A 57,398-nucleotide genomic window follows, 5' to 3' on the forward strand; every position below is an offset into this window, starting at 1 on the left:
TGGAATCATTTTCCCTTTAAGCATTTTTGTCCAAATATGTCGATTTTTTAAATGACAAGAAGTACCAAAACACGTATAATAGTTCTATTCTGTCTTTACTCCAACCTAACAAAATGGGTATTTTGTTCAACTGCATTTCCTTCAGCAACCTTTCCCGCCAAACATAGGAAAAAGCAGCGGCCCACAGCCTCGTTTGTCCCCCTTAGTCACCTGGCATGGCCGCTCCGTTATTCCAGCTAATATTCGTTTTGCGGCTGTTTGATTTTGTACATCCCGGTATGGATCAGTTTCAATTTCACCTCAGGCAGTCTCATCTGAAGATCGGAAAGCGGGGTTTTGCCGCTATCCGTCAGCTTGCTCCAGCTCTGGAATCGTTTACGATACAGACTATGATTGAACATATACAGATCGATGCCCCGCTCGAGCCCGCGAGCAAATGTATGCTCTATTTCGGAAGCGATTGTTTCGTTCGCCGTTCTCACGATTTCAGGCTCGTCCATCTGCTGAATCATTTCAGAGACGTAGATTTTACCTCGAACCCGTACTGAGAAGTTCGGCTTCCCGTTATTGCCTATATCCACCTTAATCTTCGACTTCGGCTTGTCGACCGATATGGAAACGGCCGGTTTTCCACTGCTGCGGAGCATGACGTCGCTTCGCTTTGTACCTGGGTCCATCCAACGCAGCCCGATCAAGTCTTCGTCCGGAAACCAAACCGCCTGCTGATCCTTGGAGACGGCAAACATCCCGTCAACCATCAGCTTCGGGTCATTTCTTCCTTTTATTTTCCAAGTGTTATCCGCAATGCCGAGCGACGGGAGCAGCAGGCTGGCTCCCGGCTCGCGGAAGATCGATACCGCTTTTTGCAGCCGAAGCGGGCGGATGTACGATCTTTGCCGGTACGTGTCCTCGGGCTGATGCAGAATCGAGCCGATCGGCGACTGATTGAAGAACGGCAGCATCATAAATACGCGATCGATCGGTTCTTTCGTCCCGTATATCCACTGGGTATAGCGCATTTCCCGGAACCGGATCAGGCCGTCCAAAAACTCGCTCATTCCTTTTTTGAGCGCTTCTTCCGTAAAAACGATGGACGACACCTGCCCCCAAAACACCCGCTGCTGCGAAGTTTTGTACAGCCGGTTCATCGCCTCGATCACCGTGCCGCCGCTTTCGTGTCCGGACCAGACGGAGGCAGGCTCGCCCGCCTTCCCTCCCTCGCGTTTGGACACGTTCGCAAAGTCGATCATTTGGGCATAAACAACATATTGCCCGTCCTTGTAATCGTAGCCGATGGCGGTAATATAGTTCGTATCCTGGATCGCTTTAATATCCCAGCAGCCGGCGAGCAGAATCGATAATCCGAGTCCAACCAGAAGCGCATACACAACTCTTCTCAAGAAGGTCCTCCCTTCCGTCTCGTATCATCGGTCGGCTCGAGAAACGCCGGTCGATGCTTCGCCACTTTCGAGACTTTGTATTTCACTGCAGTATAAATGTCTCGCAGCGATGGCGGAGAGATGGGGGCCATATACGGAACGCCGAACGACTCCAGCGTGGACAAATACAGTGCCAGGGCCATCAAGGAGACGATAAAGCCGAATATGCCGAACGCTGCCGATACGATCAGGATCATAATGCGAAGCAGCGTGACGGTGCCGGCGAGCGACTGATTGACAAGCGTATACATCGCCATCGTCGAGATCGCCACTGCAACCAAGGTGGCCGGACTGGTAATGCCCGCCCGGATCGCCGCATCTCCAACGATCAGGCCGCCGACGACGGCTACGGTTTGCCCGACCGGCTTGGGCAGCCGGACGCCCGCCTCCCGGAGCAGCTCGAACAAGCCGAGCATCAGGAAAAAGTCCATCGGTCCCGATAACGGAAGTCCGATGCGGACCGAGGCGATCGTCGCCAGCAGCGGAAATGGAATCTGATCGAAGTTGTAGGACGTAATCGCGATATAAAAGCCGGGAAAGCAGATGGCGAGCGTAAGCCCGATAAGCCGCAGCACACGTTCGATAGCGACGTAATAGGACGGAAAATGGACGTCTTCCGGCGATTTCAGAATAAGCGTCAGATTCGCCGGGGCCACGAGCGCCATCGGCGACCCGTCCACGATCAAGCTGATGCGACCCCGGAGCAAGCTGTCGACAATAAAATCGGGCCGGCCGATATATTCGAGCAGCGGGAACAAGGAGAAGCCTTTGTCGGTAAGGCCTTCCTCGAGCTGCCCGCTGCTGATCAACCCGTCGATATCGACCCGGTCCAGCTTCGAACGGGCGTTCTGCACAAGATCGGGGTTTGCGATATCGTCGATATACAAGAGCGCTACAGACGTGTGGCTTCGCTTTCCCACCGTTACGATTTCGCAGCATAGCGAATGCGTGAGCAGCCGTTTGCGCACGAGCGCCACATTCGTCTTCAAATCCTCCGTAAAGGCGTCCCTCGGGCCCTTGACCGAAACCTCCGTGCTCGATTCCTCCGGCTGCCGGTTCGGCGGCATTGAAGTATTCGCCGTGTACAGCAAACCGGCCGACTCGATAAACAGCACAAGATCTCCTGTATACAGGCGAAGCAAAAACGGCTCGTACCAATCCGTTTCGTCCACACGCCGAAGCAGCAGCGAGTTATTCGTGCCGAGAATCTCCGGCGTAACGGTCTCGGCCTGTTCCATAACCGCGAGCAAGCCAGGCAAAACGACTTTCGATATATGCGACGATTCCGCCATGCCTGTGCAGTACATAAGCACGATCGTATGCGCCCTTTCCCGCGGCCCGAAGCGGACGGATTCGATGACGATGTCATGCGACCGCGCGAACAGTTCCTTGAACTTGTGTTCGTTCATGTCCTCCAGAGCAATGTTCATCCTGGCTCCCCTCCTTTTCGTCTTGCGGCAGGCAGCAGAGACAATATGAGCAGCACGATGCCGAGTATCGTGTTCAGACCGGAAATGCCCGGGAAGTACCACTTCGTGAGTGCATACAGAAGCGTAACGTCGCTGAAAGGGAGCGAGGCTGCCACCAGCATCAGCACCGCTATCCCGACGAGCACATAACCCCGTTTGTTTGGATTATGAATCCCGAGCATATCGACAGCAAGAAACAGCATGAGCGATACGCGAATGAACGAACCGGCTATCCATTGATAAATCGAAAAAAAATCGAGGTGGGAAATAAACTTCCCCATCGTTAGCATCCGCCATTGCTCGAAGGCGGGATAACGCTGCTCCGCCGCCTCGAACGGGCCAAACAGGGCGATCGAGCCCGTTAACGGACCAAGCGTCAGTCCGATTGCGACAAATCCCATAATAAGCAGCCCCCGCAGCCGAATCTTCGACTTCACGTGATGCTTGAGGAGCACGATGAGGATCAGCTCGAATATGCCGCCTGACGTATAGGCGAGCGCCCGAAGCGCCGGCATATAACCCTGCGTAAAAAGCGGGGTGAGCAGCGAATAGTCCTTGTACTGCAAATTGCCGATAGCGACTATATAGCCGAGCACGACGACGCCGGGAAGAAGCAGACCGGATACGATGGCGATCGCCCGGATTCCCGCCCTGGCGGCGAAATAGCATAAAAGCACCAGAACCAGCGCGATGGCTGGCTTAGGTGTCCGCGGCAAATACGTAATTTTCGTCCACATCACCGTATCGGCAAACGAAACGAAACCCGCGCAAAGCAAATAAACGAGTACGATCGCGAGCAGAATGTAGCGGACCGTTATTCCATATTTGCTGGAAAGCCAGTCGAAAATGAATGGATTGCCGGTTCTGGACACGATGACGCGGATTAGCAACATCCATATAACGACAGGGATGCAGGAGGCCGTGGCTCCAATCCACGCATCGCGTTTCGCCGTCTCAAGCAGCACGGGGATAAGCAGCACATGGTTGGAAATGCCTACGGACAGCATCAGGATCATATACATCGTGAGTACGGAAATTTTGGCGTTCGACTGCAAACGGTCCAGCTCCAAACATCGTCATATGGCTAAAAAAACAAAAATTTTCCCGATTATGGTTTGTAAACGGCTCGTTTTTTATCCGTTCTGCATGGATGCGCCCGTATGGTCAAACGCCAAAAACGCAAAGCGACAAAAGGTTCTGCGCCTTTGTCCGTCTTTGCGTTACTGGTTCGTTAACCCGGCCAAAGCCGGTTTATTTAGGGTATAGCCGGGAACTTTACGAAAAATACTGTCCCCTCACCGGTTCGGCTTTCTACGCGAATCGTACCGTTCATCGCCTCTACGATCAGCTTTGTAATCGACAAGCCGAGCCCGGCTCCGCCGGATTTGCGGGTACGGGACGACTCACTTCGGTAAAACCGGTCGAAAATATGCGGTACATGTTCGGCGGGTATGCCCGTTCCGTTGTCGGCAACAGCAAGCTCGACATGCTGCCGGTCCGCAGTCAGCGTAATGGCAATGCGTCCGTGCTCAGGGTCGGTATGCTGGACGGCGTTGTGGAACAAGTTCAGCACGACCTGCTTCATTTTGTCGGAATTGAATTTGCATCTGGCAGCGTCTAGCCGCAGCGTAACTTCCCGGTTTCCGGCGAGCAGCCGCAGTTGGGGCTCCATCTCGATCACCACCGCATCCAGCTCGCCCTCGTGCAGCTCCATATTCGGCGCACGGTCCATCTTCGCAAGCAGCAGCAGATCGTTTACGAGCTTGTTGATTCGCTCCGACTCGCCATACATGCTTGTCAGCGCCTTCTGAAGCTGATTCGGCTGATGCATCGCTCCGCGCAGCAGCACCTCAAGAAAGCCATGAATCGACGTAAGCGGCGTTCGCAGCTCGTGTGATGCATCGGCAATAAACCGCCGCATCTGCTCCTTCGCTTCTTTTTCCGCCGCGAATGACGCGTCGAGCCGCTCCAGCATCCCTTCGAGCGAGTGGGCCAGACGATCGATCTCGAGCTGGCCTTGCGGGACCGGCAGCTTCTCGTCCAGACTTCCCGCATCGATTCGGCCGACCGTCTCGACGATGGTCGACAGCGGCACGAGCGTCCGGCGAATCACAGGGATGAAAGCCAGCAGGCCAAGCAGAAGCGCGAGCAGCGCAAGCGCCAGAAAGGTCAGCAACTGGCGCAGCGCCACCTCTTGCAGCGGAGCCGTGCTCGTGCTGAGCTGGGCCACGCCGAGCATTCGCCCCCGGATGTCGATCGGCTGCAGTACGACAAGCTGTTCGGTTCCCAGCTCGTCACGGGCGATCGTATAGTTCAGACGTTTCTTTTTCTTCATCACCTCGTCGTACTGGTCCCGCGGCAGCGTTGGCGGTGTCCGCGCTTCCGGCCAAGTCGTCAAATTGCTCACATTGCCCGATGGATCGGCGAACGCCAGCGTCATATCCGGCAAAAAAAACAGCGGGCCGCGCAGTCGCGAGTTGCCGCCCTCGGAATCGACGTTGACGAAAATATCCCTCGGCATGGTTACCAACTGGTTCTGCATCGTTTCCGCTTTGTTCGTAAACAAAAACTCGCGCATGACCACATATTGCAAAATGCCGATGAACAGCAGGATGACAGCAATGACGAGCAGAGAACGGGACAGCAGTTGAAACCCGAGCGAACGCGGCGTCAGGACGGCAGGCAAGCGGAACCGCCATTTCATGTCGCATCAACCCGGTAGCCCGCCCCGCGCAGCGTGCGGATAATGCGGTGCTCCTTGTCGCGCAGCTTGTCTCTAAGCGAACGGATGTATACTTCCACGATATTCTCTTCCCCGCCGAAGTCGTAGCCCCATACCTTATCCAGAATGACGCTTTTGCTCAGCACGAGCCCGTGATTGATGACCATAAATTTGAGCAATTCGTACTCGGTCGGCGACAGCTCCAGCACCCGGTCGCCGTAGCCGATCTCTTTACGCCTGTCGTCGATGCGGAACGGTCCGATCGCCACTTCCCCCAGCAGGTTCGGAAACTGATTGCGAATGCGGGCATGAATCCGCGCGAGCAGCTCCTCGAAGCTGAACGGCTTGACGACGTAGTCGTCCGCCCCGAGCGTCAGCCCTTTGACCCGATCGTCGATCTCATCCTTGGCCGTCAGCATAATGATCGCGACATTCTCCGTCTTCTTCAGCAGCCGGCACACCTCGAAACCGTCCATGCCGGGCATCATGACATCCAGAATGACGATATGCGGCTGGAATTGCTTCGCCAGTGTAATCGCCGTCATCCCGTCCGGAGCGGTCTGTACCTCGAAGCCTTCGTTAAGCAGCCCGAGCTCCAAAAATTGCAATATATTCGGTTCGTCGTCGACGAGCAAAATTTTGATTCCTTTTAACTGATTCATGCGCACCCCTCCGAACGGATCTGTCTTATCCTTATTATCCTTATTATCGTGTGCGTTGCTTAAACCATTCTGAATGCTCGCTGAACGACCGCTGAACGTTTTAGATCCAGCATACAAGGATTGGCTCGGGCGGACAAGTAGCGACGCAGGCAAACAGACCGTGTGAGCGAAGCTGGTTCACGGTACGGCAACTTCGAAGAGAAAACTTTTTACAGGAAACGCAGGCTGTGGTACAAAGAAAGGAAACGTACTAACCAGGGAGGAATACCTATGGATATTCGCTACGAATACGATGCGCCGCTGCGCGCGGAGGAACTATCGGCCGTATTCCGCAAATCGGGCATCAAGCGGCCGTATGACGATCTGGACCGGCTTTCGCGCATGATCGATTGTGCCGACTTGACGATTACGGCATGGGACGGGGAGAAGCTCGTCGGCCTGGCTCGGGCGATTACGGATTTTGCCTACTGCTGTTATTTATCCGATCTGGCTGTAGATGCGGATTATCAGCGACAAGGCATCGGAGCCGAGCTCGTACGGCTGCTGCGCGACCGGCTGGGCGATCAAGTGTCGCTCGTGCTGTTGTCCGCGCCCGGCGCAATCGACTATTATCCGCGTATCGGCTTCGAGAAGTCGGACAAAGCCTTCATCATTCCCAGAGCGAGATGACAAAAAGCAGTGTTCGCGGCATCCGCAACAAACAGGCCGGGCCGCATAAAAGCGGACCCAGCCTGGGGTGCTGCAAAGACGCAATCGCCCTGTTCAATCGGTGCTGAGCGAGCGGTTGTTTACTAAGCTTGCACAGCTTTGTCGCCGCTGCCGAGCGATTCGATATACGCCGGCAGTTCCTTGTCCAGCACCTCGCGCACCTGGGCTATTTTCCAGCGCAAATGCTCGGGGTCGGTCATATATTCCATCGAAGGCTCCCAGCCGAGACGGGAATCCGCTTCCGTAAGAGGAATCGTCGCTGCCGCGTTGGCGATCTCCAGCTCGGCTACCTCCGCCATCCGGCTTGCAAGCTCGGCCGCCGCTTCCGCATTCGCTTCGGCCAGTAGACGATGCTTCAGCTTCCACCACAGCTTCGTATGAATGACCGTATGCACCGTCCGCTCGATAAACCGGTTCAAGCCAAGCAGCCTGTTCGCATCCTCATGCTTGCGCGCAGGCGTCAGCGCGATTGCCCGCTCGAGCGCCTCGTTGCCTTGCTTCCACAGCTCGGCCATCTGCCGCAGATTGGCGATCTCCACGTCCAGGCGCAAATAGTCCGGATGATCGTTGATCGGATTGTAAACCGGGTTAATGATGCGTAACTTGCTGCCGAAATGGGCGTACCATGCCTGCGGAACATGAGAAACTTCGCGAAACAGCAGCGGGTACGACGGGCCGATCCGGAACGGGCCGTACTGATCGTAATTGGTCGGGATATAGTAGCGAATGCCCTCGCTCCAGAGCCGCCACGCTTCCAGCGCGTGCTCGGCGGCGTCCGCGCTGAAGTCGCGCCTCGCCACAGCCACGAACGTTTCCTCGGACGGAGGAGTCGGCGTCCAGTACGCCCATTTGGCCAGATCGCTGACGAATGACGGCCACCAGCCGAAGTGATGCGACTCCATCAGTCCGTTCAAGCCCCAATCGCGGTGACCTTGCAGCAGCCCCGCGTGCCGTCTCGCCCACTGGTACGGAATCGGCTCGTAGGGGATAACGCCGATGTCCCACGTCGTTCCGCCCGTGTTCGCCATCGTGTACAGCGTTATGCCCCTCTCATGGGCGGCTTTCGCCTCGCTGGCGAAGTAGCGCCCGGGGCCTTCGAACGATGCCGTATAATCGACGCACGTATGGACGACGCCGTCCCGTTCGAATTTCTCGAACATCTCAAACGTAGCCATCAGCGAAATATCGGTCGGGAGCGAACGAATGAGGCGCAGCCTCTCTTCCTCGCGGACATAACCCCAATTGTACGTCCAGAATACAATATCGAGCTCGGGATTATGCTTTCGCGTCACCTTCTTGATCATGTCCAGCCACTGCGGATAGTCGGTGCACGGCCACCAGCCCGGAGACGGCTTCGTTCGCTTCTTGTCCGCCGGCCATTCCAGCCGCAGCATGCCCGTCGTGTTCGGGTCCTTGCTAGGAAATTCGCAAGATTCGCCGACGAACACAATGCCCTTGAACCGCGAATATTTCTCCATAATATGACCGTACGTGCTCTCATAATAGGCTTCCGCATCCGGATCCTCCGGGTGTTTTTTGCTCTGCAAATAGCTGTACATATACACGTCGAGTCCGTGCAGCGCAGCACGGTCGATCACATGATTGAAATCGAGGTAGCCGAACGGCGTTTCGTCGATGCCTTTGACGAATACGAGGATGGCGTCGATGCCGGCGTGCGCCATCGCATTCAGGTGCGCGTCGGGATAAACGTCGAGCCCCCAGCCGGAATGGATCATGCGCGGCGAGAAGACCGGCTCCCGTACCGTATTTTGACGCGTTACGAACGGAGCCTCGCGCAAATTCATCAGGTCCTCGAGGAAAAAGCTGCCTTGCCCGGCGCCTCTTTCGTCGAACCCGCATACGACGATCGCGTCCTCGCCTGCGGCGATCCGGTAGCTGCGCGGCTTGCTCAGGGAGTCAGCGTATTCGGGCAGCTCTTCCTTGACGCCCAGCACGATGACCTGCTTTCCGCTTCGCGCCAGCTCCCCGATGTCCGCCGTCCGGCGCAGCAGCACCGAACAGTTCATGCTCTCGAGCAAATAATCCTGCAGATCTTTGGCGACATGAACCAGATGGGGACCGGCGCTCTCGCTGATCGCGATAAACCAGTCTTCGCCTATCACGCAATCGTCCGGCTCGGGCCGAAGCGCCGGATCGCGCCGGTTCGGCTTATGTACAACGTCCAGCCGGTTTCGGAATTCGTAGTTACGCTCTCCCATACAAACCTCCCGCTTTCGCTTCACGGTTTCAACATCATATTTACTATATCATATATAATAAATAGGAGGAACAACGAAAATAACCCGGCAAACGGGATTTTCCGCCGCCGGGCTTTTCGAAGAACTCGTTTACGAGCCGAATCTTCCGTCCTCTTCTCTTTAGGCTGACACTGTCGTCATTACTTGCCGGGCAGCTTCTGCGGCTTGCTGCCGAACCATTTGATGTACAAGCTGTCGTAAGTGCCGTTTCCGGCTACCTGCTCGATGGCGCTGTTCACTTTGCCGATATGCACATTTCGCTTCTTGGCGGCGATCGCATAAGTTTCCTTGTTCAGCACGTCTCCGACGATTTTCACCTTGTCCTTGCCTTCATTCTGCACGTAGTTGTGAGCTCCGCGCTCGTCGAAAATGATGCAGTCCACTTCCCCAGCGTTCAAAGCGGCGAACGCCCCGTTAATCGTCGGGTAGCCGCGAAGCTCCTTCAGCTTCGGCAGCTTGCCGGCATACGTGTATCCGGTCGTGTCCAGCTCCGTTCCTACAGTCTTGCCGGACAAATCTTCCTTACTCTTGATGTCGGTATTATGGACGGCGGTCGCCATAACGAGTCCGGTTTGAAAATAAGGGTCCGAAAACGCCAACTCGTCCTTCCGCGCCTTGTTCACTGTCATCCCGGCGATGACCAGATCAACCTTATCCGCCTTCAAAGCTGAAACAAGCTCTTTGGATTCCATCGGCACGAGTTCGTAGCGGATTCCGCCTTTCTGGGCGATCGCATCCCACAGCTCCACTTCAAACCCTTTATTCGTTCCGTTCTCCGTATACGTAAACGGGCGAAAATCGCTCGCCATGCCAACCTTCAGTGTCTTGCCCTGGCCGCAGCCGACTATAGTCGCGAGCACCGTCAGCGTAAGCAGCAGCGCTGGCAGCCGCAGCCTCCGCCCTCCTCCGTCGTTCATCCCATCCGCCTCCTTCGTTAGCAGCACATTCGAGGTAGAGGTAGCTTTTGTAGGTTGCCGGGTTCTTATGCAAAAACAAACAGCCGGCCAATGCTCCTGATCGAACAGGAACTCTGGCCGGCTGCGCCGGACTTACGCCGCCGTCACCGGGTTCGGTTGATCGGCCAGCTTCAGTTTCCGATGGCTTGCGGTGAAGAACACATAGGTCAGTGCTGCGAACAGGACGGCGATAACCGCCAGCACCCCGGCGCTGGTCCACATGGCGCCGAAATCTCCGCTCGAGATGACGTCCTTGAAGCCCGATACCGAGTATGTCATCGGCATCCATGGCGTTACCTTTTGCAGCCACGACGGAATCAGTTCCAGCGGGAACGTTCCGGCCGAGCTCGTCAATTGGAAAATGAGCACGACGATCGCAATGAAGCGGCCCGGGTTTTGCAGCACCGTGACAAGAAATTGAATCAGCATCATGAACGTAACGCTGGTCAGCACCGAGAACAGCACGAACAGCGGAACACTCTTCACTTCGAGGTCAAGCCCGTACAGCAGCACCGCATCGGCGACGAGCGCCTGAACGACCCCGACCAGCGATAGCGTCAGCGCCTTGCTCCAGAACCAGCTCCATCCGCTGGTCGGACGCTCTGCGGGCTCCCGTACCGAATAAACGATCGTCAGCAGCAAAGCGCCGACATAAAGGCCAAGCGACAAGAAATAAGGAGCAAAGCCCGTGCCGTAATTCGGCACTTCATTGACCCGCTGCACGTCAAGCTCGATCGGTCCGGTAAACATATCGTACGTTGAATCCGACGCTTTCAGCCCCGATGTTTTCGTCGATGCGTCGCTCAGCTTGCCCGACAGCTCGTGCGAGCCGTCATCCAGCTGCAGCAGTCCTGCGGCAACCTGCTTCGCTCCGTCTTCGAGCTGCGCCGTTCCGTCGACGAAAGGTGCCACGCTTCCTTTCAGCTTGCCGAGTCCCTGATTCAGATCGGCGGCTCCGCTGCTAAGCTGCTTCGCTCCGGCCGCCAGCTCCGCTCCGCCTGCCTTTGCTTCGGCCAGCTTGCCGCCGAACTGGGTCATGCCGGCGTTGAATTGCTCCGCTCCTGCGGTAAGCTTCTGGCCCCCGGCCGCCACTTGCTGCGCTCCGGCCTCGGCTTCCTTCACTTTGCCGCCGAACGTGCTCAAGCCGTCTTTCAGCTGCGCCGTGCCGCCGTGCAGCTGCTTTGCGCCTTCGCTAAGCTGCTGCTGCGCCTTGTTCGCCTCGGCCGCGCCCGCTGCCAGCTGCTTGCTCGAAGCGAGCAGCTTCTGGAAGCTCGCATCCTGCGCCAGCTGCGCATTCGCTGCGGCGAGCTGCTCCAGCCCTTGCGACAGCTGCGCCGCGCCTTGCTCCAGCTTGGCTGCGCCGGCGGCCGACTGGCCGAGCCCGTCCGCGATCCGGCCCGCCGCTTGCTCCGCTTGCCCGGAGCTGACCGCGAGCTTGTCGCTGCCGTCCGCGAGCTGCGCGAGCCCGCCGCCCAGGCTGCTTGCGCCCGCTCCCAGCGAAGCGGCTCCGCTGCCGAGCTCGGACGCTCCGGCGCCAAGCTCCTGCTGCGCCGCGCTCAGCTTCGCCAAGCCGTCGGCCAGATTGGCTGCACCGGCGTTCAGACCGGCTGCGCCTTGATTCAGCTGACCGCCGCCGGCAGCCAGCTGGCTAACGCCTTCCTGCAGCGAGAGCGAGCCGCTCGCCAGCTTTTGCAGGTTCTGCTCGATCTGCTGCGCTCCGTCCTTCGCTTTGGACGTGCCGTCCGCAAGCTGGCCCGCTCCGTCGCTCGCCTTGCCGAGTCCGTCCGCAAGCTGCTCCATTTGCCCGAATACCGTTCTCGCATAAGCTTCCGTTACTTCCTTGTTCAACATCGCCTTCATTTTCTCTACGGCTGTATTGCCGATTTGCGAAGCCAGAAAGTTATAGCTTTCGTTCGGAAGGAACGTCAGCTTCGCCGGCGCCGGATGATCGGTCGTCAGCGTCGTCGTTTTCTCCGAGAAGTCTTCCGGAATCTCGATCGCCATGTAATACGTATTGTTTTTGAGGCCTTCGGTAGCCTCCTCCTGACTGACGAAGCGCCAATCGAACTGCTTGTTCTCTTTAAGCTGCTGCTCGAAGTCGCTGCCGATCTTAAGCGTCTTGCCGCTAAACTCGGCGCCTTTGTCCCGATTCACGATCGCTACCGGCAGATCGTCCAGACGGCCGTACGGGTCCCAGAACGCGCCGAGAAACATCGCCGCATACAGCACCGGCACCATAATGACCGCGATGACCGGGATCAGCACCTTATGATTGCGGCCGATGGCGGCCAGCTCTTTGCCAAACTGCCTGATTCCTTTAAACATACATGTTTCACTCCTCTAAACTTAATGACCACTATGGTCATTTGGTCAATTTTCGGAGAAAAAAACGGCTTCCGGTCAAACCGGAGCCAACCCTCCCTGCAAATAAAAGCGCAGCAGCTCGGCGACTTGCCCTTTCTCCAGCGGCTCGTGCGTCTTCTTCCAATCGGCGGCCAGCGCCATATACAGCTTGAGCATGACGAACGCCGTCATTTCCGGATCGCAGCGCTTGATCTCGCCTTTATCCATCGCCCGCTGCACTTGCTGCTGAATATAACCGACAACCGCCTTCTCGATCTGCTGAATGCCTTCCTGCGCCATCTGCGTGCCGATCTCTTTCACTTCCTGAGCCAGCTTGATGGCGAGCTCGTGCTCCTCGCGGAAATCGAGCAGCCGGTCGAGCGCTTGATGCAGATTATCGAAAAAGTTGCGACTCGGGTCAACGACCTCTTCGGCAACGAGCTTCATCTCGTGGATGAGCTTTGCCATAATGTCCTGGAACAGCTCTTCCTTATTGGCAAAAAACGTATAGATCGTTCCTTTGCCCACTCCCGCGATTTTGGCCACCTGATCCATCGTGGTCGCTTTGTAGCCGAACAAGGCGAACGACTTCGCTGCTGCCTCCACGATCATCTTGCGCCGATCAACCGTCATTCCATCACCTCCGACGGACTGACCAAAATTCATTTTCGGTCATTTAGTCGAAATTTATTGTACCACCGTCTTTTTCATTTTGCAATAGCGATTTGCACCAGAAGAATCGATGCCTAGGGGCGGCTCCAGCGTCGCTGCGCTGTCGTCCAACCCGTTTCTCGTATCGAGCCTGCTGGATCTCCCCGGCGAATGAAAGCTCACCTCCCGGCTCTGCCTTTTCTTCCATAGTAGAAGAAAGCGCTTCAAAAAACAGTGCAAAATAGTGCGCAAAATTTGTACTGGAAGCACGCAAAAGGACCGTCACTTGACGGTCCTTCTGTTAGCGCATTCCTCTTATTCTTTAACCTCGTTACCCTTTCGCTGCGAACTGCCGTCCGAACCAGTCTGCCGCCGCCTGAACCTCCGAGCCTGTCAACTGATGGCCGCGGTGCTCCCAATGAACATCCACTTTCGCTCCCGCCCCTTGCAGCAGACCGGACAGTTCTTCCGTTTCCTGCGGTGAACAGATCGGATCGTTCGTTCCCGCGCCGATAAATACGGGCGTTCCCGTCAGCTCCGGCAGCGGGATGCCACGAAGGGGCACCATCGGATGATGCAGGATCGCTCCTTTCAGCGCACCTTTATAATGGAAAAGCAGGCTGCCCGCGATGTTCGCACCGTTCGAATAACCGATAGCCACTACATGATTGCGATCGAACCCATACCTCGCCGCAGCTTCGGCTATAAAGTCGTACAGCTCCTTCGTCCGGAAGACGAGATCCGCTTCATCGAAAACCCCTTCAGCAAGTCTGCGGAAAAAACGCGGCATACCGCGCTCCAGCACGTTTCCGCGAACGCTGAGTACAGATGAGCCCGGCGATACGGCCTGGGCAAGCGGCAGCAGATCGCGCTCCGTTCCTCCCGTCCCATGCAGCAGCAGCAAAGTCGGCGCGCCCCGGTCGGCTCCTTGCTCGAACAGGTGAATCATGGCGTATCTCCCTCCAATACTCTTACTTCGATCGGCGGTAAGCCCCGTACCACTTCGGCACGGCGTTCCTCCAGCCAGCTCGGCAGCATCAGCTTCTGTCCGAGCGCCTCGAACGGCTCGTCGTTATCGAAGCCCGGCGTATCCGAAGCGATCTCGAACAGGATGCCGCCTTCCTCGCGAAAATAAACGGCGTTGAAGTATTGCCGATCGATAACCGGAGTCACGCGGTAGCCGCTGCCCAGCACATGTTCCCGCCAAGCCCGGTGATCCGCCTCGTCCTTAGCCCGCCAGGCAATGTGATGAACTGTGCCGGCTCCGCCGATCCCCCAGCCCATCGCGGTCCGATTCAGATCGATCACGTTGCCGATATCGCCCGTCGACCGGAAGCGCACGAGCTCGCCTTCCTCGGCTACCCGCTCAAGTCCCATGACATGCTCCAGCAAATGTCCCGTTTTGTCGGGGGCTATGCTGTTCAGCACCGCACCGCCAAACCCTTTGATCGCTTTGTCAACGGGCACGCCGCCGAAGGACCATTTGCTCATCGCCCCCGGCTCCCGTTCGACCAGCTCGATACCGAGACCGTCCCAATCGGCGAACCGGATGTACGTCTCGCCGAACCGCTCAACTAACGCAAACGAAATGTTCAGCTTGTGCAGCCGCTCTTGCCAAAAGTCGAACGAGCCTGTCGGCACGGCATATACCGTATAACCGACCTGCCCTCCGCCGATCCGGCCGCGGCGCGAGCCGGCCCACGGGAAAAACGTGATGGCCGTGCCCGGACTGCCCATCTCGTTGCCGAAGTACAAATGATACACTTCCGGGGCATCGAAATTAATCGTCTTCTTCACCAGCCTCAGGCCAAGAACCCCCGCGTAAAAATCGACGTTCCTCTGGGCGTCCGATACAAACGCCGTAATATGATGAATGCCCGCTGTTCTCATGGTAATTGTCATTATAATCATCCTCCTATTTGCAATTGCGAAATCTTAATTTTGTTTATCTTTAATTTAAGATAAATATACACCATTCTCTCCATCATTGCAAGACCCAAAAAAGGCGATTGCTTTGCACGCCCAAATTTGTTGTAACTTAATTGCGCCTATTTCGTCTATATAGAAGAGAACGATTTTTCCGAGAAGAGGATGATTCCATGAACCCGAAGCAACTCATCCTGATCAGCACGATGGCGCTAGTCATTTCGCTCGGCTCCATGATGCAAGACGACAAAACATACGCCGCCCATTCGAATCCATGCCCGCTTGGCAAGACGTCCAATATGACCGCACAGGACGAATTCCATATGATGCTCGGCGTTACCTCTGACGAAGAAGTGCATGATGCGCTATATAACGGACAAAGTCTGGCCGATATCGCCGCCTCGAATCATAAAGAGGTACAACCCGTCATCGAGCTGCAGATCGCTCAGCTAACGGAGCAGCTTGAAATGCGCTACAAGAGCGGCAGCCTCACGCAGCGGCAGTACGAGGCGCTTCAATCGGAACTGCGCGAGTTGGTTACGAATAGTGTGCACGGGAACCCGAGCTGACATTCCGGAAGCTGGTTGAAAAACAAAAGGCCGATCCTTGATAAACAGGGATCGGCTTTTTTGCGCCCGCCAGGCCTTATTTTACTGATTTGGCTTAAACGTTCCGGTGAGCAGGGGGAGCATTCTCGTATTTCGCTCCATCGGCGACGTGCATTGCCGGCAAGTAGGTTCAGACTCCAGCGTGAAGTCCTCCCTCATCCAGCCGTTACAATCGTCTTTCGTACATTGCCATATGGCGGTCAACTGCTCGGGAATTTCCTCAATCGGCCGTTTCCTCGAAAACATAATAAGCCCCTCCTCTGTGCCCACAGTTTGCCCCAAAACGTCAAAAATTAGTTCGGCTTCCGATTTTCTCTTCCATAACCCGAAATCGTTAATGCTGCGAAATTTTCATGTCATTCATCTTCAGCAGCTTAAAAAAACGCACATATTGGAAGAGGCTTGCGAGTAACTTAGTAGCAGTTCCACCCCACGGGTGAATACAATACGGCAGAGCGTCTGAAAGCGGACTTATCCAGCCAGGAGGAGGTGCGATTTTGGCCAAATACTTGATCGTAAACGCCGACGATTTCGGTTTTTCCAGACGCGTCAACGATGGCATCTGGCATGCCCATACGGCCGGCGCCATTACAAGCGCAACGCTTATGGCGAATATGCCCGGCTTCGATCACGCCGTCTGGCTCGCTCAGCGCACGCCGTCTCTTGGAGTCGGCTTGCACATCAATCTAACCTACGGCAAGCCGCTTTCGCCAAAAGAAGATATCCCATCCCTTGTCGGCCTCGAAGGCTATTTCTCGGATAGACGAGTCGGCTGGAACCCCGAGGAGGCCGAGCTGGAGATAGAGCGGCAGCTTGACAAGCTTCTTGCCGCCAGAATGACTCCCACTCATCTGGACACCCATCATCATATTCATATTGAAGTTCCATCCATTTATGCCATCCTAAAAAAAATTGCGCTCCGTCGCCGTATTCCGATGCGCCGTCATCCTTGGGCGGAAACCGGCGGCGATGCTCCGCTCCAAACGGAACGGCTCATCATGGACACTTTCGACGACGGGAACGGAACGGCTCGATTGCTTCGATATTTGGAAGATTTGCCGGAAGGCACGACCGAGATCATGTGCCATCCGGGCTATGGCGAAGACAAAGGAACCGCTGCCTCACAAGGATCGGCTGCCCGCGCCGCCGAATTGCAGACTTTTACCGACCCGGCCGTTCGCGAAGCGATTCGTCAACTCGATATACGTCTGATCCATTACGGGCAGCTTGCGGACGTACCTGCTTCGCCAGTACCCGACGTGCCTGCAATTGCCGAGACTGCTCCCGAACAAGTCGAGATTTTCCTGCCGCAGTCCGGCACGACCGCCGTACCTCTCTCCGTCCCGGCAGCTGGCAGGCGAAGACGTAAAAGCTCGTACAGCCGCGGCCGCGGCAAACGACGCATGCGGATCAAACGACGAAAACGAAAGCCGGCCCGCGTTCACCGGGGGAACCGTCGAAAGAGATAGTAGGCTGCTGGCGCGCCCTCTTTCTTCCCCCGGCACCGGCCGGTTTTCCGCGATAGGCACCTGCTGGAATGCATGTTGAGCCCATATTTGTATACGATTACATAATACGAATTCAAACTCAGGGGGAGCGACCATGAACAAAACGGGGTATGTTTCATTACTGCTGTTGCTGCTCGCCGCCGCATGCGGCAAAAGCGCCGGGCAGCCGCAGTCCGCGGACGTTGCGGGCACAGAAACAGACAAACCTTCGACACCGAAAGCAGTCTCCGAGCAGCCGGTCACCTTGACCGTTGCCATTCCCGCGGCCAATTTTTCCGAAGAGGAGTTCAACAAACTGCTGGCCGAGCCGGTCCGCAAAAAGTATCCGTACATCACGCTCAAATTCGTCGATACGTCGGCCAAAGGGCAAACCATCCAGGAACTCGTCGCCAGCAAACAAATTCCCGATTTTTACGGAGGCCAGCAGGCGAACTTCGCCCCTCTTGTCGACCTCGATATTAAAAACGATATAAACGGCCTGATTAAGAGCAACGGCTTCGATCTTAGCGTCATCCAGCCCGAGCTGCTGGACGGGATCAAGGAGCAGATCGGCCTCGCTTATTTGCCCGGTCTTCCGATCTTCCAGTCGACATGGGCGCTTGCCTACAACAAATCGCTGTTCGACCGTTTCGGGGTACCTTACCCGAAGGACGGCATGACGTGGGATCAGATTGCGGATATCGCGCAGATCATGAGCCGCACCGAGCAGGGCGTCTCCTACTGGGGAATCAGTATGGACCGGACGTATTCGGATACGTATAAGCAGATCAGTTTGCCCTTTGCCGATTTCACAAAAAATGTGTCCACGTTCCAAGCTCCGGGCTGGAAGCAGCAGTTCGAATTCGCACTCAACCTGTTCCGCAAAAACGGCTCTCCGCCGTTACTGTCCGGCACCGATTGGGATAAGGCGTGGAACGAAGGCCGGGTCGCCATGCGAACCGCTTCCACCAGCACGTTCCAGCGGCTGCTTGGCAGCAAGGACATGGTGTGGGACGTCGTGTCGTACCCGCAATCGCCGCTTGCACCCGGCATCGGCATGGAAATGAACGCTCACTGGTGGATGATCACCCGCCAAAGCCCGAATCAGGACGCAGCCTTCAAGGCGCTGTCCGTCGCCTTGTCGAGCGAGGTGCAGACTGCGCTTTCGAGAGGACTTCGCCTTCCCGTTGTGAAGGATACAAGCATTCAGAGCCAGGCCGGGGCCGATGTCGCAGGGACGCAAGGGCGAAACGTCGTAGCTTACACGAAGCTCAAAAACCCGAAGCCGATTTTGTACGGGACGATCGTCTCGCAATTCGTCAAAATTCAGGCCGATCAAGTAAACGCCATGTTTTATCAGGGAAAAGATACGAATACGGCGCTTCGCGAGGCAGACGAATTGATGAATAAGGCGATCCAGGAAAGCTTGCGGAACAAGCCGTAACCGCTACTTTTTCGCTGACGGGCGGCATACCTTGATACTAAGGGCGCTTCTAGACAAGACCTCCCGCTATGGCAAACTTCTAATTCGCTAGCTGACACCGGCCCTAATCCGAACCCGGACGTGATGGCAAGTGGCTCCTTCCTCTTCTACCCGGCATCAACGCAAGCCGAATTTTCTCGTTTTGCTCGTCGACGAGCAGCGATATCCGCCCGTTTACGAAAATCCGGAAATCGCCGAGTGGCGGAAGCGGCATCTCGTAACCCAGCAATTTTTACGAACTAACGGCGTGGAATTCCACCGCCATTATATCGGCAGCGCAGCATGCTGCCCTAGCCGGGCTACCCTGCTAACAGGCCAATATCCGTCCCTCCACGGTGTCAGTCAGACGAACGGGATCGCCAAGGAATCGTCCGACCCGGATATGTACTGGCTCGGCAGCAACACGGTACCGACAATGGGCAACTATTTTCGCGCCGCCGGTTACGAAACGTATTACAAAGGGAAATGGCATCTGTCCGATCAGGATATTATCGTGCCCGGCACGCATAACAGCGTTCCCAGCTATAACGAGCTGACGGGCTGGCCGGACGACAGACAGAGGCTGTACGCTTGCGCCGACCGGCTGGACGGCTTTGGCTTCAGCGGCTGGATCGGGCCGGAGCCGCACGGCAAAAACCCGCGCAATTCCGCTTCTTCGGCTGCCTACGGCGCGAGCGGCCGCGACGAGTTTTACGCGGAGGAAGCGGCACGCCTCATCGAGGCGCTCGACCGGCGGCGGGAGCGGCATGGCGAAGCCGCTCCGTGGCTGCTCGTCGCTTCTTTCGTTAATCCGCACGACATTGTGCTATACGGCGATCTGACGGCGTTTATGCCGGTGTTTCGCTTCGAGGTAGACCCCGATATGCCGGAGATCCCCCCGCCGCCGACCATGCACGAGTCGCTGGCCTCGAAGCCGCGGTGCCAGACGAGCTACCGGGACGTCTATCCGCAAGCGCTGCAGCCGATCACCGACCAGCCGTTTTACCGCAAGCTGTATTACCAGCTGCAAAAAAAGGCCGATCGGCAAATGGGCAAGGTGCTGGAAGCACTCGCCCGATCCTCCTTCTATGACGATACGATCGTTATTTTCACGTCCGATCACGGGGATCTGCTTGGCTCGCACTGACGCCTCTACCAGAAATGGTACTGCGCTTACGAGGAAATGCTGCACGTTCCTTTCGTGATCTACAACAGGCGCCTCTTCCCCGAGCGAACAAGCGTCGACGCGCTGACCAGCCATCTGGACGTGCTGCCGACCATGCTTGGGCTGGCGAATGCAGAAACGGATCTGCTCCGGGACCGGCTGCAAAGCCGTTTCAGCGAAGCCCGTCCGTTTGTCGGCCGCAACCTCGCTCCCTCTCTTACCGCTGCGGAAGGACCGGCCATTGCCGAGGAACCGATCTATTTCATGACAGACGACGACGTCACGCGGGGGCCGAACCAAAAAAGCCCGCTCGGCAAGCCGTATGCGTCCGTCGTTCAGCCGAATCATATCGAGACCGTCCTCCTGAACGTACAGCCGAATCAGGGGCAACCGAAGCAGCTATGGAAGCTTTCCCGTTACTTCGACAACGTACGCTTTTGGAGCGAGCCGGGTGTTCGGGACGTCACCTTTTATCCAAGCGAGAACGGTCAGGCCGGCGCAGCTCCCGGTTGGGTTCCTTTTGTCAAAACAAAGCCGCTCCCCGACGAGTACGAACTGTACAACGTGACCTCCGACCCGCTCGAGACACGCAATTTAGCCTATTCCCCTGCGCCGGAGCTATCCGCCATCCGCCAGCGAATGATGCTCGCCTTAGAGGAGCAGCGCCGAAGCAAACGATTGTATCCGTCCCAGCCATCCGGCTGAAAGCTTCTACAGCACAAAAAAGCGCCGGTACCCGCAGGTATCGGCGCTCTTCTAATCCGCATGCTCTTACTTCGGCTGCGCTCTCAAGGCATCGTTGGCTATAACAATTCTGCCAAAGCCGCTGCCTTTCTTTTTGTCGAAACTCGGCGGTATAAGGATCATGTTCTTACCCCTTCCAGCTTGGAAAGCCATGTATTTTTATATATTAATTATACCTTATATTTGCGGTATAGAATAGACTTTAATTGGTGAATTTTGACACAAAAAACCGTCTCTTCCCCGGCAGGACCTTCGCGGGTATAGTCAGGCTCGGCAAACTTGGCATACAAGCCGCACAAATACGCATTGTCCGATAAGGCGACGAGTCTCAGCACCTGCACATCCGGATGTTTCTCGATGATTTGCCCGACCATATACCGCAGCCCTTTCAGAAACAGGCGCGTGCCCCGGTACGCCCGATCCATGATAGCTGTATCAGCCAAGGCGACGTCCTTATCCTCGAACTGCTTCTCCGGCGTACCGTGGTAATAGCCGAGTAGCCCGATCATCCGATGCTCGTCGTCGGCAATATACAGCATATGGCCCTGCGTCATATAAGTACACAGAAGAGAGACCATGTCCAGCGTGTAGTAAGAGGAATGCAGCTCATGCTTGTTCTCGATCGCAAACAGGCTCGCTTTCGCAAAATCTTCGTCGCTCTCGCAGCGTCCGCAATAAGTCGTCATCCTTTTCAACTCTCCTTCCTGCTAAATCTCGTAGGTTACACCGCGGCGTCGTGCCTGCGCTGCCTTTCTTCCAGCAGCAGAAGCTTCAGCTCCCTCACCTCGCTGCGCAGCAGTGCGATTTCCGACGTATCCGCCTTCACCTCGCTCACTTCCTTCTCGATATCGGCCACATCTTCCTGAATATTCGCCGCGTTATTGACAATCTCGCCTACAACCAGGTTCAGCATAACGAACACGGCAATAAAGATAAACGTTACGAAATAAAGCAGCGACAGCGGAGAGACTTCGGCAATCGGCCGGTAGATGTTAGCCCAGTCGTCGAACGTTGCAATCTGAAATAGCGTAATAAGCGATTTGCCCAAGTCTCCGAAGTAGTCCGGCGATATTCCCGCAAAATAAGTGGTGCCGATGACTGCATAGATGAAAAAGACGATAATCATCAGTAGAGCGATGCTGCCGATCGTAGGTATGGCCATAAACAGCGAGGTAATGATTCGGCGCAGCGACGGAATCGAGGAGACCGTCTTGAGCACCCGCAGCACCCGCAAAATCCGCAGCACGCTTACGAACGAAGAGCTCATAAACAGAAGGCTTGCTGCCACGACGATAAAATCGAATACATTCCAGCCGTCTTTAAAATAAGACGTGCGATAAACCGTCAGCTTCAAAATCACTTCCACCGTAAAAACGGCCAAAAACAGCAGATCCAGACCGCGAAGCAGAGATCCGTAAGCGGCGTCCGCCTCCGGATAGCTCTGAAACCCGATAACGATAGCGTTGAGGAAAACGACCGTCAAAATAAAGTTCGTAAATGCTTTACCGCGGACGAACGCCGCAAATCGACTTGGGCTTGTGCTCATACTAGGAAAAAACCTCTCTCCTTTTTTCGACATTATCGAACCATATTGTACCATTCCGCTCTTTAAATGTCTTCGAAAATCTATCAAAATTCAGTGAAATGCAAACAAGAGCCTGGCGCTGTCAGGCAGCGGCCAAGCTCTTCCGGCTTCGCGACTTGTATGTGAATATCTTCGGCTGTGGATATGTTTATAAAACTCCCCATGTTATGCACAGTAAGGGATGATAGCTTGTGAGCATTGTGCATAACCCTGTGGATATTGGTTATAAACCGCTCCTCTCAGCTCAAGATGAATCTTCCCTGTTTAACGTTCTGTACCGCCAAAAGGCCTGGCTGGGCCATAAGACCTACAGAAGCTCTTTCCGAAGCTGCTCCGGAGATTTTGGCGACAAATAGGAGAACGGAATGTCGAACACCGATTTCGCGCCGACAAAGCCTTCCTTCGCAAACCGGTTGATCGCCCTCGCATAAGCGACAAGCACGCTTCCCGTGAACTCGGGATTGCTGTCCAGCTTAAGCCCGAATTCGATAATTTGCTTGCTCTCTTTGCCCGTTTTTCCGCTGCGGAGCACAAGTCCCCCGTGCGGCATGGCGGCATGCTCCCGCTGCAACTGCTCCGCGCTGATGAATTCCACTGTAGTCTCGTAATCGGCAAAATAGTCCGGCATCGTCACAATCTCGTTTTCGATGCGGGCCAAATCTTCCCCTTCACCCGCTACGACAAAACATTGCCGCAGATGCTTGTCTCTGGCGGACAAGGCAGGATCTTCCCCATTTCTTACCTGGTTAACCGCTTTCTCATGCGGAATCGTATACTGTACCGCGTTTTGGACGCCCCGGATTCGGCGGATGGCATCCGAATGACCTTGGCTGACGCCTTTACCCCAGAATGTGTATTCCTTGCCCTCCGGCAACACCACTTCGGCGAGCAGCCGGTTCAAGGAGAACAGCCCCGGGTCCCATCCGGTCGAGATGACGCTGGCATGCCCGCTTTTCGCCGCGGCGGCATGTACGGAATCGTAATATTCGTTGATTTTGGCGTGACGGTCGAAGCTGTCTACCGTATGGAACATCGAAGCGATAGACGGGCCCTGCTCCGGCAAGTCGGTTGCGGAACCGCCGCATAAGATCATGACATCGATTTTTCCTATGAAGCTATCGATCTCCGATATATGCACCATCGGGACGGCCGAGGACAGGCTGTCCGGCTGGCGTCTCGTGAATACCGCCACCAGTTCCATATCCGCATTTTGCCGAATCGACGATTCGACGCCGCGTCCCAAATTTCCGTAACCGACTATACCGACTTTGATCTTGTCCAATGTAATTACCCCGTTTCGTCAAATAGTGTTGCGTGCGGCCGAAATGTTAGGTCCCGCCTTCCGCAAATGCCGTGCTCGCAGCCAGGCTGCGAGCACGACCGTTTCCCTGCCTCACCGAGTGAGCCCGGGCTACGGCTTGACAACGGAGAGCAGAAACTCGTGACTCTCCGAAATAACCGTAACCTCCGAAGCGAATTCCGCATCCCTCACATGAAGCGATTCCCCGACCTCCATTCCGCCAATGTCCAGTTCCACCTCGGTCGGCAGATGCTTCGGCAGTGCTTCCACCTCGATAAAAGCACGCTGGATTTGCACCACTCCGCCTTGCTTCGTGCCGATCGGCGTACCGCTGAACTTGACCGGAATTTTGGTGCGCACGACTTCATTGCTCTGCACCAGTTGAAAGTCGACATGCAGCAGCTCCCGCGTAACCGAATGACGCTGGATATCCTCCAGCAGAACGGTAAACGGCTGCTTTCCTGCAACCTCCAGCTCGATAAAGCCCGAGGCGCCTTGCCTCAGCCATTTCTGAAACTCGGACGTCGACAGATGAATCATCGTATTGTCCGCACGCTTGCCGAAGACAACGGCGGGCAATCTTCCTTCCTTGCGCAGCCGGCGAAGCCCGGCAGGTTGTAGTCGTACGCGGGGTTCCGCTTGGAAATGCGTTGTAGTCATGCTATGCTCGCTCCTCTTTATTCGATGTTTGGTGCGCGTTAGGCGCATTCGAACGTGCTACCCCTCTCGGGGCTATAAAGAGAAACATAGCATCACCACCTCCACATCCGTTAAGGAATACATATAATGTAATATTCCCATAAAATATGAATCAAGGCACTCCACTCCGCGAGAGTAGAATGCCTATGGGACGCCCTAACCATATCATAGAAACCTCGTTTTGTCGAACCGGTGAGTTCGGCCGCACGCCGCTCGGCTGCGGGAATCTTTGTCGTTTGAAGATAACATACCGTGTAAGCTATAATAGATAGGTCTTACATAATCTTTTTTCTCGGAGGTTTCATCATCATGGAACGCAGCATTTGGAAGAAATGGGGCCGTCACGTCGTCAGCGGCATGCTCGGCACCGCGATTTTACTTGGAAACGTTCTGCCGGCAAGAGCGAGCGATGCACCCGTCACGACTCCGGCCATCAGCCCTTGGTCCGTCGCAACCCTGCATGAAGGCGAGAAGTACGGTATATTCCCGCTCGAATGGTACTATGACGGTACGTTTCAACAGCCTATTACCGCCGGCAAATTCCTGACGCTGACGGAAGCGACCGCAGCGAAGCTGGACAAGCTCGGCTTGAACAAGAAAGAGAAACCGACAGCGCCTGCCGCCGAAACGACTCTGACGAGGGAAGCGGTTCTGAAGTCTCTGTACGGTATACTGACCCAATTCGAGCTGCCGTCCTCCTTCGAAATCGATGCGGCTGCTCCCGTAGCGTACTTGCAGAGCAAAGGAATCGTTCAGGGCACCGCAAGCGGTTTGGAGCTGGATAAGCCGTGCACGGTCGAACAAGCGGCCGTTCTAGCCAGCAGGCTAGTTCAGTACGCCTATGAAACTGCGGACGGCGGAGCGAAGGGTCTGATGTGGAAAGTGACGGAGGGCGGCAACACGCTGTACCTGCTCGGCTCGATCCATCTCGGGATCCCGGAGATGTACCCGCTGCACCGAAGCGTGACGGATGCCTTCGAGGCGTCGGACGACTTATGGGTCGAGGCGAATTTGCTGACGGACGATCAGGAAGCGCTCGCCTATTTCGCGAAGTTAACGATGTATTCGGACGGAACGACACTGAAGGATCACCTGTCGGCGGACACGTACGAGAAGCTGCAGAAGGTAATGACCAAGCTGGGTATGCCTGCGCAGTCGTTCGACGCGCTCAAGCCGTGGGTCGTCTCCAACAGTTTGTCGCTGACTACCTTAATGGAAAAGCCGGAAGATCTAGCCCAGGCGACCAATGCAGGCGTTGACCTGTTTCTCACGCAGATCGCTATGATGAGCGGCAAACCGGTTCGGGAGCTGGAGGGCATGAAGCTTCAGGGCGATATTTTGAGCGGCACTCCGGAGGAGCAGCAAGCCCGCGAGCTGGACACGATGCTGGACTCCATGCTGAATCCGGACGCTGCCGCCGCCGACAATGCCGTCCAGTTCAAAAACTGGCAGCTGCTGTGGGCCAAAGGCGATCTCGCCGGCTTCGCGAAATCCTATTCCGCTTCGCTGCAGCAGGAGCAAAATAACGGTCTGACGCAGCGCCTGCTCGGAGAACGGGATCAGAACATGGCAATCAAGCTGACCGAGCTGCTGGAGGCGCAGGGCTCCTCGACTCATTTCATCGTCGTCGGCGCGGCTCATCTTGCGATAAAAGATATGGTTATCGACAAGCTGAAGCAAAAAGGGTACGATGTGCAGTTCGTCGAATAGCTGCTAACCTGCAAAGAGCCAAACGGCCAAACGGCAAGCCTTCCTTACGGAGGGCTTGTCTTTTTTGCTGCCCATTCATTCAGAATGTATATAGCGGCTTTTGTTTTCTGCATGTTTTTTCGAAACCGCCCCCTCTATAGTTAGGAGTAATCGAGAGACAGCATGAGAAGAAAGCGAGGGGATTCAGATTTTGCATGTATCATTGGGTTCATCCGAATATTTGGGCGAACCCGTTTTATGCCGGTTGGGACAGGCAGTAGCGGCAGGGCGGAATCGCTCGGGAGCGCTGGAGCTGTATTTCGCCTCTAACGGCAATCCGGCTACGTTTTATGTCCTCGACTTGATCGAGGGCCGCATCCGTTTTTCGTTCGACCTTCCCGGTTCGGATGCGGTATGGGCAATGGCCATAGGCATGGACGGCTGCGTATATTTCTCGGGCACGAGCGATGGCGTTGTATACCGCTACTGTCCCGAATCGAAGCAGGTCGATCCAGTCGCTGCGGCGGCGGAGGACCCGTTCTTCTGGGATATGCGGCCAGGCCCGGATGGGACGATCGTGAGCGCGACCTATCCCCGCAGCAAACTGTTCGAGTACGATCCTGCAACCGGCCGCTTCACCGATTTGGGCCGCATGTCGGAGGAAGACCAGTATGCGCGCGGCGTCGCCGTCACGGCAGAAGGCATCTATGCGGGTATCGGAAGCACGATTCGCCTGATCCGGCTTGACCGACGTACGGGCGAGAAGGACGAGCTTCCGCTTGACGGCTTTTCCGGAGAAAAAGGGTTCATCGACCGCGTCTGGGCGATAAACGATACATTGTTCGTTTCGGTTGATCAGCAGCAAATCGTCGTCTACGACGAACCGGGGCGCCAAATCACCGCCCGTTTGCCGGGTGCCGGATGTATCGTCCAAGCGCCAGACGGCGAGGACAGCTTTTACTACGTATCCGAATCGAAGCTGCGCCTGTACGACAAGACAACAAACCGCATCGTGACATTATGCGATATGCCGGGTATGAACAGCTCGGCGAAAATGAAGCTGATGCAGTGGATGACATTTTCCGATGCGGAATGGGCCGGAATTGAGGCGCGGCTCCTTTCCGGATGTGCGGAGGCCGAATCGCGCTTTGGCAATCCTGCCGGCAAACCCGTTCTAGTGCTCGTAAGCTGCTACGCCGACATCTGGTATTACAACCCGCAAACGAATGAGCTGCTTCACGGCGTGCTGGATATCCCTCCGAAGCCGTTGTCGATTCAAGCGATGGATACGGACGAGGATGGACTGCTGTATATCGGCGGTTATCACCGCGGCTTGTGCGTATACAGTCCGGCAGAGCGGAGCGCCATCGCGCAAGTTCCGGCTTTTCCGCAAATCGAAGGGATCGGCTTTCTCAACAAGAACGTCTACTTCGGCACGTACACGAAAGCAAATGTATACGTTTACGACAAGTCGAAGCCGCTTACGATGATGCCGGACGACCGAATGAAGGAGGCCAATCCGCGGCTTGCGTTTCCGATCGGACACCGGCAGGACAGGCCGTTCACGTTGACATCGGGGAACAATCGGCTGTACATCGGCACGATCCCGGATTATGGTTTGAATTCCGGAGCGTTAACCGTGTATAACGAGCCAGAGCGGGAATGGGCCGTTTATCCAGACGTAGCGCCGAACCTTAGTATCGTAGGGCTGGCCAGCAAGGACGATCTGCTGTACGTAGGAACGTCCATATGGGGCGGATTGGGACGGGATCCGGTCGAAGACGTGGCCCACCTATTCATCTGGGACACGGTGAAGCGCGAGGTTGTGAAACGTTTTGTTCCGGACATCCCAGCGTTAGATCTACCCCCGCGTATGATCGGCGAGCTGTCGGTAGGGCCGGACGGGCATATATGGGGAGCGGTGGACGGAACTTTATTCGTAATGGAGCCGGTCAGCGGCAAAGTGTTAAGAAGCGTGCGGGTCAGCGAAAGCAAGTATTACGGCAAATTCCGCCCCGTTTATCTCCGCTGGGGCGAGGACGGCCTGTTGTATACGGCATTGGCGAGAAAGCTTGTCATCGTGGATCCTAGCACGCTCGAGTACAAAATTGTCGATCACGGGCCACTATCGCTCATGACGCTCGGACGCGACGGCTATATTTATTACGCCAAAAGCTCGCGGCTTTACCGCATGGCGGTTGCTCCTGCGGCAGGCTCCGTAGACTGTGACATGACTTCCGTTATAGGCTAACTAAGCCGCGCGGCGTACGTTTTCCGATACTGGGACGGACTCATCGCGAAATGCTTGGAGAACACTCGGCTCATATAGAAGCCGTTATCGTATCCGCATAACCGGGCAATATGATCGATCGTATAGTCGGTTTCCAGCAGGTACCGTTTCGCCGTTTCCATTCTTACCGCGAGCAAATATTTGGAAGGATTCGTGCCAAAGAGGTTTTGAAATCGGTTGTTAAATTGAACCGGATGCAGATGAACCATTTCAGCTACGTCCTTGATTAAGATTTTGTCGGACAAATGTTGATCGATCCATAGCTTCGCCTGCTTGATTAGCGGATCGTCCATAACCAGACTGTACTTGGACAACATCTCGGCTTCCATGCTCAGGAGCAGCCATATATCGTTGACGAAATGGTTTTTCCAGCGAATGCTCTCGGCGTCGTCTCTGGCGCTCAAACGGGTCAGATGCCTGAGATTGTTGAAAAACCGGTCCTTCTCGTGCGGGGTAAATTTGAACGCGAACAAATCGCGCAGAGTGGCGCGCGTCCGCTCGATCGCTTCCTCCCCGTCCGCATTTAAGTAAAATTTGAAGTAATGGAACGATAGCGGCTTCTCCATGACGCGGTGGAAATCGGTGTTCGGCGGGCATATGACCACATCGCCTGCGGTCGCTTTTCCCTCCGTAGACTCGATGCGGTAACGGAAGTCGCCCTTCTCGACCGCAAACATGACCCAACTCGGGTAACGGGAGGAACGCAGGTCGAAGCGGGCTTTCTCTTTCCAGTAAAATTGCTGATACAAGTATAGTGAATAGTTCATAGCGGTTCCCCCCGTTCGTTGTAGGTAAGCTTATCATACTTTTCAAGAAGCAGCGGGTCAATAATCTTACATGGTGTGGATACACCAATAAAGTTTCAATAGAACATGGAGATGACAAGGTATGAAATCTTACAAGGTCAAACTATTCGGTTTGCTCGCCGCATCCGCGTTATTGTTAACGGCTTGCGGAGGAACAGGAAGCAAAGATAACGTTCAAGCCCCAGCACAATCCGGGGATCAACCGGCACCTGCGAACAAGGCGCCAGAACCGGTTACGCTCAATTTCTTCTACAACGGATTCTCCGAGTCGCTGACGAACGAAGTGAAACGAATGATCGAAACGAAATTTCCGCACGTCACGATCAACATGATTTTACATGGAACCGGAAAGACGATTAACGACGTACTGCTAGCCGGAACCGAAGTCGATCTCGCCGCCTTCACGATGGGGCAGCTGTTCAACGTGCTGGATTTGCAGCTCGCCTCGGACTTGACGGATTTGATCAAGAAGCATCAATTCGATCTCGGACGGCTGTCGGATGGCGTTCTGGATACGGTCAGAGGCTACTCCGAAAAAGGAGATATCCCGGTTATGCCGTACGAGCTCAACAACAGCGTGCTGCTGTACAACAAAACCATTTTCAACAAATTCGGGCTGCCGTACCCGACCGACGGCATGACCTGGGACGGCGTCTATGATATCGTAAAGAAGACATCCAGAGAAGACAACGGCGTCGTGTACCGGGGATTTGCCTATACGGGAGCGAACCCGGTTTACAAAAATCAGCTGGGGCTCCCCTTCGTCGACCCGCAGACGAACAAAGCGGCGCTTAATACGGATTCGTGGAAAAAATGGCTGCAAACGATGACCGGCTTCTACGCGCTCGACAACAACAAGCTGCAGACGAGCACCGCAGACAACTTATTTTTTAAGGACATGGTCATGGCGCTAAGAACCGGGCCGAATCCGCTCGATCTGCTGCCGCCGGCCATCAAGAACGGGCTGGACTGGGATGCGGTGTCGATGCCGACCTTCTCGGCAGCCGAAAGCTCCGGCTCGCAGATGAACGCGCCATTCTACATCATCCCGCCGCAGAGCAAGAAAAAGGACGCCGCTTTCGAGGTGATCGCTTATTTGATGTCGGACGAGGTACAAAGCTGGGGCGCGAAGCAGGGCCGGGTGCCGATCGTGAAAAGCAGAGCGGTGTCGGACCGTTTCGGCGAAGATTTACCGTTCCTGAAAGGCACCAACTATTCAAAAGCGGTATTCGCCGAAAAGATCGCCAAACCGATTCGGGTAACCAAATACGACGGCATCGCCCGAACGGAGCTGACGAACACACTCGCTAAAGTCGCAACGAACGGCACGGACCCGAACACCGCGCTGCGGGAAGCGGAGGAGCTGGCGAACAAGGCGATTCAGGAAGCCAAACGGTAACTCGAACAAGTCTGGAGGAGTGAAGCTGTGGAAACTTCTAAAGAACTTCTTATGAAATACGACCCCAACATGCGCCCGAATGAAGCGACGGGTGACGGATTGCGCTGGTATTGCCCTTTGGAGCAGCCATTCGAGGTGTCGGGCCTCGCTTGGTTCCGGGAGGAACAGAAATATCGCAGATTGCCGACTTTGCCGCCCGGAGTCGTTCCGAAGGCTGTCGATCATTTGGCCAATCACCCCGCCGGCGGTCAAATCCGCTTCTTATCGGACTCCGCCTCGCTGTCCGTGCGGGTAAAGCTGAAAGACAAAGCCAATATGGTGCATATGCCGGCAACGGGACAATGCGGCGTCGACTGCTATGTTGGCGCCCCGGATACGGTCGTTCCTTTGCAGTACGTCAATACGACCAAGTACGATGTCACACTCAAGGAATACGAATGCGCCTTGTTTACGAACTGGAAGCCCGTCAAACGTTATATCGTACTGAACCTGCCGCTGTATCAAGGGGTGGAGGAAATCGAGGTCGGTTTGGACGAGGGTGCGGCCGTAGTCGCTCCCCCTTCCTACGCGTCTGCTAAAAGAGTGGTCATTTACGGGACATCGATCACTCAGGGCGGCTGCGCCTCGCGGCCCGGTATGGTATATACCAACATTTTGAGCCGCCGTATTCCTTTGGAGTTTATCAATCTGGGGTTCTCGGGAAGCGGAAAGGGCGAACCCGAAGTCGCCGAAGTGATCGCGAAGATCAGCGACCCGGCGTGTCTCGTCGTCGATTACGAAGGCAACTGCGTTAGCACCGAGCTATTCCGCCAAACGCTGCCGGAATTTATCCGCATCTACCGGGCCGCTCATCCGCTGACGCCGATCCTGATCGTATCGCGCATCCGGTACGCGCGCGAGGAGCTGACGCCTCACCTGTACGAGATGCGCATGGAACGCAAACGGTTCGAGCAGACGCTCGTGGGCGAGCTGCGGGAGCAAGGCGACTTGAACATTTACTTCTTCGACGCCTCCAAGTCACTGGGCGGCGAAGACTTCTTCGAATGCACCGTAGACGGCTCGCATCCGACCGATCTCGGCTTTCTGCGAATGGCCGATGCGATCGAGCCGGTGCTGAAGACTTTGCTTTTGTGAGGGATTGGTTGCTAGCTAAGAGGACACTGACCGCCTTGGTCGGTGTCTTTTTGCGTGGTTCGAAGGAAACAAACCTTCCTGGCCGTATTAAAGGAATACGACTTGTAACAAAGAATTTCCTTTTATAATTTTCAAGCATTGACGGAGGCCATGTTATGTTACCTTCCGATATCCAGAGGATCACCCGAATCCTCCCGTTCTTATCCTCCATCCCGGATAAAGATTGGCCGCAAGTCGAAATAAGAACCGTCACCCCCAGCACCCCCCATTCCATACGAGAGGGGCATATACGCCATGTTCGTTCTGAGAGGCTCCGTACGCATTCTCAAAGTCAGTAGGCAGGGACGAGAAGTCACCCTTTACCGCGTACAGGACGGACAAAGCTGCGTACTGATGATGGCCAGTATTTTAGGAGAGTCTGCCTATGAAGCTTCGGCATCCATCGAGGCGGAAACTGAAATTATGCTCATTCCCATACCGTTGTTCAAGAGCTGGCTCGATGTATACCAGCCGTTAAAACGGTATATTTTCCAGCAGATCACTCAAAGAATTACATCCGTAACGGAGTTACTTGAGAACATTGCGTTTAAGCCCATATCGTATAGAATCGCGGACTTTCTCATCAAGCAATCCGCTTCGAACGGTACGGTCATCAAAATCACACACGAACAATTGGCAATCGAACTGGGAACGGCCCGGGAAGTCATCAGCCGCGCCCTGAAAGACTTCTCCAGAAAGAATATAGTTGTTTCCGGCAGGGGCCAGCTACAGATCGTAGACCGGAATCTTCTTCTTCAAGCCATGAACGACAACTCCCTGTGACTTTGTTACGGAAGCTCTCGCCAAACGCCGCTATGATGAACAGGAACACATTCCTAATAGAGGTGAACTTGTATGATGAATGGTAATCACAAACGTTCCTTTGGTATGAAAACCGCCAGAGGCAAGGAGGATGCGAACGTATGAATTACTACGACAGCTCCAACCTGAAGAGGCTCCCCGAGCTGATCCAACTTGCTCCGCAAGCTTCCAAGCTATTTTTGGCATTTGAACACGAAGTTTACCATGACATGCACGCCCTTCCCCTAAAAACCAAAGAACTCATCGCATTGGCCGTTGCCCACGTTACTGGCTGTCCGTATTGCATCGATACGCACAGCAAAAAGTTCAAGGACCTCGGCGGCACGCGGGAAGAAGCGTTCGAGGCCGTACTGGTTGCAACCTCTACCCGTGCCGGCGCCGTATTAAGCCACGCGACTCATTTTTTACCGGCGTTTGACGAGGATAATCCGATTGAGGCGAAGGATATGGCGGGTAAGGGTCCGGAATGTTTTTGTTAGTTTGTTATTAGGGTGGATAGAAACAAAGACCTTGAATCTTTGCGATTCTTGGTCTTTGTTTTTGTTTTTGAAGGAATCGAACCCCGCCCGAAGATAACGCCACATAAACCTCTACTTATGTAGTTACAGTAGATGCCACTCGACTATTTCCCTGTAACGAATGAATTGATTTTCACCAATCAAATTGTATAATTGTTATAACAATTGAATACAATGACGAGGAGGAATCTTGGATGAACAGGATGATGGATATGGAACGAAAAGTGACGAAATTCGGCAACAGTTTAGGTATTACCATGACCGATGCACTTAAACAAATAGGCCTTGATCAGGGAGATACCGTACAGATCGATGTAAACCAAACGACGGGTGAAATCATTATCAAAAAATCTACAAAAGTTTCCTTACCAAGTGGGATTAGCGAAGATTTCATGGATACATTGACTAGTGTCATTGATGAGTACGATCAGACGCTGAAGGGTCTTAAAGATCGATGAGCAAAACACGATACTTGTCCGTAGAAGAAGTGATCGCCATTAACGTCGCTGTGATTCGTCGTTACAGTCCAGGTGAACACATTGGTGTAAAAGAGGCTGGGTTGCTTGAATCGGCCATCCTTCGTCCGCAATCTTCGGCTTTTGGCCAAGACGCTTACCCAACGATTTTCGAGAAAGCAACCGCATTATTTGAGTCATTGGGGCAGAACCATCCATTTCAGAACGCCAACAAGCGTACAGCATTTACAGCTCTTGTCATATTTCTTCGTTACAATCATTTTCTCTTCAAGATGGACACCAAGTCGGCTGAAGATATGACAGTTGATATGGTCAATCATAAATATGAATTTAAAGAATTAGCAGCTATCATTCACAAATATTGTGTCATGATTGAATAACGCAGAAATGTAAAAAAGCGACCTTTTTCAGGTCGCTAATAAGCTTCAATGGAGGCGAGCCGTGGCGCAGCAAATCCACAAACCATCGCCGCGTGTAACCTACGGTGCCACAGAAGTGAAAGAAATCCATCTCATACACTGGAAAGATGTTTAGCAAGCGACATAGCCGCGACATAGCCGGAGCTCCAGGCCCACTGCAGGTTATAGCCGCCACAATCTCCATCTACATCCATCACTTCGCCAGCCAAATAGAGCCCCGGTACTAGCTTGGATTCAAGCGTTCCTTCTTTAAGCTCCACCGTATCGATGCCGCCGGCTGTCGTTTGCGCATTCGTGAAGCTGTTCGTATCAGTCACTTTAAATTCCCAATGCTTCAATATTCGATAAAATTTTTTCTTCGTCTTCCACGATAGATCTTGGCAAAGGAGATGTGGCTGCTGATCTATTTCTGCCTCCTTCAGGAGTACAGGAACTAGCTTCTTGTTTAAGATACCGATAAAGGAGTCCGCAACGGTCCGGTGTCCGAAGATCCCCCAGTGCATATCCAGAAATTCGACAACCTCCTCCTCCGTGCGGCCCGGCATCAAATCAACCGACAATGTTACAGCTTCTCCGCTTCCGAGATGATAGGCAGCCTTCCGACTTAGCTGGAGAATCGGCGGACCGGAGATGCCGTAGTCCGTAAAAAGAATTTCACCATATTCACTTCGGATGACTTCACCTCTGACGATGATATGGCCCAGTCCCTCGAATTTGATGCCGGACAATTCCTTCAAATACGGATAGTCCAGCTTCAGCTGCACAATCCCCGGCACAGGGCTGATCAGGGTGTGTCCCAGACGCTCTGCAAGAACATAACCAGAACCGTCCGTCCCCGTTTTCGGAGCGGTAAGGCCACCCGTGCATAGAAATAGGTATTCGCTGGTATAAACCACCTGCTCCTCTGATTCTGTCCGGCATTTAATCGTAAAGCGCGGATGGTTCGGTGAAAAGATAACATCCACCACTTTGTTTTTGAAGTATACCGGAACATTCCGATCCTCTAACGCAAGCTGAAAAATATCCAGCACCGATGCAGCCTGCAGCGACATCGGATACATCCGGCCATCCTCCAAACTGATCAGTGGAAGCCCGAGCGTAGAGAAGAGATCGATAGTTTGACGGACGCCAAATTGTTGCAGCACAGGCAGCGGGAATCCAGTTTGATTACTATGATATTTACGCGATAGAGCGACCGCTTCATCCGTCCCCATTGCCGTCGATTCGTTCGTAATGTTGCAGCGTCCATTGCCCGTCGTTAATACCTTTTTTCCAATCCGGTCGTTGCCTTCAATGATTGCAGCATCAATACCCAAGTCCCGTGCAGTAACCGCAGCCATTAGACCGGCACCGCCTGCACCGATAATGATCAGCTGGTGATGCTTAGAAGTTTGGTTCTTATTCATTTGATCGATGCACCCTTTTGTTCAAGATTCACTTGTTTTTCCCTTCTGAGATTTGTTTAGCAAGCGCCATCGCAGCCACATAGCCAGAGCTCCAGGCCCATTGCAAGTTATAGCCGCCAAAATCCCCGTCAACGTCCATCACCTCGCCGGCCAAATAAAGCCCAGGCACTAGCTTGGATTCCAGCGTTCCTTCGATTAGCTCCGTTGTATCGATGCCGCCGGCTGTCGTTTGCGCATTCGCAAAGCCATTGGTATCGGTCACTTTAAATTCCCAATGCTTCAAGATTCGATAAAATTTCTTCTTAATCTTCCACGATAAATCCTGACAAAGCAGGTGCGGCTGCTGGTCGATCCCTGCCTCCTTCAGCAATACAGGAACCAGCTTCTTGTGTAGGATACCGATAAAGGAATCCACAATCGTCCGGTGTCCGAAGATCCCCCAGTGCATATCCAGAAATTCAACTAATTGTTCGTCCGTGCGGCCCGGCATCAAATCAACCGTTACGGTCACAGAATCACCTTTCGCAAGATGATACGCAGCCTTCCGGCTTAACTGGAGAATAGGCGGACCGGATAAGCCGTATTCCGCGAAATGAATTTCACCAGATTCGCTGCGAATGACTTCCCCGTTGACGGCGATATGGGCCTTGCCCTGCAATTTGATGCCGGACAGCGCCTTCAAATGCGGATACTGTACCTTCAATTGCACAATGGCCGGTACAGGGTCGAGCAAAGTATGCCCCAAACGCTCAGCAAGCTTATAACCAGAACCGTCTGTTCCCGTATTCGGAGCAGTAAGGCCACCGGCACATAGAAACAAGTATTCGCTGGTGTAAACCACCTGCTCCTCTGTTTCCGTCTGGCATACTATTGTAAACCGCGGATGATCCGTTGAGACGATAACATCCACCACTTTGTTACCCAAGTATACTGGAACATCTCGATCCTCCAGCGCCAGCTGAAAAATATCCAGTACCGATGCAGCCTGCAGTGCCATCGGATACATCATGCCTTCCTTCAATCTTGTGAGCGGAAGCCCGAGCGCGAAGAAGAAATCTATGGTTTGACGGATGCCAAATTGCTGCAGTACCGGTAGCGGAAATCCAGCCTGAGTGCTGTGAAACTTGTGCGATAAGGCGACCGCTTCATCCATACCCGTTGCAGTAGATTCATTTGTAATATTACAGCGACCATCGCCTGTCATTAATATTTTCTTTCCAATTCGGTCGTTCCTCTCTAGAATCGCGGTGTCGATGCCGAGATCCTTCGCAGTTACGGCGGCCATGAGTCCTGCAGCGCCTGCACCGATAATAAACAACTTGTGATGCATGGAAGTTTGATCCTCATTCATGATTGGTCGATGCGTCCTTTGTCCAATGGATTTATTATAGGAAGTGTGAGTTATTTTTGAAAAGCACCGAGGCGCTATATGACATTATAGCACAGGTGTAACCATCGCTTGCTATCGAGCCAAATGTAGCAAAAAATCGAAGCGTATTCCATAAGCTACTGGGTCTGTCCAATTGCCTGCCGAAGCATTAACCGATGAGGACACAGCCTTAGCGGTAGATTTCGATGCCATGATCGCTCCGCTTCATGCTCGGTTCGCGTGGACTGAACCCTGTCCTACACGGAGCTCTCCCAAAAAAAGAACCACTGACTGATTAACTCAGTCTAGCGGTTCTTTTTCTTGTATGGAGGCGAAGCGTGGCTTGGCAAATCCACAATCCGCCGTAAGGTATTAAATATCTTTCTTTAAACTACTGCAACATTAAATCTTACTTGTTCTTTTAATTTTAAAACCATCTAAATAGATGTATGCAAATTTGTAATTCCCATCTTCCTTCTCGCTTATCACCCCAATTTTCTTTAAAATATCAAGCAAATCTTTTGTATCCCACTCTGTACTTCGATAAACAGCATCAAACTCTGAATAAGAAAAAGTATCTGTAAATCGTTCAAATAACTCGAATGCACCCTTTAGCTTAACATATTCTTGTTTTAATGCATCGCATCTTTCTATGGATGCCTCTTTGAGGCCGATATTTAAGGACGCACTCCTGAGCAATCTATCTCTAGGTGGCAATTTATTACTAGAATGTTCATAAGTTAGTTCTTGGTCTTGTGCACCTTTGAGTAGCATGAACAGGCTTCGAGGGAAAGTGTTGCTCTCGGCGTCTGTTAAACGCTCATAAATCCAATTGACAACATATTGAGATCTTGTACCGTCTCTTCTTATCCCCCATAATATTTGAAGAGACTCTTTTAAAGAATCTATGTCCATATAATCGATGTCATGTGGTATTGATTTATATTTAATGACTATTTGCTTAAATTCATCAGAACCTAGCGAGATTTTCAGTGCCAATTTAAGAAAATCTTGCTGATTCCATTCTAATTTGATAGTTTTTCCCTTGAAATGGCTTTTATTGGTAAATCCAAGACTCTCCCATATGTCTTGTCTAATAAAGACTTTAAATTTGATATTCTTTATATGCCTACCATCTATAATTTGAATTAGTTTAAATAGCCCTTCAACTGCTTCTTTCCCATAAACTTTTCTTTCTAAATCCTCATCTAACTTATCGTAATGAATCCAGATTTTCTCGTTTCTTTTTTGTAGTATGAGGTCTAATTCATTGATAAAGTCTTGAACTAGTTGTAAATGCATGGGATTTGCTATTATCTCATTAATAATATTTGTGTACTCAAATTTCCAGCCCATCGTGTCTTTCTGTGCGGGTTTCAATAATGTCTTCAGATTCGAAAATTTACCATTTCTCAAATTATTTAATTGATTGTTTTTTTGTAGTACTACTAGTAAATAAGCCATCCAAATATTTTCCCAAGATGCTTTCCCTAAATTAACCATTTTCGCCCATTCATCAAACTCATTTATTGGACGAATAGAGAAGTCACCATGCCCGGAGATAGAGACTGTATTATCTAGATCAATTCTCGTCATTGATTTTACTTTATCTAGGTGCTTCAACATCATTGAGTACAGTTTAGTTTTACCAGTCCCCTTCTTCCCCGTTATAACAGATACATCTTCATCTAAAAACTTATCAAGATATACCGTTTTTTGAAAGAAAGTAGGATCTTCATCAATCTCTCCAAAACCCAAGTTTTCGTAAGGTAAAGATTTAACTATTCTCCATCTATCAGTACCAGCTAAAATTGAAACCAATCCACTATCCTTTATCTCCTCATCAATTAAGTTTGCTATAGGAGAATAGATATGATAAATCGTTGGCACTGGGTAATAATCAGCAACAGCAAGTTCTGAACTATAAAAGACTTTTAAAGGTTCACTAAGACTTAATTCATCTTCAGTAAAATCACTTAATTCTTCTTCATCAAAAATAGTATTCTTTATTTGACCCCACAATTCATCAACTTTCTTCTTACCTGATTTATCATCATGAATGCGTGAAAATACTATATTATAATTTTTATAACCCACTTCTTTCATGGCACTTAGAAGTACTTTGGTACCATTAACATTTTCTGTATTTGGATAAACAAAAAATATTACTTTATCAGATAAATTTAATACAGAGAGTGCACCCCAGCCATTTATTCCAGTTCTCGAATCAATTAGAATGATATCAGGCTTAACTTGATTGTTTAAGTCTTCAATAAATTCTTCCCAATAGTTCGCATTACTATTTACGATGCTTTCTGCACGAAAACTATCAACTTTACTTAAATAATCAACATTTATATTACCAGCAGGCACAAAAAATAACCTTCCTGAGATGTCCTTAAAAGATACTTCTGAGAAAATATCAGTTATAGATACTTCATTTTCCATCCCATCTACTTTTGTAAGCCGTTCAAAGAGATAATCTATCACGCCAAATTTTGGTGCCTGAAACACTTTTGGGTCAAAAACATTAGACATTCCAGGAGCTTCAATATCCATATCGATAATTACCACTTTCTTACCTCGTGAAGCTAGTATGTAAGCCACATGGATAAGTGCCGCCGTTCTACCAACACCGCCTTTATATGAATAAAAGCTAATTATTTTAGGATTACCTACATCAAATTGTACATCGTTTAATTGATTTATCTTTTGCTCATTCTTTAAAGATGAGGATAGTTCACCCCAAGACCTTAATTTATCACTTTTATCATCCGTCTTATCATCCGTTACTGGCTTTTGTATACCAGATTGATATGCCTCATCTACTGTCAGTAACTCAATATAACCTTCATAATAAGGATAAACAAACTGGATTTTTTCTATTAATTTTTTGTGCTTATCTTCATACGACATATTTTCAAAGATATTGCTAACAATCAAAACATTAATAAGATTTAAGCTATTCACGCTTAATTCTACCCATTCAATCTCATTGTTCCTAATGAAAGACTCTTTTAATATATTCAACATATCCTTAATAGATTGTTCCATTACGCTTCACCTCACATTGTTTTTAAGTTTTTGATTAACCATGCTCTAATAGCAGTATAGGCTTTTAACCAATCTTCATACTGTTGATTTGTAATATTTCCGCTATGATATCGCAGATCTATATATTCAATTCCATTAGGACGTTGTAAAACATTTAAAAAAGCTATGATGTTAGTATCTACTCTGTTGAACAAGGGTGTTATTAATTGGATCCCTTGAAACAGTCTATGTGAAGGATTTTGAATTATGTTTCTTCCACTACGCGGAATGTTACGTGTTGCAATCCACTCGGTAATTCTGTTTCTTTGATTAATACCATAATACTTTACTATGATACTTTTGATTAAACATTCAATAATTACGCCTCCCAAATGCATTGCGGCAATTCTACGCATTTGTTTAATTTGTGATAAGTCGATAGATCTCTCATGGTAAGCTCTATCAAACTTCTCAATGTCAACTGGCAAAGATTTTCACCACCTATTAATATTTATTTTATAATTCAATACTCTAGCTTTATTTCCCTTCAATGTTTATCAACTAATAGCCAAAAGAGCTCAACCATTAATCTGGTTGAACTCTTTTGTGGATTTACAATATGGAGGCGAGGGGTCTCGCTTCCCGCAAAGTACAGAAAAAAACAGCCTCCCTCTGATGTCAGGGGGAGGCTTTAAAAGACTCGAATAGCCAGAACAAATCACAGTATTATTTATTGTGCCCGCCAATCATCCCCGCCCTGCGCTGGGCTTGCCCGGCAGGACTCACCGATGAAGCCCGCATGATCGAGGCGTTGCCGAAACGGCTTTTGATCTCGTCGGTAGCCCGCTCGAGCGCCATTTTCTTTTCCCGGTCCGGAAATACGGTCATCTGGTACGTTTCGTCCGCCGTCAGCTCGCTCAACGTTACGCCAACTTTCCGGACCGGCTGCTCGTTCCAATGCTTGGCGAATATTTCGCAAACGACCTCGTACACTTCTTCCGTCAGGTTCGTGTTATGCTGCATCTTCATTTGCCGGTGAAAGCCTGTCGGCTGATCGAAGTCCGCCCCCTGGCAGCCCGCCGAAACAACTTGCCCCATCAGCCCTTTCGAGCGGACCCGCTGGCATACAAGCTCCGACAACTCCAGCAGCACCACCTTTATATCGTCGAGCTTTCGGTAGTCGAACGGCAGCGTCATCATATGGCCGATCGCTTTTTGTTGCGTCTCGAACGTAAAAGGCGATACGGGAGCCTGGTCATGGCCATTCGCAATTCGCCAGAGCACCTCGGCGTTTATGTCGCTGTTCCGGCCGAACTTCCGGCCGAGACGAGCCTTAAACTGCTCGAGCGGAATGCGCGCCAGCTCGCCGATCGTCGTAATGCCCATCTGGTTGAAATGCTGGGTCATGCGAGAGCCGACCATAAACATTTTGTTAATCGGAAGCTGCCACAGGGTATCGGCCAACTCTTCTTTTTTGAGCTCGTAAATGCCGGACTCATTCTTCTTCGCAAAGTTGTCGCAGGCCATTTTTGCAAGTATTTTATTTTCGCCGATCCCGACCCGGGTGCGGACTCTCGTCTCATTCCACACCTGGCTTTGAATAGCCCTTGCAATTTCTGTTGGATCGCCGTAAAGGGCCGTTGAGGCCGAAACGTCCACGAACTGTTCATCTATACTAAAAGGTTCTACCAGATCAGAAAAACGCTCGTATATCTCCGTAATCTGCAGGGAAACGTCGATGTACAACTGCATTCGCGGTTTGATAATCTCCAACTGCGGGCATTTGGCAAGCGATTCGCGGATTGTCTCAGCCGTCGTCACGCCGAACGACTTGGCAATCGGGCACGCGGCGAGTATGATACCCGATCTGCGCTCGGGATCACCGGCCACGACGACCGGTTTCCCTTCTAACTCGGGCCGATGCGCCTTTTCGACGCTGGCATAGAACGATTGGCAGTCCGCCAAAAACACAACCCTTGGTCTGCGGAAAGCACCATTCTTCATGCCCTTCACCCGCCATAGGTAGCCGAATCCGTATCCAGGTTTCCGAGGTAATAGTGCATGAGCAACTCGATCTCACCCTCGAAAGTTCCCCACCGCAGAGTAAGCGAACGGCGCACGCCGCCGACAACGAACCAACTGGTGAAGGAAACCGCATCCCGCCGTTCCTCGACAAGCTCTACCCCGCTCGCCCGAAGCACCCTGGTTAATTTGGCGATATCTCCGTTGATTCGGCGAACAAGCCGCTCGAGCATTGCCGCATATGGGCTGGGGTATTCATAAGTATTACGGCTCATGAAGTTCAGGTTGTCGCATTCCAAATTAGCCCGGACAACAGGCAGGACCATGAGGTTACGGATCAATTGAAGGGTGCCCTGTGATATGCCGGTGTGATAAGCAACGTTTGGTGTGGACATTTCTCCTCCTCCAAATAGGAACATTTGTTCCTATTTTATGCGAACATAGTGTGGAATGCAACAAAAAAAGGGCAACGAGGATATCCCTCCTGCCCTGTAATCCGAAAAAGTATTTGTAATACGTGTTGATACGTGTTATAATATATTTAGGAGGTGAGGGGATGAGGAGTTATTCTTCAAGAGAGGTTATCCAAATACTGAAAGCGAACGGATGGTACTTGGTTCACACCGTCGGCGACCACTTTCAGTACAAGCACCCAACCATAAAAGGAAAGGTGACGATAACCCACCCGGTAAAAGATGTCGCAATACATATCCTAAAGGATACCGAGAAGAAGACGGGGCTGAAATTCTAAGCCCCTTTCCCTTCCTCCCCTCACAAGAGTTTGAACGAAAGGACTGATCGAATGAAAAAGGAATATGCAAAGGAATACTCATTTGTGGCTGTGTTAGACTTCACAGGAAATCAGATCGCAGTATTCTTCCCTGACTTGGATGAGGCTCTGTCTCAGGCAGACTCAGTTGAAGAAGCTCTCCGCAGGGCAAATGAAGTGCTTAAGCTTACAATTGAAAGCCGCATTATGGATGAGGAGGATATTCCAGCAGCGACACCGCTGGATAAAGTGGAACTTCGGGAGGGGCAGCGTACAATCGTGGCGACTTGCACACTGAACGAGAAAATCAAGTACGACAAAAAGACGCTTACGATCCCGCACGATCTAAACGTCGCAGCTGAAGCAGCCGGGTTAAATTTCTCACAAGTCCTGCAAAACGCTTTGCGGGATAAATTGGCCGAAGTTGAATAAAACAAGGGAAGCCGTCTCCCCACCACAGAGACAACGGCTTCCCTAACCACCGACCCGATCGGGCGGCACCTGTATTATAGCAGGCTGTCCTCCAGATCGGCAATACAAGGAGGAAACTGCTTGAACTATAAAAATATTTTTCGTAAGCATATGGAGCCGATGTTGATGCGGCTTATTTATGTTGATCTTGTGGACGGTATCTTGAAAGACGCAGAAATAACGAATAGGCGGAAGCTCCAAGATGCCTGTGGCCGTCAGTTTGAAGGTGGACCGCGAGCCTATTACTGCCCCGAGTGCAGACGCGAGCGTATGCTAAAAGCAAACAGAGAGAGTAAAGCGAGAACTCGCAAGGGTACAACACGCAAATTAGGCAGCATCGATGCTTGTGAACGATGCGGCAAAGATTACAAAATTGCTAGTGCACTTCAACGGTTTTGCCCAGAATGCCGGCCCATCCACAGTGCTGAGCATGACCGCGAAACATGGATCCAGTTTTACCACAAAAACAAGGATCGCATAAACCCTGCACGAAATGATCGGCGACGAATCGAACCTACCCGCGAATGCGTCGTGTGCGATACCGTATTTGAGCATAAAGGAACAACGTCGCTGACATGTTCCCATGATTGCAGCCGGGCTTACATCAACAAAAATTGGAATGAGGTTTATGGGCCAAGATACCGCGAAAAGAAGAACGCGAGGAAAAAAGAGGATTAATCCATAATCCCCCGTCAAGCCACTACGGCCAGATGGGGTTTCATCTTCCCAAACGGGAACAGTTTTTAGCACCGGGGCCGTTCCACTACAACCACTTTTTATTTTAGCTATTTTTAATCTTATCGTTGATTTAGAACAAAATAAAACCGCCCAATTGAAAGAAAGGGCGGATACTTTAAGTATCAGTTCAAACATCTAAATTACATGCCAATAAACATATTTCTGCTGAAAGAAGCCCAGTTCTCTCCTCTAAACCCAGTCATGCCTTCTAAGTTAACAAAACAAGGGAGTACAGTATACATTACACCAGACATTGCATTTACCCTAAATACCATGACGTATCTCATCATGGAATTGTCAGCAGGTGTTATCATTGCCATATCGGGGCGTATCGCGTTCTCTGCTGTTAGTGCATCCTTCATTCCTACGCTCGCGATACCAACAGGACCCATATTACTTCTAATCCAATAATTCGAAACATTTGTTGCTGACGCTAAATCAGTTCTCTTATCATATGTCAATAAAATTTGATTCGAAGCAACCTGTCTTGCCTCCAAAAGAATTGGATGAGGAATCATCTGCCGCTCTGTATGAAAACTTAACATTTTTTACCTCCACATTTAGATGAATTAGTCAATTGACCAATCTCATTTTATGAAGGGTTACTTATTTCAGTTCCATCCCGCAAGCAGTGACAGGCATTTTATGTTGCTGTTCAGCCTTATGTGACAGGTTAGGATCGACATGTGTACGTGCAGCCGTTGATAAAAGCGAAGGTGAAGATCTGGAACTGGACAAAAAAAGGACTCTTGCGGAGTCCTGTATTTGGGAGTTTGTGGTAGCCCCCTCTGGCCTCTAACGGCCGGAGGGGGTTTATGGGAAAGGGGGAATTGCAGGGTACACTTTAAACTATGCAACAGATGATACTAATGAGTGCGCTGATTAATAAAGAAATCCTCTAGAAACGATGACCAGAAGGATGAAGAGAACGAGGATGACTGCAGTGCTGGTAAACAGACCACCACAGCTAAAACCACCAACGCCACCTACTCCGCCAATACCGCTCATGTTTATTCACCACCCATTCCTTTTTAACTACATCCACATTGTATGAGCGAGAATTTATTTGGTTTGGACTGGTGCACGATGCGTATGATTTAGGTGAAATGGAACTCCCCTTACCGCACGATCTAAAGAATGCAAAAAATCCCCGTCAGCCATTCCAGCCAGACGGGGGACATTTTTACTTAGCCTCTCAAAAGAAAAACGGTGTCCCAAAGAAGAATGGGGATTCTCCTATCGCAAGCAAGTCGAAGAGGGCGAGTGAGGTGATCGGGCTGAAAAATGGGGTGAACGCTTTTGTGCTTGCTTTTTTTGAACTGGAATGGAGATAAATTTTATCACGATCAATCTTATGCAAAATGCCTTCCCGGACTTGTCCTTGACGCGTTAAAACGTAAACTTTCTTGCCGACAAGTGTCTTAAGCTTGTTTGTATTGGGCCGCATGTTTATTCACCTCCCTTTTTTTCTTAATTTCTAGCTTATGACTAAAGCTAAATCCCGTTCGGGCAGAATGGCTCATTCTCAACTAGGTTAGCGTTGAAATTTTAAATAGGATAACGGTACCTGAGTTTTAAACATAAAGAAGAGCAGGCTGCTTATAGCACCTCGTCAGCAACCTGCCCGGGGTATTATCTATTAATTTCTGATTTTGTAGACTGTGGTTTATGTAGAAACCCAGTCTTGCAGGTGACGGGGTAATGTCCGGTACAACTCTATTAATATGCAGCAGGCAACAAATTGGAGTGGGCTGATTAGGAAAAAGACCAGGGAATAATCCCTGATCCTTTCGTCGATCGCGAACGGTGACGTAATTAGGGTCTTGTTAATTAAAAAAATCCTCTCGAAATGATTACCAGAAGAATGAAGAGAACGAGGATGATTGCTGTAGTAGTCCCAAAACCACCGCAGCTAAAACCACCAATTCCGCCAACACCACTCATGTTTTTCACCACCCATTTTCCTTTTTAACTACATCCACATCGTATGAGCGAGAATTTATTCGGTTTGGACTGGTACACACGCTGCGTATGATTTTAGGTATTTGTTGAGGTTATAATGATACTCCCCCTTAAGCACGATCTAAAAGAATGCAAATCCCCGTCAGCCACTACGGCCAAACGGGGATCATTGTAATCCTGAAAGGATATGGATCGCATTATCATTATATGCAGTAAGTTCAATTAGGTGTTTGTCTCTATAAAAGAATAAATCCAGAATAATACCCAAAAGTGTGGAAATAATTATGTTGTTTATGACGAAACATTAGGGGGGCAGCTACTTTGAAGAATAAACTAAAAATTCAGCCGAGACAACCTCAGAAATGTAGAGGATGCGTATGGGGGAGCTGGGATGGGATGATTCAGTATTGTCCAAAGTTATCTTGTGTGAGGCGATAATAAGGCGAGCATTCATCATTTTGACTAGGGATAAAAGTTGCAAATCAAAGATAACAATGGGTGTAATTTACTAATTTTATAAAATGAGTTATTATACCTATGACGATAATAGCAAACCTATCGAAAGATTGGGACGCAAAGCCACGAGCCTAAGGGAGACTATGGTAGTCGGGTTGCCGAATGGAATTTTATTTCTCCTTTCGGGCCATAAGAAAGGGGACTTTCTATTTTATGGCTAAAATTCTGCTTGTTGATCATACTTCTGGCATGAGAAAATATGTTCGAGAAATCTTGGAAGGATCTGTTTCGAACCACATTTATATTGAAGCTAGTAACGGGTTAGAGGCTATAAACCAGTATTTGAATCATTCTCCCGATCTCGTTATTATGGAAATAATTTTACCTTATTTAGATGGAATAGAAGCTCTAAAGAAGATATTAGATTTCCACTCCGAAGCTAAGGTCATAATTATTTCTGCATTTTTTACCTCAATTATCGAAAAGGAAGTATTAGAGCTAGGAGCTAGATTCTATCTCAGAAAACCGTTTCAGAACGCAAACATCATCAAATGCGTGCAAATGTTAATTTATGATACACAGTTGAAAGATTTGTCTCACGGGTGAATAGTACGACCAATACTTTCCGGTCAAAATCCACGGGACACACTGCTACAATAAGCATAGGTGATCTAAATGTTTGTTGCTCCTATGCTATTAGAAACGACACAATCCGCGTTTAACAGCCCGGACCATATATTTGAGCCGAAGATCGACGGTCATCGGCTTATTTTGTCACGCCTAGATGGAGGCCCTACGCGGCTATACACGCGCCACAATAACGAATGCACCCGGCAGTACCCGGAGCTTTATGACATCGCGCAGGAGGATATTGTTCTGGACGGCGAGGTCGCTTGCGTGGATCGGGATACCGGCCTAATCGACTTTGAAACAGTAATGGAGCGATTCGTGGCGAGGAAGGCTGATAAGGTACTGCGGCTGTCGGCGGTCCAACCGGCGAATTATATGGTGTTCGATATCCTGCAATACAAGGGCGAAGACTTGCGTGGATGGCCACTCATGCGGCGCAAGGAGCTGCTGGCTGGGCTTGACTTTGGCAATCCCCGGATTAGCATTGTCCCCTACATAGAGCGTGAGGGAGAGCGGTTATTTCAGGAGATCGTTTCTCGCCAGATGGAGGGTGTCGTCGCAAAACGGAAAGAGTCTGTCTATGCGACCGGACAGAGAAGTGCGAGCTGGCAGAAAATCATAAACTGGACGTATGTCGATGTTGTATTGACCGGCTGGCGGAAGGATGAGTTTGGCTGGATCGTTGGTATACAGGAGGGCGAGGGGATCAGGCCCGTCGGGGTTATCGAACTGGGCGTAACGGGACAGCAGCGGAAGGCGTTTTATGGCGCTATCCGGCCATACGTGATCGGAGAAGATCGGCATAACGTGTACGTGCAGCCGCTTATTCGAGCGAAGGTAAAGATCCGGAACTGGACGAAAAAAGGACTCTTAAGGAGCCCTGTGTTTGTGGAGTTCATTTTATAACGAACCAGGTATTAGATCACCTGGGTGCTTTTGCATTTTGGGAAGTTTTCACAACCTAAAAAATAACCCATACTGCTTTTACGGCGAACCATAGGCGCCCCACATTTAGGACATCTCTTTTCCTCTTTTTGCGGCAATTGCTCGGGAACAGTAGATTGTGCAGCTTGCGTATTATTTTGGGGATTCTGTTTCAGGATCAAGTCAATTAGCTGTTCACGTCCAATTAGTTTGACATTGAGTGAATTCGCCAGTTCTCTTGCAGCGTCAGTGTATTTTGAGTTTGTAACAACCCACGCTTCCCCCGCTTTATAATACCCCATCGAGGAATGTGTCTCTTGAACTGCTTTTATACCCACGTTCTTACTGTAACGCTTAGCCTGCACAACTATCTTTTTACCATCTTTTGAAATAACCAAATCGGCTCCGAAGTCCCCAGCGGCTTGAGTCACTTTTACATCGTAGCCATGTGATTTGAAAAGGTGGCCTAGGTAATGTTCAAATTCGCGGCCTTCCATCTTATCGATATCCGCGATTCCCGATTTTTTCAGGCGTTCTGTGTAAGCGACATTTCTCATGATGATTACAGAGATTACGATGCCAAGGAGTGCGCCGCAAGCGACAAATGATATCTTTATAGAGTCAGTTACCTTATAAGTAAGCAAACCCACTCCGAGCATCCCAAATCCCAATAGTCCCTCTAATAAGCTCGCCTCTTTTTTACGTCTTCTACGTCTTGCCATCATCCTACACTCCCGTTCCATATTTTCCTGTCATTAGTATAATCGGCATGGTAGCTGGGAATGTTTAGGTTTTATAAATCTTTTTATAAATTAATCTGAGTCCTTTTATCTATTTACCCCCTTTATTTTCCACTGATACTTAGGCATTGACAAAAAAATATCCAACTTCGCGACTAAATTGTTATAATGTGTATACAATATTATGGAAAAATTGGGGGGCGATCTAAATGAATAAAAAAGGAGTTTTATCCAGGGTTCTTGAAAGAATACCTCTACCTGATGCTATCGATATCATTTATGACAGAATTCCCGGTTGGACTCCGGCAAAGAAGCCGAGAAGAAAAGCAGATGTAAAAGACCAGTTTCTATCGTTGGATACGATAATACCAGATGAAGAAATTGAAGATTTTGTTCAGATGGCAGTTATGAAGAGAAGTGTAGGATTGCCCGTATATACCTATAAAATAAGTAACCTTGATTTTTTAAATGATGTTACTGATGAAAAACTTTCTGAGATATACAATTTTGTTGATCAGCCGTTTAATCCAAACTTTTACACTGTCTCGTGCAATCTAGATGTAAATGATGAAACAAAGTTAACTTTAAACATAAGAATAAAGGAATATACTAGCTCTTGGAAAACATTAGTTAACAATGCTGAGAGCTTGTCAGCAGTCTTTACGAGCAATGTAAAGCTAGATAAAGCGAAAAAGGTAGTATCTGTTTATTCCGGTAATCACCAAGTTCAAGATGTAATTGTTAGATATCTTTCAACAGTACTAAAATGGCCACTTAATTCTTACAGGGTCAAAGAATTCACCAATCAAACATTTCAGTTAGGTAATGCTAGTTTTAAAACTGCAGTTCTGTTAGATCTTATTTATAATCGTCTTCAAAACAAAGGTGTTTCGTCTACATTCAAGGAATTAAAATTTTTTATTGGCGGAAAACGCAAAAAAGACGGAGTACGTGATGTCGCCATCGGTGGGAAAGATCTTTTATATTCACAGTTAGCTTGCGAATATATAACGCTCGGTAGTGATATTATTTCATTTAAAGTCGATGTGGAATTCGCCGGGCAGGAGTTCTCCACGATCTTCCAATTGAAAGGACCCAATAACGATATTTTAAAATTAGTAATTGTAGACACAGACGATGACACCTTAAAAAAAAGTGTTATGGATATAATTCAAGCGGAGTACATCGACATGTGTAACACTGGAATAATGAATATGCCTGAAACTATGAAACTATTAGAATCAATTTTCAATAAATTTCAACAAAAAGATAAACTTCTCACAGAAGTTATTGAGGAAGAATCAATCAATTCTATAGGAATTATTGTTAGTTTGCTAGACAAATTAAGTGATCAAGACGAGGAAGTTATACTGTTGGTTAAAAAATTCGCAAATTGTCATCGAACTATTCTTGACACAATTGGTTATGATGAAAAAAATGATGAGCTTCAAAAATTGTTTGATTTTGTAGGTATTGAATCAGAGAGTATTGACGAAGATAGTTTTAATCCTAACGATTTACAGAATTCTGATCAAGAGATAGAATAAAAATATTATGGCAATGGAGGTGTGGATGGTCGGTGATTTCATGGAAAGAAGACTGCACTTTATTCAAATTTGAAGGCGGCGATTTTCTGGATAAAATTGCCGATCATCATACCAGCACATTTGAGAAAATATCATATAAAAAAATTAATGAAAGTACACTAGAGATAGCGTATTCTTGGATCGACCCTGTTAGAATGAAAGACAAATTAATTGCTCGCGAACAACGAGATGTGAACTTTTGGGTTTTTATAGATGTAGGAGTTTTGTGTTGTTTTTCCAATTCTGAAAGTTCGATAACTTACGCAATAAGCAAATTATCACATATTTATGATTTGGAACTAAATAAAATAAATACATATCAATATTGGAAAGATATCTTCTTAAACAAACATAAAATTCTTTTTGCCGAATTAATTGGGATACATATTAAGAAATACTCAACTGCAGCTGATCACCGTGATATTTCAAAAATTTCTGTAAACAGTATTTCATTGTCAGAAATCGAAGGTTTTATCCGCTCTGATTTATTGACTAGCCTGACTTTCCAATTCAAGTTACAAACTTTTTATTTGGATGCTACATCAGTTTTGTCCTTTCCCGATACATCCAAAGAAAAAATGATTTTTGAAGTAATTGAAAAAATCGTGAAGGATATCTAAAAATAATGGGCAAATGGACTCCATTCTTGATTTTATTAATACCTGTCATCATTTTACTATTTACCGACTTTGACAGGAATTTTAGTAGCGAGCAATATGATGCTCTTAAGGACCAAGTCGAGTTAATAAGTTGGATTTTTGCCGGCATTGTCTCTATCGCCGGTTTTTTTGGGCTTTTTATTAGTTTTACTTTTGAGAATAAATTACTGACAGCTTCTAAAGAATTAAAGCAGTACTATCGTCCTTATGCGTTAAATACTAATGATTTAAGATTATTTTTGAGTAACTACCAGCAACTAACGGCTGGCGATAAACTATTGAAAAACATATTCGGAATATTTCTTTTTGTATCGTGTAGTTCCATACTTGTTTGGGGAACAGCTGTCGGATTTTATACAAAATATAAGGTATCCTTTAAACTAGATTTTTCTATCGAATCTCTTTTGGTTTTTGGAATCTATCTACTTTTTTTCCTACTTGGTGGAATATTGATATATGTCACAATCGCTATTAATTTTATTAGACATCAAAGGGACCCGCTTGAAAAAGGTTATATGCCTGATATTAAATCTATATGCGACATAAACTACTTGTCTAATAAAGCCGAAGTCGATATAGATGAGTTACTTTTTAAATTATCCCCTTCTTTAGAATTCTATAAAAATCCACCGGACGATAAGCCAAAATATGAAGCTTATTTTCACCTACCAATTAAAATGGACAATTTTAGATTTACAATGAAATTAATATCGAATACAGAAGGAAAAGAAATAACCCTAAGATGTTTCGGTGTATTTAATAAAATGGATATTATTGGGGAAAAAGTCACGCCGATTCTTGATAATAATTTAAGTGAACGATACTATAATGCTTTAAAGAATAATACAGTTTCTGGAGAAATGAAATTATATAATCTTGATAACAAAGTTATATCAAGATACAGCTTAATAAGATCTAACGAAACATCACAAAGTTATAAATTTATACTGGACAAAGTCATTCGTTATCCAGAAAAAATTGATATTGATAAGGGGCTTTTGTTAAAATCACTCAATAATCAAGTCGAATATCGAATAGAGTGTGATGAAATAGTATAGTTGACATTTTCCCGCCAGCCAAACTGGCGGGTTTATTATTTATAATTCCATAATTCTACAACAACATGCTATTTACGATAATCAAGTTATTGGCAACTTCAAGCTCGGATCGGGTAAGCTTCCCTATGAACGCTTTTTCTACAAAATGATAGTCGCCGAGCACTCCTCCTTTATATGCCTTCTCGAGTGATCCGGCAAGTGCTGCCCATCCCGTGGTAGTCAGTATCAGTTCGTTCATAACGTCATCCCCCATTTCTTCTTGTTCGGCAGCCTGCCGTAGCGACCATCCGCAGTTATCGCCGTATCCCTCGTCCATGTCGACGCTGATCCCATTCACCGTAATGTCATTTTGGTACTGGTAAATGTGGATTCCGTCCGCCTTACGGCCCCGACTCCATGCGTAGGTTTGCCAAAAACGGGAACATGCCTCGGCAGCTCTTACCGCTTCGACAACAGCATATGAGCCATATACGCCCGTTGAATAGCCCGGCGTCGCCAAGCTGCACCCGTGGATATAATCGATCACCTTGTCCATCTGCGCAGCCGTGGCGTCGAAGTCCACGGCGAAGTATATCGTGCTGCCCTCCGGCTGGCCGACAGCAGCGGCCACGGCGAGCGCCGCCTTGCCATCCGCAATCCCCGCAGCATATCCGCCGAGTGCCCGGTCCGCGGTCGTCTCATACACGCTGACGATCTCGAGTCCGGCCTCGCTGATCAGCTCCGCCTCCTCCCGCGTCAGCCGCTTCCATCCGGATGGGACCAGATACCGGCAGACGAATGCATGTCCATCCGCTCGAAAGGCTGCTGCGGTCGTTTCGGTGAGCGACGTGGCGCAGTCAAATCCCTTTACCATCGTTGCCCGCCCCCCTCTCAGCCTTACGCTGCAGCGCGCGGTTTACCTTCGCCTCCATCTCGCTGCCGACCCATTCGATTACTTTTTCGAGTAGCGCGATCGGCAGCCATTGCGCCCAGCCTGCGCGTACGGCATTGGCCGTCATACTTTTTAGCGTATGGTACAGCAGGCCGAATGCGAAGATGCCGAAAAATATCCCCGGAAGTCCAGTTACCATATCCAGCATGTGACCACCAGCTGGAAGCATCACCATAAAAAACGTACGGAATATGCCGTCAATCCCATATTTGGATGCGTAAGTCTTGTCCTTTTTCGCTGCGCTCGATCCGCTCATCCAGTCCATCACTATGAAAAAGCTAAGCGCAGCCATCGTATAAAGAACCGGTATTCCTGCACCGTACAAAAACTCAAAAACCGGGAGCAATATGCCCCCGGCCACAGCCGAAACTACTTTCCCTGTCTGTTCCATCCCATTCCCCGTTTCTGCCCCTGTGGGCATAAAAATCCCCCGATCGGCTCGGGGCGTGGTTTATGCTGTACCATTTATAACGTCGGTGACAACCGTTTTCAGGTTGTACAGGTTAGGCACCTGCTCCAGCGTATACGCGCCCGCCATTACGAGCGATACCCATACTTTGACCAATCCGCTATCTTTCGCAAATACCACTTCGCTTCAACCCCTTTTATTGTGTTGGCATGCTCATAAGCATTGTCAGCTCGGCAACGGCTTGTTTCAGGTCTGCTACTTCCTCGCTGAGCGGCGGACGAAATTCCGGCTCGGGGTTCCCCTCCGGATCGCGATACTGGAACTCCAGCGCAGGCTCATCGCCGCTCAAATCGACGCGATAGCTGCTGGCCTCGGCAAAGTCTTGCGTATACTGGCCGTATTCGAGTTGGATCATGCCGACTGTATCCGGCACGCGCTCCGCGAGCGATACATACGCGGCAAAGTCCTGCTCGACCGTTGTTTCGACGACGCTACCGGACCGCTCGCCGGTATCGACAACCACGTCACCCGTAGCTCTGTCATAATAGATTCTGCGTCCGATTTGCATACCTTCGATCTCTCCTTTCTTACTTGCCCCACACATACCAGCCAACTTGAATACCTGCGTTTACGGGGAGTTGGAACCCGTTATTATTTACGTAGCCTTCTCCACCACCATGACCCAGTCTATAACCCGCGCCAACAGCGGTCACTCCGAAGATTGCACAGTCTGGCTGCGGATTTTGCGTGAACGCAAACGTCCTGTTATCGAACCATATTGTATAAGAGTTTATGTTTTGTATCAGAATTAGATCTATTCCTGCGGGGAAGTTTAGACCGCCTACGGTGGCCTTATAAATAGATACAGTATTCATGCCATTTGTGTAATAAAAAATAGCTGATGTTGTATTTACAGACCCGGACGCATAAGGCCTACCAACAACGATTGTGCTGATCTTATCCGCCAATTGTGTAAATGTATCGCTGCCGCTCGCAGGTACGCCTTTGCCAGTAATCGCGGCAGCGATTGCGGATTTACCGTTACTGGCAGACGTAAAAAGCTCGTTGATCGCGGAGACGATGTTACTTTTGTTGCTTGTAATAAGCGATGAGAGTGTTCCGACCTCTCCGGATAAATCTCTACCACGTACCACGTCGGCATCCAACCCACTGCCAGTACCATCGACAGTTTTGACCTTTGCCAGCACATCCGCTGCCGTGTAGTACGCGGCTGGCAATGCCGCCGCCGCCAAATCGTACGCCGCTTTAACCGCGCTCGGCGTCGAAGCTCTGTCTGCTGCGGTGCTGGACGTACTGGTACTTAATATGGTGTGTCCGTATTGCACTGTCGATGCTACTACTCCTGCGTGATTGTTGAGGTTGGATTGCACCCCTGCGGCCGCCGCACTAGCGTTATTGGCCGCGCCCTGTGCCGCAGCTACTGCATTGCTGAGCGCATCTGTCTCAGCCTTGCGCGCTACATCGTCATTGGCGAAAGGAGCAGCGGCTTTAATGCGGCCGTTTGGATCGCGCAGCGCCAACGTGTTTGCCGTGGCAGCAGACGCTGCTGGCAAATTGGCAAGGGGCACTTTGGCACTGTTGTCCAGAGGCGCGACGCCGCTTGCAGCTCCTTTTTCCGTCGTTGGTATATAGACGGACGAAGGTACGACTACTGTAACATTCGCAGCGTTACCGACCGTCGTGTTGATCTCGAACACCCGCGAGAACGGACCGGCTGAGATTGCCGGGAAAGTATCACCTTGTGCCCCGGCATTGGCGTAAGCATATAAAATTTCGCCGTCCTGCGGGTCTTGTGCAAACAGCCCTATCTCGCAGGTGTAGGTCGATGCCGACAAACCCGTATTTTCGAACACGCCACGTATTTGAGACGTCGTGCCGCTCCGCGTATTAGAGTTGATTGAAAAGTAGGAAATGGGGTTAAGTAAGGCCGAAAAATTTTTCGGATCTTGTCCGACTGCCAATTGCCCGCTGCCGATTTGCATACGTGTAAATTGCAACGTTACTCCTGTTTGAGCTTTCGCATAAAGCGTCAGTCCTCTATTGGTTATGATCGCTTGTCCGTAGACTGCCATAGGATCACCCCTTTGAATAGAAAGTTTCTGTCAAGTTGGATTAACGGTCGTAATGCTCTGAATGTCATACCCACCTATGACTGCGGCTATATAATCGGACCTCTCTATCGAGGTCGATCCAGTAATGGTAACCCCAACCCCCATTGGCTTCGGGACGATCAGGCCAGCCGTAACAAGCTCTGTTAAAACTGGGCCGAACGATCCGCTAACGATGACATCCATCGTCATATTTTGGTTATCGATGATTTGCAAAGGGATGTCTGGGAAAAGGGTATCCCAGATTTGATAAATTTGCGGAATCGTCCCATTCCAACTGTTTTGAGCGATTTTGGCCTTGAGTATGCTCCGGTAGTCCTCATCGTCGAGCCTAGATGATCCGGTCGATAATTGGAATCCAAGTGCTCGTGATCGCCCGACCTGTTCCCCGATGATGTCAAGCTGTACACCAGCAGCGTTGTCCAAATCAAATGCGAATGATATGTCTTCGCTGGCCGCCTTGCAATCATCCAAAAGCGTAAGACTCCGCTCCAGCCAAGCCATAAAGTTTACTTGCACACGATGCTGGGAGGTTACGAGGTCCAGGTATTCCGTGTACGCTGGGGAAAGGCTGTCCGAGAAATCAGTCAGTTGCATCAGGCCAAGCGTGTCCAAGATGTCGCCGCCCCAGTACCCGTACCAGGTCTTATTCGCGGGATCCGGACTCCATGTCCCCTCGACCTCACTCGAAAAATCGACTACCGGGACCCTGAAATGTTGCAAATAATCGGTACATCGATCCAGTAGCCTGCCGATCAACCGTTTATGAGTGGTCGATAGATACGTCGATTTCATGCCGTATATTAATGACCGCATAAAATTGGTGATCATATGAGGGTCTCTTTGATCATGGTAGGGCGCCTTATCTTTTTCGAAGGCAGTCGGAAAAGAGTTGTAGGTATCTCCCCACAATTTATCAACCGCGGTAACAAAATCGATAAAGATCGTATAAGCACGCCTATTCGACGGGTCTGTGTCAAGCACCCTAGCCACGTCGCTTATGGTCCTGTACTGAAACCCTCCCCATGTAGGTTGGGTATCCCATCCGAACGTGTTCGGCTCGTGATCCTTGTGGTCATCCCGGTAATCCCACCAAAATATAGGCGCGAAAAAACCCTTAGTGCCTGTGCTCTCTTCGTAGGCAGTCTGAGAATCCCTCAAAAACTGCAAATTTGTGTCTACTGGCACATTTTTATTTGCGTAGATTCCTCGCTGATATATCCAAGGGGCCTGATATCCGGTGTAGACCGCTCCCCGCAAGTCAGACAACGCATAATTGATATAATGCATGTCAAACGGCAGGATATAGGGCACATACGGCATAGGCACTCTCGGCGGCACTGGCCGGATATACTCTAGCCCAATCTGTAGTGCTGCCTGCTTGGAGTACCCGAAAGAGATTGCTGAGTAGTATTCTTTGTTCATGAGCACTTTCGTGCCTACATACTCTACGCTTATCTCGGTTACAACATCGACAGCATCAAGCAGCATGGATTGATAGTCCCCCGCAGCGAAGGCAGTTCCTCCGGTAAACATGGACTCGGTCAAATTCACGGTAACATACTCCCCGCTGGTTCCGGGCAGCTCACATGTCCATCTCACCCCGTCAGCATCGTTAATAAGAAAATTAACGGCGCTATCTGTTTTGTACCGAATGGAGAAGGGGAGCTTTCTGCTCCAAATGGAGAACATAAACTGTGACCAACCATACCAGCCCCCTTCGTCTCCTCTCGTGAGCTTGATATCTGTCACGCGAATGGTCTTGGTGTCTATCTCATCCAATACATCCGTGAATTCGACGGAGCTATTCGCGCTTGCAATAGCTCCGCCGTTGCTTGTCTGATCATAATGTGATCCCCAAAAGATGCCATCTGCCTTGTAAAAATCATCTTTATGAAACTGGATCGAGTCCGTGTTTGTGATCCCTCTGCCTGGAGTCCAAAACTCGGTGACCCAACGCTTATCCGGATCATACCCGGCGTCCTCATCAATGGATAAGCGAACCTTTTGAATTTTATCGCTCCCCAGCTTTAACTCGATCCATTGATCCTCATTTAGATCGATCCGAGTCCCCACCCAAGTACCGAACAAAGCTTCGTCATCGCCGGCGGACTCCGCGTAATTGATGATGATTAATCCGCCACTATTGATATAGGTTTCTGATGGCGTTCTGACGGAGTACCGGGTCACTCCATCCTTCAAGACCTCTTCTCCGACCTTGCCCGGCTTGACGTAAAACCAAGCATTGGAGACGCCGGATACCACTTGGACAGATACCTTCGTCGACTCCACAGCCCTCAGCCATTTTTCATCGCCCTCGATGTCGTACC

55 protein-coding genes, 1 pseudogene and 1 riboswitch (1 of these 57 running past the window's edge) are annotated in these 57,398 nt (G+C 50.5%); of the genes and pseudogenes, 21 read left to right on the top strand and 35 right to left on the bottom strand.

Annotation, left to right across the window (positions count from 1 at the left end):
* Positions 1-236: 236 nt before the first annotated feature.
* From D7M11_RS25725 to D7M11_RS25745, 5 genes are all read right to left on the bottom strand, one after another.
* Positions 237-1,400: a Ger(x)C family spore germination protein gene (locus D7M11_RS25725; protein WP_120750140.1), complete on the bottom strand. Its 1,164-nt coding sequence runs from the start codon at positions 1,398-1,400 to the stop codon at positions 237-239.
* Positions 1,397-2,869, bottom strand: coding sequence for a spore germination protein (locus D7M11_RS25730; protein ID WP_120750141.1), 1,473 nt, complete (start codon positions 2,867-2,869; stop codon positions 1,397-1,399). The genes D7M11_RS25725 and D7M11_RS25730 overlap by 4 nt, the downstream gene beginning before the upstream one ends.
* Positions 2,866-3,978, bottom strand: coding sequence for an endospore germination permease (locus tag D7M11_RS25735; protein ID WP_193556282.1), 1,113 nt, complete (start codon positions 3,976-3,978; stop codon positions 2,866-2,868). Before D7M11_RS25735 ends, D7M11_RS25730 begins: the two co-directional genes overlap by 4 nt.
* 185 nt (positions 3,979-4,163) lie before the next feature.
* Positions 4,164-5,612, bottom strand: coding sequence for a sensor histidine kinase (locus D7M11_RS25740; RefSeq protein WP_120750143.1), 1,449 nt, complete (start codon positions 5,610-5,612; stop codon positions 4,164-4,166).
* Positions 5,609-6,292: a response regulator transcription factor gene (locus tag D7M11_RS25745; RefSeq protein WP_120750144.1), complete on the bottom strand. Its 684-nt coding sequence runs from the start codon at positions 6,290-6,292 to the stop codon at positions 5,609-5,611. Before D7M11_RS25745 ends, D7M11_RS25740 begins: the two co-directional genes overlap by 4 nt.
* A 270-nt stretch (positions 6,293-6,562) precedes the next feature.
* Between D7M11_RS25745 and D7M11_RS25750 the strand changes: the two genes are divergently transcribed.
* Positions 6,563-6,961, top strand: coding sequence for a GNAT family N-acetyltransferase (locus D7M11_RS25750; protein WP_120750145.1), 399 nt, complete (start codon positions 6,563-6,565; stop codon positions 6,959-6,961).
* Between the two features lie 122 nt (positions 6,962-7,083).
* Here D7M11_RS25750 and D7M11_RS25755 read toward each other — a convergent pair whose 3' ends face one another.
* From D7M11_RS25755 to D7M11_RS25785, 7 genes are all read right to left on the bottom strand, one after another.
* Complete coding sequence (locus tag D7M11_RS25755) at positions 7,084-9,219, bottom strand: hypothetical protein (protein ID WP_120750146.1); 2,136 nt, start codon at positions 9,217-9,219, stop codon at positions 7,084-7,086.
* Between the two features lie 179 nt (positions 9,220-9,398).
* The gene (locus D7M11_RS25760; RefSeq protein ID WP_120750147.1) at positions 9,399-10,175 is read right to left on the bottom strand and encodes a substrate-binding periplasmic protein; all 777 of its coding nucleotides are present in this window, start codon (positions 10,173-10,175) and stop codon (positions 9,399-9,401) included.
* Between the two features lie 132 nt (positions 10,176-10,307).
* Positions 10,308-12,539: a YhgE/Pip domain-containing protein gene (locus tag D7M11_RS25765; RefSeq protein ID WP_120750148.1), complete on the bottom strand. Its 2,232-nt coding sequence runs from the start codon at positions 12,537-12,539 to the stop codon at positions 10,308-10,310.
* A gap of 75 nt (positions 12,540-12,614) precedes the next feature.
* A complete protein-coding gene (locus D7M11_RS25770) occupies positions 12,615-13,190 on the bottom strand; it encodes a TetR/AcrR family transcriptional regulator (RefSeq protein ID WP_120750149.1) in 576 nt (191 codons plus the stop codon).
* 43 nt (positions 13,191-13,233) lie between these two features.
* Positions 13,234-13,494, bottom strand: a complete 261-nt coding sequence (locus D7M11_RS25775; RefSeq protein WP_120750150.1) for a hypothetical protein — start codon at positions 13,492-13,494, stop codon at positions 13,234-13,236.
* 45 nt (positions 13,495-13,539) lie between these two features.
* Positions 13,540-14,157, bottom strand: coding sequence for an alpha/beta hydrolase (locus D7M11_RS25780; protein WP_120750151.1), 618 nt, complete (start codon positions 14,155-14,157; stop codon positions 13,540-13,542).
* Positions 14,154-15,104, bottom strand: a complete 951-nt coding sequence (locus D7M11_RS25785; protein ID WP_120750278.1) for a ring-cleaving dioxygenase — start codon at positions 15,102-15,104, stop codon at positions 14,154-14,156. The genes D7M11_RS25780 and D7M11_RS25785 overlap by 4 nt, the downstream gene beginning before the upstream one ends.
* Positions 15,105-15,307: 203 nt before the next feature.
* Between D7M11_RS25785 and D7M11_RS25790 the strand changes: the two genes are divergently transcribed.
* Positions 15,308-15,703, top strand: coding sequence for a hypothetical protein (locus D7M11_RS25790; protein ID WP_120750152.1), 396 nt, complete (start codon positions 15,308-15,310; stop codon positions 15,701-15,703).
* A gap of 81 nt (positions 15,704-15,784) precedes the next feature.
* Here D7M11_RS25790 and D7M11_RS25795 read toward each other — a convergent pair whose 3' ends face one another.
* Positions 15,785-15,988: a cold-shock protein gene (locus D7M11_RS25795; RefSeq protein WP_120750153.1), complete on the bottom strand. Its 204-nt coding sequence runs from the start codon at positions 15,986-15,988 to the stop codon at positions 15,785-15,787.
* Positions 15,989-16,239: 251 nt separating this feature from the next.
* On the opposite strand from D7M11_RS25795, the gene D7M11_RS25800 reads away from it, so the two are divergent.
* From D7M11_RS25800 to D7M11_RS25810, 3 genes and pseudogenes are all read left to right on the top strand, one after another.
* A complete protein-coding gene (locus D7M11_RS25800; RefSeq protein ID WP_158606835.1) occupies positions 16,240-17,211 on the top strand; it encodes a carbohydrate deacetylase in 972 nt (323 codons plus the stop codon).
* 133 nt (positions 17,212-17,344) lie between these two features.
* Positions 17,345-18,673: an ABC transporter substrate-binding protein gene (locus D7M11_RS25805; RefSeq protein WP_120750155.1), complete on the top strand. Its 1,329-nt coding sequence runs from the start codon at positions 17,345-17,347 to the stop codon at positions 18,671-18,673.
* A gap of 130 nt (positions 18,674-18,803) precedes the next feature.
* Positions 18,804-20,561, top strand: a pseudogene (locus D7M11_RS25810) (sulfatase family protein).
* Positions 20,562-20,770: 209 nt separating this feature from the next.
* Here the strand turns inward: D7M11_RS25810 and D7M11_RS25815 are convergent.
* The 4 genes from D7M11_RS25815 to D7M11_RS25830 all read right to left on the bottom strand — a co-directional run bounded on the left by D7M11_RS25815 (position 20,771) and on the right by D7M11_RS25830 (position 24,145).
* Complete coding sequence (locus tag D7M11_RS25815; protein ID WP_120750156.1) at positions 20,771-21,286, bottom strand: hypothetical protein; 516 nt, start codon at positions 21,284-21,286, stop codon at positions 20,771-20,773.
* Between the two features lie 35 nt (positions 21,287-21,321).
* A complete protein-coding gene (locus D7M11_RS25820; protein WP_120750157.1) occupies positions 21,322-22,146 on the bottom strand; it encodes an ion transporter in 825 nt (274 codons plus the stop codon).
* Positions 22,147-22,492: 346 nt separating this feature from the next.
* A complete protein-coding gene (locus tag D7M11_RS25825; protein WP_120750158.1) occupies positions 22,493-23,467 on the bottom strand; it encodes a diaminopimelate dehydrogenase in 975 nt (324 codons plus the stop codon).
* 129 nt (positions 23,468-23,596) lie between these two features.
* Complete coding sequence (locus D7M11_RS25830) at positions 23,597-24,145, bottom strand: 50S ribosomal protein L25 (RefSeq protein ID WP_120750159.1); 549 nt, start codon at positions 24,143-24,145, stop codon at positions 23,597-23,599.
* A gap of 348 nt (positions 24,146-24,493) precedes the next feature.
* On the opposite strand from D7M11_RS25830, the gene D7M11_RS25835 reads away from it, so the two are divergent.
* Complete coding sequence (locus tag D7M11_RS25835) at positions 24,494-25,894, top strand: TraB/GumN family protein (RefSeq protein WP_120750160.1); 1,401 nt, start codon at positions 24,494-24,496, stop codon at positions 25,892-25,894.
* Positions 25,895-26,138: 244 nt separating this feature from the next.
* Positions 26,139-28,124: a hypothetical protein gene (locus D7M11_RS25840; RefSeq protein WP_205127110.1), complete on the top strand. Its 1,986-nt coding sequence runs from the start codon at positions 26,139-26,141 to the stop codon at positions 28,122-28,124.
* On the opposite strand, the gene D7M11_RS25845 is transcribed toward D7M11_RS25840, so the two are convergent.
* Positions 28,121-28,930 carry a helix-turn-helix domain-containing protein gene (locus D7M11_RS25845; RefSeq protein ID WP_120750162.1) on the bottom strand — a complete coding sequence of 270 codons (810 nt, stop codon included), beginning with the start codon at positions 28,928-28,930 and terminating at the stop codon, positions 28,121-28,123. The genes D7M11_RS25840 and D7M11_RS25845 overlap by 4 nt on opposite strands.
* A gap of 121 nt (positions 28,931-29,051) precedes the next feature.
* On the opposite strand from D7M11_RS25845, the gene D7M11_RS25850 reads away from it, so the two are divergent.
* From D7M11_RS25850 to D7M11_RS25875, 6 genes are all read left to right on the top strand, one after another.
* Positions 29,052-30,368 carry an extracellular solute-binding protein gene (locus D7M11_RS25850; RefSeq protein WP_120750163.1) on the top strand — a complete coding sequence of 439 codons (1,317 nt, stop codon included), beginning with the start codon at positions 29,052-29,054 and terminating at the stop codon, positions 30,366-30,368.
* 27 nt (positions 30,369-30,395) lie between these two features.
* A complete protein-coding gene (locus D7M11_RS25855) occupies positions 30,396-31,502 on the top strand; it encodes an SGNH/GDSL hydrolase family protein (RefSeq protein WP_240041305.1) in 1,107 nt (368 codons plus the stop codon).
* A 294-nt stretch (positions 31,503-31,796) separates the two neighbouring features.
* On the top strand, positions 31,797-32,324 hold the full coding sequence (locus tag D7M11_RS25860) for a Crp/Fnr family transcriptional regulator (protein ID WP_120750164.1): 528 nt from the start codon (positions 31,797-31,799) through the stop codon (positions 32,322-32,324).
* A gap of 140 nt (positions 32,325-32,464) precedes the next feature.
* Positions 32,465-32,842: a carboxymuconolactone decarboxylase family protein gene (locus tag D7M11_RS25865; RefSeq protein ID WP_120750165.1), complete on the top strand. Its 378-nt coding sequence runs from the start codon at positions 32,465-32,467 to the stop codon at positions 32,840-32,842.
* Between the two features lie 233 nt (positions 32,843-33,075).
* Positions 33,076-33,339, top strand: a complete 264-nt coding sequence (locus D7M11_RS25870) for an AbrB/MazE/SpoVT family DNA-binding domain-containing protein (protein ID WP_120750166.1) — start codon at positions 33,076-33,078, stop codon at positions 33,337-33,339.
* Complete coding sequence (locus tag D7M11_RS25875) at positions 33,336-33,737, top strand: type II toxin-antitoxin system death-on-curing family toxin (protein ID WP_120750167.1); 402 nt, start codon at positions 33,336-33,338, stop codon at positions 33,735-33,737. Before D7M11_RS25870 ends, D7M11_RS25875 begins: the two co-directional genes overlap by 4 nt.
* Before the next feature lie 131 nt (positions 33,738-33,868).
* Here D7M11_RS25875 and D7M11_RS25880 read toward each other — a convergent pair whose 3' ends face one another.
* The 6 genes from D7M11_RS25880 to D7M11_RS25905 all read right to left on the bottom strand — a co-directional run bounded on the left by D7M11_RS25880 (position 33,869) and on the right by D7M11_RS25905 (position 42,001).
* On the bottom strand, positions 33,869-35,182 hold the full coding sequence (locus tag D7M11_RS25880; RefSeq protein ID WP_120750168.1) for a BaiN/RdsA family NAD(P)/FAD-dependent oxidoreductase: 1,314 nt from the start codon (positions 35,180-35,182) through the stop codon (positions 33,869-33,871).
* Between the two features lie 28 nt (positions 35,183-35,210).
* Entirely contained in the window at positions 35,211-36,533 is a 1,323-nt protein-coding gene (locus D7M11_RS25885; protein WP_120750169.1) for a BaiN/RdsA family NAD(P)/FAD-dependent oxidoreductase, read from the bottom strand.
* Positions 36,534-36,953: 420 nt separating this feature from the next.
* Positions 36,954-39,605: a tyrosine-protein kinase family protein gene (locus D7M11_RS25890; RefSeq protein ID WP_120750170.1), complete on the bottom strand. Its 2,652-nt coding sequence runs from the start codon at positions 39,603-39,605 to the stop codon at positions 36,954-36,956.
* Positions 39,606-39,616: 11 nt separating this feature from the next.
* Complete coding sequence (locus D7M11_RS25895) at positions 39,617-40,072, bottom strand: hypothetical protein (protein WP_120750171.1); 456 nt, start codon at positions 40,070-40,072, stop codon at positions 39,617-39,619.
* 238 nt (positions 40,073-40,310) lie between these two features.
* Complete coding sequence (locus tag D7M11_RS25900; protein WP_120750172.1) at positions 40,311-41,588, bottom strand: DNA polymerase IV; 1,278 nt, start codon at positions 41,586-41,588, stop codon at positions 40,311-40,313.
* 5 nt (positions 41,589-41,593) lie between these two features.
* Positions 41,594-42,001 (bottom strand): YhjD family protein, encoded by a 408-nt coding sequence (locus D7M11_RS25905; protein WP_120750173.1) that lies wholly within the window; start codon positions 41,999-42,001, stop codon positions 41,594-41,596.
* Positions 42,002-42,162: 161 nt separating this feature from the next.
* Between D7M11_RS25905 and D7M11_RS25910 the strand changes: the two genes are divergently transcribed.
* The 3 genes from D7M11_RS25910 (at position 42,163) to D7M11_RS25920 (ending at position 43,524) form a co-directional block, all read left to right on the top strand.
* Entirely contained in the window at positions 42,163-42,357 is a 195-nt protein-coding gene (locus D7M11_RS25910; protein ID WP_120750174.1) for a type II toxin-antitoxin system HicA family toxin, read from the top strand.
* A 51-nt stretch (positions 42,358-42,408) separates the two neighbouring features.
* Positions 42,409-42,807, top strand: coding sequence for a type II toxin-antitoxin system HicB family antitoxin (locus D7M11_RS25915; protein ID WP_120750175.1), 399 nt, complete (start codon positions 42,409-42,411; stop codon positions 42,805-42,807).
* A 120-nt stretch (positions 42,808-42,927) separates the two neighbouring features.
* A complete protein-coding gene (locus tag D7M11_RS25920; protein ID WP_120750176.1) occupies positions 42,928-43,524 on the top strand; it encodes a hypothetical protein in 597 nt (198 codons plus the stop codon).
* 200 nt (positions 43,525-43,724) lie between these two features.
* Here the strand turns inward: D7M11_RS25920 and D7M11_RS25925 are convergent, their stop codons facing one another.
* The 4 genes from D7M11_RS25925 to D7M11_RS38150 all read right to left on the bottom strand — a co-directional run bounded on the left by D7M11_RS25925 (position 43,725) and on the right by D7M11_RS38150 (position 45,528).
* Positions 43,725-44,129, bottom strand: coding sequence for a hypothetical protein (locus D7M11_RS25925; RefSeq protein ID WP_120750177.1), 405 nt, complete (start codon positions 44,127-44,129; stop codon positions 43,725-43,727).
* 337 nt (positions 44,130-44,466) lie between these two features.
* Positions 44,467-44,592, bottom strand: a complete 126-nt coding sequence (locus D7M11_RS37520) for a YjcZ family sporulation protein (RefSeq protein WP_240041306.1) — start codon at positions 44,590-44,592, stop codon at positions 44,467-44,469.
* A 187-nt stretch (positions 44,593-44,779) separates the two neighbouring features.
* Complete coding sequence (locus D7M11_RS25930; protein ID WP_120750178.1) at positions 44,780-45,031, bottom strand: DUF2642 domain-containing protein; 252 nt, start codon at positions 45,029-45,031, stop codon at positions 44,780-44,782.
* Positions 45,032-45,414: 383 nt separating this feature from the next.
* Positions 45,415-45,528: a YjcZ family sporulation protein gene (locus D7M11_RS38150; RefSeq protein WP_120750179.1), complete on the bottom strand. Its 114-nt coding sequence runs from the start codon at positions 45,526-45,528 to the stop codon at positions 45,415-45,417.
* A gap of 556 nt (positions 45,529-46,084) precedes the next feature.
* Positions 46,085-46,165: riboswitch (cyclic di-GMP riboswitch) on the top strand.
* Positions 46,166-46,215: 50 nt separating this feature from the next.
* On the opposite strand from D7M11_RS38150, the gene D7M11_RS25940 reads away from it, so the two are divergent.
* Positions 46,216-46,608: a response regulator gene (locus tag D7M11_RS25940; protein WP_158606836.1), complete on the top strand. Its 393-nt coding sequence runs from the start codon at positions 46,216-46,218 to the stop codon at positions 46,606-46,608.
* Positions 46,609-46,677: 69 nt separating this feature from the next.
* Positions 46,678-47,538 carry an ATP-dependent DNA ligase gene (locus D7M11_RS25945; protein WP_120750181.1) on the top strand — a complete coding sequence of 287 codons (861 nt, stop codon included), beginning with the start codon at positions 46,678-46,680 and terminating at the stop codon, positions 47,536-47,538.
* Positions 47,539-47,549: 11 nt separating this feature from the next.
* On the opposite strand, the gene D7M11_RS25950 is transcribed toward D7M11_RS25945, so the two are convergent.
* A complete protein-coding gene (locus D7M11_RS25950; protein ID WP_240041307.1) occupies positions 47,550-48,281 on the bottom strand; it encodes a restriction endonuclease in 732 nt (243 codons plus the stop codon).
* Positions 48,282-48,505: 224 nt separating this feature from the next.
* Here D7M11_RS25950 and D7M11_RS25955 point away from each other — a divergent pair, with 224 nt between their 5' ends.
* The 3 genes from D7M11_RS25955 to D7M11_RS25965 are packed head-to-tail and all read left to right on the top strand — an operon-like array spanning position 48,506 to position 51,599.
* Entirely contained in the window at positions 48,506-49,843 is a 1,338-nt protein-coding gene (locus D7M11_RS25955) for an immunoglobulin domain-containing protein (RefSeq protein ID WP_120750183.1), read from the top strand.
* A gap of 32 nt (positions 49,844-49,875) precedes the next feature.
* Positions 49,876-50,502, top strand: a complete 627-nt coding sequence (locus D7M11_RS25960) for a hypothetical protein (protein WP_120750184.1) — start codon at positions 49,876-49,878, stop codon at positions 50,500-50,502.
* 5 nt (positions 50,503-50,507) lie between these two features.
* Complete coding sequence (locus tag D7M11_RS25965) at positions 50,508-51,599, top strand: hypothetical protein (protein ID WP_120750185.1); 1,092 nt, start codon at positions 50,508-50,510, stop codon at positions 51,597-51,599.
* A gap of 55 nt (positions 51,600-51,654) precedes the next feature.
* On the opposite strand, the gene D7M11_RS25970 is transcribed toward D7M11_RS25965, so the two are convergent.
* The 6 genes in view from D7M11_RS25970 to D7M11_RS25990 are tightly spaced (at most 60 nt apart) and all read right to left on the bottom strand, a layout consistent with a single transcriptional unit that may run on beyond the window.
* A complete protein-coding gene (locus tag D7M11_RS25970) occupies positions 51,655-52,452 on the bottom strand; it encodes a DUF1906 domain-containing protein (protein ID WP_120750186.1) in 798 nt (265 codons plus the stop codon).
* Positions 52,436-52,921, bottom strand: a complete 486-nt coding sequence (locus D7M11_RS25975) for a phage holin family protein (RefSeq protein ID WP_120750280.1) — start codon at positions 52,919-52,921, stop codon at positions 52,436-52,438. Before D7M11_RS25975 ends, D7M11_RS25970 begins: the two co-directional genes overlap by 17 nt.
* Positions 52,922-52,981: 60 nt before the next feature.
* Entirely contained in the window at positions 52,982-53,119 is a 138-nt protein-coding gene (locus D7M11_RS36785; RefSeq protein ID WP_168928325.1) for a CD1375 family protein, read from the bottom strand.
* Between the two features lie 16 nt (positions 53,120-53,135).
* A complete protein-coding gene (locus D7M11_RS25980) occupies positions 53,136-53,507 on the bottom strand; it encodes a hypothetical protein (RefSeq protein ID WP_120750187.1) in 372 nt (123 codons plus the stop codon).
* A 19-nt stretch (positions 53,508-53,526) separates the two neighbouring features.
* Positions 53,527-55,032, bottom strand: a complete 1,506-nt coding sequence (locus tag D7M11_RS25985) for a tail fiber protein (protein WP_120750188.1) — start codon at positions 55,030-55,032, stop codon at positions 53,527-53,529.
* A gap of 30 nt (positions 55,033-55,062) precedes the next feature.
* A protein-coding gene (locus tag D7M11_RS25990; RefSeq protein WP_120750189.1) for a baseplate wedge 1 family protein crosses the window boundary here: on the bottom strand, positions 55,063-57,398 show its 3' portion. The gene runs 745 nt beyond the window's last position; only the last 2,336 of its 3,081 coding nucleotides appear in the window; its start codon lies beyond the right edge, outside the window; its stop codon occupies positions 55,063-55,065.

The organism is Paenibacillus ginsengarvi (assembly GCF_003626695.1).
GTDB classification, from domain to species: Bacteria; Bacillota; Bacilli; order Paenibacillales; family NBRC-103111; genus Paenibacillus_AB; species Paenibacillus_AB ginsengarvi.

What these genes read in the sequence shown, in the direction of transcription:
- D7M11_RS25730 (WP_120750141.1), bottom strand. Translation starts at nt 2,869, where the DNA reads ATGAACATTGCTCTGGAGGACATGAACGAACACAAGTTCAAGGAACTG.
- D7M11_RS25740 (WP_120750143.1), bottom strand. Translation starts at nt 5,612, where the DNA reads ATGAAATGGCGGTTCCGCTTGCCTGCCGTCCTGACGCCGCGTTCGCTC.
- D7M11_RS25745 (WP_120750144.1), bottom strand. Translation starts at nt 6,292, where the DNA reads ATGAATCAGTTAAAAGGAATCAAAATTTTGCTCGTCGACGACGAACCG.
- D7M11_RS25750 (WP_120750145.1), top strand. Translation starts at nt 6,563, where the DNA reads ATGGATATTCGCTACGAATACGATGCGCCGCTGCGCGCGGAGGAACTA.
- D7M11_RS25755 (WP_120750146.1), bottom strand. Translation starts at nt 9,219, where the DNA reads ATGGGAGAGCGTAACTACGAATTCCGAAACCGGCTGGACGTTGTACAT.
- D7M11_RS25760 (WP_120750147.1), bottom strand. Translation starts at nt 10,175, where the DNA reads ATGAACGACGGAGGAGGGCGGAGGCTGCGGCTGCCAGCGCTGCTGCTT.
- D7M11_RS25765 (WP_120750148.1), bottom strand. Translation starts at nt 12,539, where the DNA reads ATGTTTAAAGGAATCAGGCAGTTTGGCAAAGAGCTGGCCGCCATCGGC.
- D7M11_RS25770 (WP_120750149.1), bottom strand. Translation starts at nt 13,190, where the DNA reads ATGACGGTTGATCGGCGCAAGATGATCGTGGAGGCAGCAGCGAAGTCG.
- D7M11_RS25780 (WP_120750151.1), bottom strand. Translation starts at nt 14,157, where the DNA reads ATGATTCACCTGTTCGAGCAAGGAGCCGACCGGGGCGCGCCGACTTTG.
- D7M11_RS25790 (WP_120750152.1), top strand. Translation starts at nt 15,308, where the DNA reads ATGAACCCGAAGCAACTCATCCTGATCAGCACGATGGCGCTAGTCATT.
- D7M11_RS25795 (WP_120750153.1), bottom strand. Translation starts at nt 15,988, where the DNA reads ATGTTTTCGAGGAAACGGCCGATTGAGGAAATTCCCGAGCAGTTGACC.
- D7M11_RS25805 (WP_120750155.1), top strand. Translation starts at nt 17,345, where the DNA reads ATGAACAAAACGGGGTATGTTTCATTACTGCTGTTGCTGCTCGCCGCC.
- D7M11_RS25815 (WP_120750156.1), bottom strand. Translation starts at nt 21,286, where the DNA reads ATGACGACTTATTGCGGACGCTGCGAGAGCGACGAAGATTTTGCGAAA.
- D7M11_RS25820 (WP_120750157.1), bottom strand. Translation starts at nt 22,146, where the DNA reads ATGAGCACAAGCCCAAGTCGATTTGCGGCGTTCGTCCGCGGTAAAGCA.
- D7M11_RS25830 (WP_120750159.1), bottom strand. Translation starts at nt 24,145, where the DNA reads ATGACTACAACGCATTTCCAAGCGGAACCCCGCGTACGACTACAACCT.
- D7M11_RS25835 (WP_120750160.1), top strand. Translation starts at nt 24,494, where the DNA reads ATGGAACGCAGCATTTGGAAGAAATGGGGCCGTCACGTCGTCAGCGGC.
- D7M11_RS25845 (WP_120750162.1), bottom strand. Translation starts at nt 28,930, where the DNA reads ATGAACTATTCACTATACTTGTATCAGCAATTTTACTGGAAAGAGAAA.
- D7M11_RS25850 (WP_120750163.1), top strand. Translation starts at nt 29,052, where the DNA reads ATGAAATCTTACAAGGTCAAACTATTCGGTTTGCTCGCCGCATCCGCG.
- D7M11_RS25860 (WP_120750164.1), top strand. Translation starts at nt 31,797, where the DNA reads ATGTTCGTTCTGAGAGGCTCCGTACGCATTCTCAAAGTCAGTAGGCAG.
- D7M11_RS25865 (WP_120750165.1), top strand. Translation starts at nt 32,465, where the DNA reads ATGAATTACTACGACAGCTCCAACCTGAAGAGGCTCCCCGAGCTGATC.
- D7M11_RS25870 (WP_120750166.1), top strand. Translation starts at nt 33,076, where the DNA reads ATGAACAGGATGATGGATATGGAACGAAAAGTGACGAAATTCGGCAAC.
- D7M11_RS25875 (WP_120750167.1), top strand. Translation starts at nt 33,336, where the DNA reads ATGAGCAAAACACGATACTTGTCCGTAGAAGAAGTGATCGCCATTAAC.
- D7M11_RS25880 (WP_120750168.1), bottom strand. Translation starts at nt 35,182, where the DNA reads ATGAATAAGAACCAAACTTCTAAGCATCACCAGCTGATCATTATCGGT.
- D7M11_RS25885 (WP_120750169.1), bottom strand. Translation starts at nt 36,533, where the DNA reads ATGAATGAGGATCAAACTTCCATGCATCACAAGTTGTTTATTATCGGT.
- D7M11_RS25890 (WP_120750170.1), bottom strand. Translation starts at nt 39,605, where the DNA reads ATGGAACAATCTATTAAGGATATGTTGAATATATTAAAAGAGTCTTTC.
- D7M11_RS25900 (WP_120750172.1), bottom strand. Translation starts at nt 41,588, where the DNA reads ATGAAGAATGGTGCTTTCCGCAGACCAAGGGTTGTGTTTTTGGCGGAC.
- D7M11_RS25905 (WP_120750173.1), bottom strand. Translation starts at nt 42,001, where the DNA reads ATGTCCACACCAAACGTTGCTTATCACACCGGCATATCACAGGGCACC.
- D7M11_RS25910 (WP_120750174.1), top strand. Translation starts at nt 42,163, where the DNA reads ATGAGGAGTTATTCTTCAAGAGAGGTTATCCAAATACTGAAAGCGAAC.
- D7M11_RS25915 (WP_120750175.1), top strand. Translation starts at nt 42,409, where the DNA reads ATGAAAAAGGAATATGCAAAGGAATACTCATTTGTGGCTGTGTTAGAC.
- D7M11_RS25925 (WP_120750177.1), bottom strand. Translation starts at nt 44,129, where the DNA reads ATGTTAAGTTTTCATACAGAGCGGCAGATGATTCCTCATCCAATTCTT.
- D7M11_RS37520 (WP_240041306.1), bottom strand. Translation starts at nt 44,592, where the DNA reads ATGAGCGGTATTGGCGGAGTAGGTGGCGTTGGTGGTTTTAGCTGTGGT.
- D7M11_RS25930 (WP_120750178.1), bottom strand. Translation starts at nt 45,031, where the DNA reads ATGCGGCCCAATACAAACAAGCTTAAGACACTTGTCGGCAAGAAAGTT.
- D7M11_RS38150 (WP_120750179.1), bottom strand. Translation starts at nt 45,528, where the DNA reads ATGAGTGGTGTTGGCGGAATTGGTGGTTTTAGCTGCGGTGGTTTTGGG.
- D7M11_RS25940 (WP_158606836.1), top strand. Translation starts at nt 46,216, where the DNA reads ATGGCTAAAATTCTGCTTGTTGATCATACTTCTGGCATGAGAAAATAT.
- D7M11_RS25945 (WP_120750181.1), top strand. Translation starts at nt 46,678, where the DNA reads ATGTTTGTTGCTCCTATGCTATTAGAAACGACACAATCCGCGTTTAAC.
- D7M11_RS25950 (WP_240041307.1), bottom strand. Translation starts at nt 48,281, where the DNA reads ATGATGGCAAGACGTAGAAGACGTAAAAAAGAGGCGAGCTTATTAGAG.
- D7M11_RS25955 (WP_120750183.1), top strand. Translation starts at nt 48,506, where the DNA reads ATGAATAAAAAAGGAGTTTTATCCAGGGTTCTTGAAAGAATACCTCTA.
- D7M11_RS25965 (WP_120750185.1), top strand. Translation starts at nt 50,508, where the DNA reads ATGGGCAAATGGACTCCATTCTTGATTTTATTAATACCTGTCATCATT.
- D7M11_RS25970 (WP_120750186.1), bottom strand. Translation starts at nt 52,452, where the DNA reads ATGGTAAAGGGATTTGACTGCGCCACGTCGCTCACCGAAACGACCGCA.
- D7M11_RS25975 (WP_120750280.1), bottom strand. Translation starts at nt 52,921, where the DNA reads ATGGAACAGACAGGGAAAGTAGTTTCGGCTGTGGCCGGGGGCATATTG.
- D7M11_RS25980 (WP_120750187.1), bottom strand. Translation starts at nt 53,507, where the DNA reads ATGCAAATCGGACGCAGAATCTATTATGACAGAGCTACGGGTGACGTG.
- D7M11_RS25985 (WP_120750188.1), bottom strand. Translation starts at nt 55,032, where the DNA reads ATGGCAGTCTACGGACAAGCGATCATAACCAATAGAGGACTGACGCTT.